At 59.2% G+C, this 41,595-nt stretch carries 37 protein-coding genes and 4 tRNA genes (1 of these 41 only partly in view); 16 read left to right on the forward strand and 25 right to left on the reverse strand.

Annotated features, from left to right (window positions below):
* The 5 genes in view from ACP7BN_RS24250 to ACP7BN_RS24270 are tightly spaced (at most 34 nt apart) and all read left to right on the forward strand, a layout consistent with a single transcriptional unit that may run on beyond the window.
* A protein-coding gene (locus ACP7BN_RS24250; protein WP_426206396.1) for an alkaline phosphatase family protein crosses the window boundary here: on the forward strand, positions 1 to 22 show its 3' portion. 785 nt of this gene lie to the left of the window's left edge; the window shows 22 of its 807 coding nt (coding positions 786–807); the start codon falls outside the window, past its left edge; it ends in the stop codon at positions 20 to 22.
* A gap of 5 nt (positions 23 to 27) precedes the next feature.
* Positions 28 to 864, forward strand: coding sequence for an ABC transporter permease (locus ACP7BN_RS24255; RefSeq protein ID WP_426206420.1), 837 nt, complete (start codon positions 28 to 30; stop codon positions 862 to 864).
* Positions 851 to 1,651, forward strand: a complete 801-nt coding sequence (locus ACP7BN_RS24260; RefSeq protein ID WP_426206397.1) for an ABC transporter permease — start codon at positions 851 to 853, stop codon at positions 1,649 to 1,651. Before ACP7BN_RS24255 ends, ACP7BN_RS24260 begins: the two co-directional genes overlap by 14 nt.
* The gene (locus ACP7BN_RS24265; protein ID WP_426206398.1) at positions 1,648 to 2,637 is read left to right on the forward strand and encodes an ABC transporter ATP-binding protein; all 990 of its coding nucleotides are present in this window, start codon (positions 1,648 to 1,650) and stop codon (positions 2,635 to 2,637) included. Before ACP7BN_RS24260 ends, ACP7BN_RS24265 begins: the two co-directional genes overlap by 4 nt.
* Before the next feature lie 34 nt (positions 2,638 to 2,671).
* Entirely contained in the window at positions 2,672 to 3,325 is a 654-nt protein-coding gene (locus ACP7BN_RS24270; RefSeq protein ID WP_426206399.1) for an HAD family hydrolase, read from the forward strand.
* Positions 3,326 to 3,367: 42 nt separating this feature from the next.
* Here ACP7BN_RS24270 and ACP7BN_RS24275 read toward each other — a convergent pair whose 3' ends face one another.
* Complete coding sequence (locus ACP7BN_RS24275; RefSeq protein ID WP_426206400.1) at positions 3,368 to 4,330, reverse strand: zinc-binding dehydrogenase; 963 nt, start codon at positions 4,328 to 4,330, stop codon at positions 3,368 to 3,370.
* 181 nt (positions 4,331 to 4,511) lie between these two features.
* Between ACP7BN_RS24275 and ACP7BN_RS24280 the strand changes: the two genes are divergently transcribed.
* Positions 4,512 to 6,596, forward strand: coding sequence for a carboxy terminal-processing peptidase (locus tag ACP7BN_RS24280; protein ID WP_420650345.1), 2,085 nt, complete (start codon positions 4,512 to 4,514; stop codon positions 6,594 to 6,596).
* A 131-nt stretch (positions 6,597 to 6,727) separates the two neighbouring features.
* A complete protein-coding gene (locus tag ACP7BN_RS24285) occupies positions 6,728 to 8,518 on the forward strand; it encodes a bifunctional diguanylate cyclase/phosphodiesterase (RefSeq protein WP_426206401.1) in 1,791 nt (596 codons plus the stop codon).
* A gap of 140 nt (positions 8,519 to 8,658) precedes the next feature.
* Here the strand turns inward: ACP7BN_RS24285 and ACP7BN_RS24290 are convergent, their stop codons facing one another.
* The 7 genes from ACP7BN_RS24290 to ACP7BN_RS24320 all read right to left on the reverse strand — a co-directional run bounded on the left by ACP7BN_RS24290 (position 8,659) and on the right by ACP7BN_RS24320 (position 16,783).
* Positions 8,659 to 9,057 (reverse strand): hypothetical protein, encoded by a 399-nt coding sequence (locus ACP7BN_RS24290; RefSeq protein ID WP_426206402.1) that lies wholly within the window; start codon positions 9,055 to 9,057, stop codon positions 8,659 to 8,661.
* A 17-nt stretch (positions 9,058 to 9,074) separates the two neighbouring features.
* Complete coding sequence (locus ACP7BN_RS24295; RefSeq protein ID WP_426206403.1) at positions 9,075 to 13,853, reverse strand: RHS repeat-associated core domain-containing protein; 4,779 nt, start codon at positions 13,851 to 13,853, stop codon at positions 9,075 to 9,077.
* Positions 13,854 to 14,087: 234 nt separating this feature from the next.
* Positions 14,088 to 14,492 carry a sel1 repeat family protein gene (locus tag ACP7BN_RS24300; protein WP_426206404.1) on the reverse strand — a complete coding sequence of 135 codons (405 nt, stop codon included), beginning with the start codon at positions 14,490 to 14,492 and terminating at the stop codon, positions 14,088 to 14,090.
* Positions 14,493 to 14,864 (reverse strand): hypothetical protein, encoded by a 372-nt coding sequence (locus ACP7BN_RS24305; protein ID WP_003223109.1) that lies wholly within the window; start codon positions 14,862 to 14,864, stop codon positions 14,493 to 14,495.
* Positions 14,861 to 15,202 (reverse strand): helix-turn-helix domain-containing protein, encoded by a 342-nt coding sequence (locus tag ACP7BN_RS24310; RefSeq protein WP_420648091.1) that lies wholly within the window; start codon positions 15,200 to 15,202, stop codon positions 14,861 to 14,863. Before ACP7BN_RS24310 ends, ACP7BN_RS24305 begins: the two co-directional genes overlap by 4 nt.
* Before the next feature lie 114 nt (positions 15,203 to 15,316).
* Positions 15,317 to 15,772, reverse strand: coding sequence for a YkvA family protein (locus ACP7BN_RS24315; RefSeq protein WP_420648090.1), 456 nt, complete (start codon positions 15,770 to 15,772; stop codon positions 15,317 to 15,319).
* Positions 15,773 to 16,066: 294 nt separating this feature from the next.
* Positions 16,067 to 16,783 (reverse strand): FKBP-type peptidyl-prolyl cis-trans isomerase, encoded by a 717-nt coding sequence (locus ACP7BN_RS24320; RefSeq protein WP_420648089.1) that lies wholly within the window; start codon positions 16,781 to 16,783, stop codon positions 16,067 to 16,069.
* A gap of 270 nt (positions 16,784 to 17,053) precedes the next feature.
* On the opposite strand from ACP7BN_RS24320, the gene ACP7BN_RS24325 reads away from it, so the two are divergent.
* Together ACP7BN_RS24325 and ACP7BN_RS24330 are read left to right on the forward strand one after the other, a co-directional pair.
* Positions 17,054 to 18,862, forward strand: coding sequence for a di-heme-cytochrome C peroxidase (locus ACP7BN_RS24325; RefSeq protein WP_426206405.1), 1,809 nt, complete (start codon positions 17,054 to 17,056; stop codon positions 18,860 to 18,862).
* 29 nt (positions 18,863 to 18,891) lie between these two features.
* Positions 18,892 to 20,028, forward strand: a complete 1,137-nt coding sequence (locus ACP7BN_RS24330; RefSeq protein WP_426206421.1) for a catalase family protein — start codon at positions 18,892 to 18,894, stop codon at positions 20,026 to 20,028.
* Between the two features lie 96 nt (positions 20,029 to 20,124).
* Here ACP7BN_RS24330 and ACP7BN_RS24335 read toward each other — a convergent pair.
* The 4 genes from ACP7BN_RS24335 to ACP7BN_RS24350 form a co-directional block, all read right to left on the reverse strand.
* Positions 20,125 to 20,201, reverse strand: a tRNA-Asp gene (locus ACP7BN_RS24335).
* Between the two features lie 19 nt (positions 20,202 to 20,220).
* A tRNA-Val gene (locus ACP7BN_RS24340) sits at positions 20,221 to 20,296 on the reverse strand.
* A gap of 198 nt (positions 20,297 to 20,494) precedes the next feature.
* Positions 20,495 to 20,571, reverse strand: a tRNA-Asp gene (locus ACP7BN_RS24345).
* An 18-nt stretch (positions 20,572 to 20,589) separates the two neighbouring features.
* Positions 20,590 to 20,665 (reverse strand) — tRNA-Val (locus ACP7BN_RS24350).
* A 159-nt stretch (positions 20,666 to 20,824) separates the two neighbouring features.
* Here ACP7BN_RS24350 and rdgC point away from each other — a divergent pair.
* From rdgC to sugE, 3 genes are all read left to right on the forward strand, one after another.
* Positions 20,825 to 21,745, forward strand: coding sequence for a recombination-associated protein RdgC (gene rdgC / locus ACP7BN_RS24355; RefSeq protein WP_420648087.1), 921 nt, complete (start codon positions 20,825 to 20,827; stop codon positions 21,743 to 21,745).
* Positions 21,746 to 21,919: 174 nt separating this feature from the next.
* Complete coding sequence (locus ACP7BN_RS24360; protein ID WP_420648086.1) at positions 21,920 to 22,888, forward strand: bile acid:sodium symporter family protein; 969 nt, start codon at positions 21,920 to 21,922, stop codon at positions 22,886 to 22,888.
* A 104-nt stretch (positions 22,889 to 22,992) separates the two neighbouring features.
* The gene (sugE, locus tag ACP7BN_RS24365) at positions 22,993 to 23,307 is read left to right on the forward strand and encodes a quaternary ammonium compound efflux SMR transporter SugE (RefSeq protein WP_042558337.1); all 315 of its coding nucleotides are present in this window, start codon (positions 22,993 to 22,995) and stop codon (positions 23,305 to 23,307) included.
* 124 nt (positions 23,308 to 23,431) lie between these two features.
* On the opposite strand, the gene ACP7BN_RS24370 is transcribed toward sugE, so the two are convergent.
* The 3 genes from ACP7BN_RS24370 to ACP7BN_RS24380 form a co-directional block, all read right to left on the reverse strand.
* A complete protein-coding gene (locus ACP7BN_RS24370; protein WP_426206406.1) occupies positions 23,432 to 25,306 on the reverse strand; it encodes an MFS transporter in 1,875 nt (624 codons plus the stop codon).
* 97 nt (positions 25,307 to 25,403) lie between these two features.
* Positions 25,404 to 26,555, reverse strand: a complete 1,152-nt coding sequence (locus tag ACP7BN_RS24375) for a TDT family transporter (protein ID WP_426206407.1) — start codon at positions 26,553 to 26,555, stop codon at positions 25,404 to 25,406.
* 105 nt (positions 26,556 to 26,660) lie between these two features.
* Positions 26,661 to 26,972, reverse strand: a complete 312-nt coding sequence (locus tag ACP7BN_RS24380) for a cupin domain-containing protein (protein ID WP_420648083.1) — start codon at positions 26,970 to 26,972, stop codon at positions 26,661 to 26,663.
* 241 nt (positions 26,973 to 27,213) lie between these two features.
* Between ACP7BN_RS24380 and ACP7BN_RS24385 the strand changes: the two genes are divergently transcribed.
* On the forward strand, positions 27,214 to 30,684 hold the full coding sequence (locus ACP7BN_RS24385) for a hybrid sensor histidine kinase/response regulator (RefSeq protein ID WP_426206408.1): 3,471 nt from the start codon (positions 27,214 to 27,216) through the stop codon (positions 30,682 to 30,684).
* Between the two features lie 138 nt (positions 30,685 to 30,822).
* Here ACP7BN_RS24385 and rmuC read toward each other — a convergent pair whose 3' ends face one another.
* Positions 30,823 to 32,187 (reverse strand): DNA recombination protein RmuC, encoded by a 1,365-nt coding sequence (gene rmuC / locus ACP7BN_RS24390; protein WP_420648098.1) that lies wholly within the window; start codon positions 32,185 to 32,187, stop codon positions 30,823 to 30,825.
* Between the two features lie 175 nt (positions 32,188 to 32,362).
* A complete protein-coding gene (locus tag ACP7BN_RS24395) occupies positions 32,363 to 32,686 on the reverse strand; it encodes a sel1 repeat family protein (RefSeq protein WP_426206409.1) in 324 nt (107 codons plus the stop codon).
* Between the two features lie 856 nt (positions 32,687 to 33,542).
* Between ACP7BN_RS24395 and ACP7BN_RS24400 the strand changes: the two genes are divergently transcribed.
* The 3 genes from ACP7BN_RS24400 to ACP7BN_RS24410 all read left to right on the forward strand — a co-directional run bounded on the left by ACP7BN_RS24400 (position 33,543) and on the right by ACP7BN_RS24410 (position 35,942).
* Entirely contained in the window at positions 33,543 to 33,767 is a 225-nt protein-coding gene (locus ACP7BN_RS24400) for a hypothetical protein (RefSeq protein ID WP_420648078.1), read from the forward strand.
* Between the two features lie 274 nt (positions 33,768 to 34,041).
* Positions 34,042 to 34,524, forward strand: coding sequence for a hypothetical protein (locus tag ACP7BN_RS24405; RefSeq protein WP_426206410.1), 483 nt, complete (start codon positions 34,042 to 34,044; stop codon positions 34,522 to 34,524).
* Between the two features lie 146 nt (positions 34,525 to 34,670).
* A complete protein-coding gene (locus ACP7BN_RS24410; protein WP_426206411.1) occupies positions 34,671 to 35,942 on the forward strand; it encodes an OmpP1/FadL family transporter in 1,272 nt (423 codons plus the stop codon).
* A gap of 81 nt (positions 35,943 to 36,023) precedes the next feature.
* Here ACP7BN_RS24410 and ACP7BN_RS24415 read toward each other — a convergent pair whose 3' ends face one another.
* The 8 genes from ACP7BN_RS24415 to cobU all read right to left on the reverse strand — a co-directional run bounded on the left by ACP7BN_RS24415 (position 36,024) and on the right by cobU (position 41,357).
* Positions 36,024 to 36,581, reverse strand: coding sequence for a glutathione peroxidase (locus ACP7BN_RS24415; protein ID WP_426206412.1), 558 nt, complete (start codon positions 36,579 to 36,581; stop codon positions 36,024 to 36,026).
* A 69-nt stretch (positions 36,582 to 36,650) separates the two neighbouring features.
* Positions 36,651 to 36,773 (reverse strand): hypothetical protein, encoded by a 123-nt coding sequence (locus ACP7BN_RS24420; protein WP_420648074.1) that lies wholly within the window; start codon positions 36,771 to 36,773, stop codon positions 36,651 to 36,653.
* Positions 36,770 to 37,978 (reverse strand): MFS transporter, encoded by a 1,209-nt coding sequence (locus tag ACP7BN_RS24425; RefSeq protein WP_426206413.1) that lies wholly within the window; start codon positions 37,976 to 37,978, stop codon positions 36,770 to 36,772. The genes ACP7BN_RS24420 and ACP7BN_RS24425 overlap by 4 nt, the downstream gene beginning before the upstream one ends.
* 52 nt (positions 37,979 to 38,030) lie before the next feature.
* Positions 38,031 to 38,435 (reverse strand): MarR family winged helix-turn-helix transcriptional regulator, encoded by a 405-nt coding sequence (locus tag ACP7BN_RS24430; protein ID WP_420648072.1) that lies wholly within the window; start codon positions 38,433 to 38,435, stop codon positions 38,031 to 38,033.
* Between the two features lie 43 nt (positions 38,436 to 38,478).
* Positions 38,479 to 39,210 (reverse strand): adenosylcobinamide-GDP ribazoletransferase, encoded by a 732-nt coding sequence (locus ACP7BN_RS24435; RefSeq protein ID WP_426206414.1) that lies wholly within the window; start codon positions 39,208 to 39,210, stop codon positions 38,479 to 38,481.
* Between the two features lies 1 nt (position 39,211).
* Positions 39,212 to 39,787: an alpha-ribazole phosphatase family protein gene (gene cobC / locus ACP7BN_RS24440; RefSeq protein WP_426206415.1), complete on the reverse strand. Its 576-nt coding sequence runs from the start codon at positions 39,785 to 39,787 to the stop codon at positions 39,212 to 39,214.
* Positions 39,784 to 40,839 (reverse strand): nicotinate-nucleotide--dimethylbenzimidazole phosphoribosyltransferase, encoded by a 1,056-nt coding sequence (gene cobT / locus ACP7BN_RS24445; RefSeq protein ID WP_426206416.1) that lies wholly within the window; start codon positions 40,837 to 40,839, stop codon positions 39,784 to 39,786. Before cobT ends, cobC begins: the two co-directional genes overlap by 4 nt.
* Positions 40,836 to 41,357 (reverse strand): bifunctional adenosylcobinamide kinase/adenosylcobinamide-phosphate guanylyltransferase, encoded by a 522-nt coding sequence (gene cobU, locus ACP7BN_RS24450; RefSeq protein WP_426206417.1) that lies wholly within the window; start codon positions 41,355 to 41,357, stop codon positions 40,836 to 40,838. The genes cobT and cobU overlap by 4 nt, the downstream gene beginning before the upstream one ends.
* Positions 41,358 to 41,595 lie beyond the last annotated feature (238 nt).

Consider the following 41,595-nt stretch of genomic DNA (forward strand, 5'->3'; position numbering starts at 1 on the left):
GTGCCGGGAGCTGCTCAAGTGAACTCGATGATTCGCGGTAAATGGCTCGCCGCCCTGTGCCTGGTGCCCTTCGCACTGTTCTTCATCGTGTTCGAAATCGCCCCGCTGGTGTGGGTGATGATCAACAGCCTGCAATCGGAAGAATTCGGTTGGGGCGTGGCCAATTTCAGCAAGATCTTCAATTCGAAGTTCTATCTGCAGGCGATCCAGTACAGCCTCGAAATCAGTTTCTGGTCGAGCGTATTCGGCATTCTCATCGCGGTGCTTGGTGCGTATTCCTTGCGCCGGGTCGACTCGAGACTGCGCAACTTCGTCAACGCTTTCGCCAACATGACCAGCAACTTCGCCGGCGTGCCGTTGGCCTTTGCGTTCATCATCCTGCTCGGTTTCAACGGCAGCTTCACCATCATGCTCAAGCAGGCGGGGTTCATTCAGGACTTCAATCTGTACTCGAAAACCGGGCTGATCATTCTCTACACCTACTTCCAGATTCCGCTCGGCGTGTTGCTGCTCTATCCGGCGTTCGATGCATTGCGTGAAGACTGGCGCGAATCCGCCGCTCTGCTCGGCGCCAATGGCTGGCAGTTCTGGCGGCATATCGGTTTGCCGGTGCTGACCCCAGCACTGCTCGGTACTTTCGTGATCCTGCTTGCCAACGCCCTCGGCGCCTACGCCACGGTGTACGCGCTGACCACCGGCAATTTCAACGTGCTGCCGATCCGGATTGCGGCAATGGTTTCCGGGGATATTTCCCTCGATCCGAACATGGCCAGTGCGCTGGCCGTGGTGCTGGTGGCGCTGATGACCGTGGTCACCGTCGTGCATCAACTGCTGTTGAAGAGGAGCTACCATGTCTCGCGCTGAATCCGGCCCGGCCGGCGTCTACCACCGCGTCGTGGTCTACCTACTGTTCGCCATCCTGCTGTTGCCGCTGGTCGGTACGCTGATTTACTCGATCGCCAGCAGTTGGTCGGCGACCATTCTGCCCAGCGGCTTCACCTTCAAGTGGTACATCCAGTTGTGGAGCGATCCACGTTTTCTGCACGCCTTTGGCCAGTCGTTGCTGGTGTGCGTCGGTGCGCTGATCCTGTCGGTGGTGCTGATTCTGCCACTGCTGTTTGTGGTGCATTACCACTTCCCGAAACTTGATGCGTTGATGAACATCCTGATCCTGTTGCCGTTCGCGGTGCCGCCGGTGGTGTCGTCAGTCGGGCTGTTGCAGCTCTATGGCTCGGGGCCGATGGCGATGGTCGGCACGCCGTGGATTCTGATCGGTTGCTACTTCACCGTGGCGCTGCCATTCATGTACCGGGCGATCACCAACAACCTGCAAGCCATCAACCTGCGTGACCTGATGGACGCCGCCCAACTGCTCGGCGCCAGCACCTTTCAAGCGGCATATCTGGTGGTGCTGCCAAATCTGCGCAAAGGCTTGATGGTCGCGTTGCTGCTGTCGTTTTCGTTCCTGTTCGGTGAGTTCGTGTTCGCCAACATTCTGGTCGGCACCCGCTACGAGACCTTGCAGGTCTACCTCAACAACATGCGCAACAGCAGCGGCCACTTCACCAGTGCGCTGGTGATTTCCTATTTCTTCTTCGTGCTGGTCCTGACCTGGGTCGCCAACATCTTGAACAAGGACAAAAGCGAATGAGCTATGTCAGCGTCCACCACCTTCAGAAAAACTACGCTGGCACCACGGTGTTCAGCGACATCAACTGCGAGATCCACAAAGGTGAGTTCGTCACCCTGCTCGGCCCCTCGGGTTGCGGTAAATCCACCCTGTTGCGTTGCATCGCCGGGCTGACGCCAGTGGATGGCGGCAAAATCCTGCTCGACGGCGTTGACATCGTTCCGCTGACCCCACAGAAACGCGGGATCGGCATGGTGTTTCAAAGTTACGCGCTGTTCCCCAATATGACCGTCGAGCAGAACGTCGCCTTCGGTTTGCGCATGCAGAAAGTCAACGCCGACGACAGCCACAAGCGTGTCGCCGAGGTGTTGAAACTGGTTGAACTCAACGATTTCGCCAGCCGCTATCCGCATCAATTGTCCGGCGGTCAATGCCAACGCGTCGCCCTCGCCCGCTCGCTGGTAACCCGTCCGCGCTTGTTGCTGCTGGATGAACCGCTGTCGGCCCTCGATGCGCGGATTCGCAAACACCTGCGTGAACAGATCCGTCAGATTCAGCGCGAACTCGGCCTGACGACGATTTTCGTCACACACGATCAGGAAGAAGCGCTGACCATGTCTGACCGGATTTTCCTGATGAATCAGGGAAAGATCGTACAGAGCGGCGACGCCGAAACCCTTTACACCGCGCCGGTGGACGCATTCGCCGCCGGATTCATCGGCAACTACAACCTGCTGGACGCCGACAGTGCGTCGAAGCTGTTGCAGCGGCCGATCAGCCATCGCATCGCGATTCGCCCGGAAGCCATCGAGCTGAGCCTGAACGGCGAACTCGATGCACAGATCCGCAGCCACAGCCTGTTGGGCAACGTGATTCGTTATCGGGTCGAGGCGCGCGGCGTGGAACTGGTGGTGGATGTGCTCAACCGCTCGGCGGCAGATCTGCACCCCGACGGTCAGCGTCTGGCACTTTCCATCGATCCTTCGGCCCTGTGTGAGGTAGCCTGATGACTTTGCTGATATTCAAGAGGGAACTGCACTGATGGCGCTGGCAATTTTTGATCTGGACGAAACCTTGATCCATGGCGACTGCGCCACCCTCTGGAGTGAACAGATGGGGCGGCTGGGCTGGGTCGATCCGGAATCGTTCATGCGTAGGAACAACGAGCTGATGGACGCCTACAGCAAAGGGCAATTGCGCATGGAAGACTTCATGGAGTTCAGCCTTGAGCCACTGATCGGGCGTACGCCGGAAGAAGTCGCACACTTGGTAGGGCCGTGGGTGGAAGACTTCATCGAACCGATCATCTACAGCGACGCGACCAAAACCATCGCCGCCCACCGCAAGGCCGGCGACCGGATTCTGGTGATCTCGGCGTCGGGCACGCACTTGATCAAACCGATTGCCGAACGACTGGGCATTGATGAAGTGCTGGGGATCGAACTGGAAGTCGCGCACGGCGTGTACAGCGGCCACACCGTCGGCACGCTGACCTATCGCGAAGGCAAGATCACCCGATTGCTGGAATGGCTGGACGCCGAGGAAGAGAATCTGGAGGGCGCGAGTTTTTATTCCGACTCACGCAACGACTTGCCGCTGCTGCTGAAGGTGGATTTCCCGCATGTGGTCAATCCGGATCCGGTGCTGCGCGAGCACGCCGAACAATCCGGCTGGCCGATCCATCTCTGGAAGTAAGCAAAAAGCCTGTGGGAGCAGTCTCCCACAGGCTTTTGTTTGTTAGCTCAGGCTGTCGTCAATCACCAACACCAACTTGCCCGCCACCTTATTGCTCGCCAACTCGGCAAACGCCGCCTCGGCATCCTTGACCGGGAACGCCTTGGCCAATTGTGGCTTCAAGCGCCCTTCGGCAAACAACGGCCACACATGCTGGCCGAGATCACTGAGCAGATCCGCCTTGAACTGATCGTCACGACTGCGCAACGTCGAACCGAGCAACTGCACGCGCTTGGCCAATACTTGCGCCAGATCCAGCTTGGCCTCGCGACCACCCATCAAACCGATCAACACCCAACGGCCATCCTGCGCCAGCAGCTTGAGGTTAAGCGCCGAATAGTTGCCGCCGACCGGATCCAGAATCACGTTGAACGGCCCCAAATCCCGCAGGCTTTCCAGATCGTCAGTACGCAGCACTCCGCCCTGCGCGCCCAGCGTTTCGCAGTAAGCCAAACGCTCAGTCGAACCGACACTGACCCAGCACGGGTTGCCGAACGCCTTGCACAACTGAATGGCGGCTGAACCGATTCCACTGGCTCCGGCATGCAAGAGAACCTTCTCACCCGGTTTGAGCGCAGCGAGTTGAAACACATTCAGCCAGACAGTTGCGTACACCTCGGGCAACGCGGCAGCTTCGATCAACGAAACGCCATCAGGGACCGGCAGCACGTGCCGTCCGTCGACGACCACTTCTTCGGCCATGCCGCCCCCGGCCAGCAAGGCGCAAACCCGATCGCCTACCTGCCAGGAGGACCCTGCTCCGACCTCGATGATTACCCCTGAACACTCAAGACCGAGCACCTTGCTGGCCCCAGGCGGAGGCGGATAAAGCCCGGCCTTCTGTAATAAATCGGCGCGATTGAGGCCGGCTGCCGCCACCCGAATGCGAACTTGTCCTACATCGCACGTAGGACTCGGCTCTTCATCCCATGTCACTTGACCTTCAACGCCTTGCAATGCCTTCACAGTGCCTCCATAGTGAGTCTGGACTGAGCCCGTAGCTGTAGCGTCGGGCTTTTTGCATTATGCGACCGGCCCCGGGGTCTGAACGAAAGCTGAACACTTGTTTTCGTGCAGAGCGTGGAGGTACCGGCGACTTCAAAGACGGCCTAATATGCGTTATCAATTGTCCCCGCGTCGAATCAGCATGAAGCATTTGCTCCCAAGCACCGCCCTCGCTCTTATTCTCGGTATCGGCCTGTTGCCGATGTCGGGCAATACATTCGCAGCCAACAGCTGGGACAAATTGCAGCCTGATCGCGATGAAGTGATCGCCAGTCTGAATGTCGTCGAGTTGCTCAAGCGTCACCACTACAGCAAGCCGCCGCTCGACGATGCGCGCTCGGTGATCATCTACGACAGCTACATCAAGCTGCTGGACCCGTCGCGCAGCTACTTCATGGCCAGCGACATCGCCGAATTCGACAAGTGGAAGACTCAGTTCGACGACTTCCTCAAAAGCGGCGACCTCAACGCCGGGTTCACCATCTACAAGCGCTACCTGGACCGCGTCAAAGCGCGTCTGGACTTCGCCCTTGCCGAGCTGAACAAAGGCGTCGACAAGATGGACTTCACCACCAAGGAGACCTTGCTGATCGATCGCAAGGATGCCCCTTGGCTCAAATCCACCGCTGATCTCGACGACCTGTGGCGCAAACGCGTCAAGGACGAAGTACTGCGGATGAAGATCGCCGGCAAAGAGCCGAAGCAGATCCAGGAAACCCTGACCAAGCGCTACAAGAATCAGTTGTCGCGTCTGGATCAGACCCGTCCGGAAGACATCTTCCAGGCGTACATCAACACCTTCGCCATGTCCTACGATCCGCACACCAACTATCTGTCGCCGGATAACGCGGAAAACTTCGACATCAACATGAGCCTGTCCCTTGAGGGCATCGGCGCCGTGTTGCAGAGCGACAACGATCAAGTGAAAGTCGTGCGTCTGGTACCGGCAGGCCCGGCCGACAAGACCAAGCAGGTTGCCCCGGCAGACAAGATCATCGGCGTTGCCCAAGGCAACAAAGAGATGGTCGACGTGGTCGGCTGGCGTCTGGACGAAGTGGTCAAGCTGATCCGTGGCCCGAAAGGCACCATTGTGCGTCTGGAAGTCATCCCGGCGAGCAATGCGCCGAACGACCAGACCACCAAGATCGTGCCGATCACTCGCGAAGCGGTGAAGCTTGAAGACCAGGCCGTGAAGAAATCCGTGCTGAACCTGAAACAGGACGGCAAGGACTACAAACTCGGTGTGATCGAAATTCCAGCCTTCTACCTCGACTTCAAGGCATTCCGTGCAGGCGATCCGGACTACAAGAGCACCACGCGTGACGTCAAGAAACTACTGACCGAGCTGCAGAAAGAGAAAGTCGACGGCGTGGTCATTGACCTGCGCAACAACGGCGGCGGTTCCCTGCAGGAAGCCACCGAGCTGACCAGTCTGTTCATCGACAAAGGCCCGACAGTGCTCGTGCGCAATGCCGACGGTCGCGTCGATGTGCTCGAAGATGAAAACCCGGGCGCGTTCTACAAAGGCCCGATGGCGTTGCTGGTCAACCGTCTGTCCGCTTCGGCTTCGGAGATTTTTGCCGGCGCCATGCAGGACTACCACCGCGCGCTGATCATCGGTGGCCAGACCTTTGGTAAAGGCACCGTGCAGACCATTCAGCCGCTGAACCATGGCGAGCTGAAACTGACTCTGGCCAAGTTCTACCGGGTTTCCGGTCAGAGCACCCAGCATCAGGGTGTACTGCCGGACATCGATTACCCGTCGATCATCGACACCAAGGAAATCGGTGAAAGCGCACTGCCTGAAGCCATGCCGTGGGACACCATCAAAGCGGCAATCAAGCCTGCGGTTGACCCGTTCAAACCGTACATCGCGCAGCTCAAGTCCGAACACGATGTGCGTTCGGGCAAAGACGCGGAGTTTGTGTTCATCCGCGACAAGCTGGCCTTGGCCCAGAAACTGATGGAAGAAAAAACCGTCAGCCTCAATGAAGCCGACCGTCGTGCCCAGCACGCCGACATCGACGCCAAACAACTGACGATGGAGAACCTCCGTCGCAAGGCCAAAGGCGAAGAACCGCTCAAAGAGCTGAAGAAAGAAGACGAGGATGCCTTGGCGGCAGCCGAGCAGGACAAGGTCAAACCAGAAGACGATGCCTACCTGAGCGAGACTGGCCGCGTTCTGCTGGATTACCTGAAACTGAGCAATCAGGTGGCCAAGAAGTAAGGTGATGGCAATTTAGTGCTGGCGAACCACGGATCGTCATCAAACAGTCATCAATCTGTCGTGCAATAAGGGACTGGGAGCAACTCTGCACAAGAGCGCTCCCAGTCCTTTTTTTATCGCCAGAGATTGCCATGACCACGACTGAACAACTGAGTGCCTTGAGCTCGATCCTGACTCAAAGCGGCTTGCACAGTCTGTTTCAGCCGATCATCTGCCTCTCCGAGCGACGCATTCTTGGTTACGAAGCGCTGACGCGCGGCCCTTCCAACAGTCCGCTGCACTCGCCTATCGCACTGTTCGCCGTGGCTCGTCAGGCCGGGCGCCTCAGTGAACTGGAAATTGCCTGCCGCCAGAGCGCTTGCCGACGCTTCAACGAACAGCAACTGCCGGGCAAGCTGTTTCTCAACGTCTCCCCCGAATCCTTGCTCGAAGCCGCGCATCAGCCAGGGCGCACGCTGCAACTGCTGCAGGACTTTGGCATTCCGCCGAGTCAGGTGGTAATCGAGTTGACCGAGCAAACGCCAACCGACGATTTCCAGTTGCTGCAAACTGCGCTGCATCACTATCGGGCTATGGGTTTCTCCATCGCGCTGGATGATCTCGGCGCCGGATATTCCAGCCTGCGCCTATGGTCGGAACTGCGCCCGGATTACGTGAAGATCGACCGGCACTTCATCGACGGCATCCATCAGGATGCGCTCAAACGCGAATTCGTCGGCTCGATCCTGCAGATCGCCAAAGCCTCACGGGCGCAAGTCATCGCGGAAGGCATCGAGCTGCCAGAAGAACTCGCCGTGCTGACCGAAATGGGTGTCGACCTGGTGCAAGGCTACCTGCTCGGCCGCCCCCAGGAACACCCACCGCGCGATGCCCGTGCCCTGATGCCCAAACATGAAAGCACTAGCGTTGCTCTCACCGACGAAGGCAGCGACCTCAGCGCCCTGCTCAACGAACAACCCGCCGTCGGCCGCGACACCCCGACCGCCACCGTCCTCGAAGCCTTCCGCCGCCAGGCCAACCTCAACTCGCTGGGAGTGCTCGACGAACAAGGCCAACCGTGCGGCATCGTCCATCGCCATTCACTTTCGGATGTACTGCTCAAGCCGTTTGCCACCGACCTGTTCGCGCGCAAACCGATCAGCCGCCTGATGAACGACGACTTCCTCGCCGTAGAAATGAGCCAGTCGCTGCAACAAGTCAGCCGCCTGATCACCAGCCGCGCCCGGCAACGCATCGAAGAAGACTTCATCATCACCCTCAACGGGGGTTATCTCGGCCTCGGACGGGTGATCGACGTGCTCAAACTGATCACCGAACTGAAAATCCAACAGGCGCGGTATGCCAATCCACTGACACTGCTGCCGGGTAACGTGCCGATTCAGCAATGCCTGACGCGGTTGCTACAACAGGGGCGCGAGTCGATTATCTGTTACGTGGATATTGATAGCTTCAAACCCTTTAACGATATTTATGGTTATGGGCGTGGGGATGAGGTGTTGTTGTGCTTGGCGCAATGTTTGAACGAACGCGTCGACCCCTCTCGCGATTTTGTTGGGCACATCGGCGGCGATGACTTCCTGCTTGTCCTCGGCCCGGAGGATTGGCGAAAACGCCTCAACCAACTACTCGACGACTTTCAAAGCCAATGCCGACGGTTTTACCGGCCTGAACATCTTGAGGCTGGGTGCTTTGTTGCGCCGAATCGTCAGGGGGTGCGGCAGGAATTTCCGTTGCTTTCGCTGTCGATTGGCGTGGTGCATTTGCATCCCGAGGCTTGCGCGGAACTGGATGCGAGTTTGTTGGCGGAAATGGCTTCGCAGGCGAAGCATCATGCGAAGAATGTTCCGGGGTATAGCGTGCATGTCATTGAGAGCCTCACCACGCCCGCCACCCATCTTCCACAGTTAATGGGTCAACGCTGAATCCCCAGCCCGCCCGCCCGCGGGAGCAGGAACGCTCACGAAGGGTACGTTGATGCAACTAACTGCTCACCTTCACTCTATCTCAGCAATAAAATCAACAATATCATTTACTTATATGTCTTATTTAGAAACAGCTGCACTCACCATGTAGATCTATCTTCACCCGCAGCGAGTTCAAGGTCTTCCCTCCAGTCCTCTTTTGCCAAGCGGTAGATTTCTTTAAAAAAACAACGCGGACTATTTAACGAATACCATTCCTCCCTAGGCCAGCTGGATGTTTCGCATTCATCAATGTGAAATAAACCACTAAAATCATAATTTGAATCATCTAACGCTATTTCTAAGGCTTCAACTAGAACCAGCTTATGCCTATATGAAAGGTATGGCAGATTTAGGCAATACTTCCGAATGAGAATTTCTCTATGGTTAGGGATATTCGGATTATATACACCGAGTTCGAGGCCACGTGTTTCCTCTCTGTCATAAACATCAAAAACACCAATAAACCAAGTGAATCTTGGTTCGAAGCGCTCATTCATATACGGATCTTTCAACATCATCTTTTCTCCGACGGGAATCCTGTAAATGGTTCTTGAGTGTTTATCTTGTCAAATTTAACTTCAAACCAGTTCATGTTCTCATTCAAAATTGGGTGTTGCGGATCGGTTCTATTCGGTTTATACCCCCGCCCAGCCCCAGGCAATTCGAATCTAACTATGGGGGCGTCCTTCTGATCTTTTCCCGTATGTCTTATTAAGCCGTTTTTATCTCTTGTCATCGCCTTGTTTAATGCACCCAAATGCATTCGCCAGTTATGAAACTGTGAGCTTGGATTTCCTCTTGGCGGTATTGGAGCGACGCCAGTGTGAGGATCAGCACCATCGATAGCTCGCTGTTTAAGCGCTTGATCTGAGATTTCAGAACTATGTTTTTTTACGGTGTGCATGCCATAAAGATCTTCATATTCAGTTACCCGTCGCTTCGCATTCGCCTCCGCTAACTCATCAATCCTCGCCCTTCGCTCCTGCGCCGTTATCTTTGGCAGCGCTGGCTCACCTTCGTCGATAACCGAACCACCTACATCACCCGGCACCGTACAACCCGGCCTATTCGGCGGCGGGCAGTTGGAGCTCAACCCCAACGGATCCACCCACCCCGTCGGATTCGGCACGTACTGGTACTGATTCAGCCCACCCGCCAACTTCACCGGATCCGGCGTCAGATAGCGTCCAACGTCTGGATCGTAATATCGATGGCGGTTGTAATGCAGCCCACTTTCCGCATCGAAGTACTGCCCCTGAAAACGCAGCGGCTGGTCGAGGTAGTCTTCGCCGGCCAGTTCCACCGAGGTGGTTTTGCCGTACGCGGCGTACTGCGCCGACCAGGCGATGTCACCGCTGTAGTCGGTGAGTTCCTGCGGGGTGCCGAGGTGGTCTAGTTGGTAGTAGAACGGGCAGGCGCGTTTTGGGCCTTTGCCGTCGAGCATGGCGAGTGGGCGGAAGGTGCCGGGTTCGTAGATGAAGCTGCGGTGTTGTTCTTTGCTGCTTTCGGCGACGAGGTGGTCGCCTTGCCAGAAGAATTCGGTGGTCTGGCCGTCGACGGTTTTGCTGATGCGCCGGCCGAAGGCGTCGTAGCGATAACTGGCGGTTGTTCCGTCGGGGCGGGTCAGGCCGATCAGGCGGTGCTGGCTGTCGTAGCGGTATTCGGTGATCAGTTGTTGCGCGAGGCCACGGCGTTCGCGGATCAGGTTGCCGAAGGCGTCGTAGTCGTAGTGGCGGTCGCCTTGGGCCAGCAGGCGGTTGCCCTTGACGCTGCTCGGTCCCGGACGGTCCTGCATCAGCAGGTTGCCGGCCGGGTCGTGAGCGTAGCTTTCGGGGAGATGGTCGCGGGTGTGGCACACGCGGATCAGCCGGTCGAGGGCGTCGTACTGGTAGTTGCGCTGGCCGTGGCGGGTGTCGGCGATCTGCTCCAGATTGCCGTTGGCGCTGTAGGCATAATCGCGGCGATACACTGAACTGCGTTGATGGCCTACGGCGTGCGCCTGCAAACGGCCCTGTTCGTCGTAGGTATATTCGCTGAGCAGCAGGCCTTGCTGGCGTTGTTGTTCACGACCGGACTGATAGACGTGGCGAGTGAGCTGCGCGCCGTTGAGGTTGATCGCAGTCAGCGCGCCACCCTTGGCGTACAGGTAGTCGAGTTTGCTGTTGTCGGGCAGGCGCAGGCGTTTGAGCTGGCCGCAACTGTCGTAGGCGTAACGCAGGGTGCCCCAGCCCTGGTGTTCGCTGATCAGCCGATCCTGAGTGTCGTAGGCAAATTCCAGCGGGTGCTTTTGGCCATCGTCGACGCCGCTGAGTCGGCCGAGGCGGTCGTAGCGGTATTCAACCTTGACCCCGTCCGGCAGGGTCTTGACCAGCAGACGTCCAGCCGCATCACGCTCGTAAGCCGTGACCAGCGTCGAGCCATCATCACCGAACTCGGTCTTTTCCAGCAGATGGCCGTTGCGGTCGTAGGCGTAAGCGGTGCGCCGTCCGTCGAAGCCGGTTTCCTGTCGGATCAATCCGGTCGGCGTGTAGTCCAGAAGATACTTTTCACCGGACTCGTTCTCGATCTGTGTGAGCAGCAGCTGCGCATGGTCGTAGCGGTATTGCACCTGCGTGCCGTCCGGATTGATCCGGCGGCTGACCAGGTGCAGATCGTCGTCGTACTCGTAACGGGTGATGCGCCCGAGTTCATCGCGCTCGGCGGTGATCTGGTTGTAGGGGCTGTAGCTGTAGGCGCGGCTGGCGCCGGTAGGCGAGATCGTCTGGATCAGTCGGCCGACGGCGTCCCAAGTCTGCCGAGTAAGCGCGCCGTGTTCGTCGCGGGTGGTAATCCGCCGCCCCAAAGCGTCGTAGGAAAACTGGCGTACGCCGCCATCGGGCAGGGTTTCCTCGACCAACTGCCCTAGGTCGTTCCACACCAGCACATGGCGGCTGGTGTCCGGATAACGGATCGACAGCAACCGACCCTGCGGGTCGTAGTGGTAATGCGTGACATGCCCGTCAGGATCAACCGCTTCAGTCACATCGCCCTGAGCGTTGCGCCGGTAGGTCCACACCGAGTCCCCACGCGAACGGGTGTGCAGGAAACCGTTGCGATACTCGTAGGACGTGGGCGCATCTTCCGGTGGAATCAGCGCAATCAGGCGTCCGGCATCGTCATAGCGGTACTCGGTGACCGCGCCCAACGCATCCTGCTCGGCAATCAACCGACCCTGAAAATCGTAAGCCTTGAGCTGTTCGCCACCATCCGCCGCGACCTTGCGCACCAGCCGCGCACGGTCGTCATGGATGTACGTTTCCTCAGTGCCATCGACGTACTGCACCGTGACACTGCCGGCATCGTCCCAGACATACCGCGTGTCCATCTGCGAAAACGACGCCCAATGCCTGACACAACGTGCCGCTTTGCCGGACCTTTCCCACGCCCAGAAGAAACTCGCCCCACCGCTGAGTTGCCGCTGGAGGATGACGTGCTGATCGTCGTAGTCGTAACGCTCACTGTCGCCGACCGCGTTGGTCGCTTCGATCAGCCGCTGGCGGGCGTCGTAGCGGTAGCTGACGAGGGTCTGCTGACTGCGCCAGACCGCCTCGCGCAACACCTGATAATCCACGGCCACCAGATGCGTGCGCTCATAGCGCAGAAACAGGCAACGCCCGGCGCCGTTGTCCAGCCGCTGAATACGATCCTGACGATCGCGCGACACCAGCAAGCGGTTGTCGTAGGCATCACTGACCGCCGTCAGCCGCCCAGCGCGAAAGTGATAAAACCGCGCCGTTTCCCCGGCCAGCGCAACAATCAGCTCCTCCGGTTCATCCCCGAGAAAAATCGCTGCCCGCGACAGACTGTTGTGAATCGCCGGCCGCGCGACACTCGGCAACGGAAAGCGCGTGCGCCGGTTCTCGTGATCAACCCAGACCACCGCGTCACCGTCGATCTCCAAGCGATGCGCCAGCGAATGGCTCCAGCCAAAGCCCAGCCCAACGTCGATCTCGGCGGCGCTGTTGCGATACAACCGAGTGAATTCGAACGGCAGCAATCCATCGAGCGAACCGTCGGTCAGGGTCAACAACTCTTCGCCCGTGACCATCGACACCGGGCAACCGTTGGTGCAGGTCGACGCCGCGCAATCAGCGCTATCACCGTTAGGATTTTTCGCCTGATCAGGACTGTCGTCGTGATGCTCGTCTTTCTTCAGAGCGGCATTGCGCTTGGCATTCCAGCGCAATTGCATGCGGCCCTTCTTCACCCCAGTCGCAATGCCTCGCGCAGCCACTGACTTGTACTGGTCTACATAGCCGATGAAGGTTTCGACGATGCCAAACATCGCCTTGACCAGACGCGTTACCGCAGCCAGCAATTGCGCGCCGCGATCCACCAGGCGCAACGCCAGATAGGCGACCCCCGCGCCAACAAAGGTCAGCACCACGCCAATCAGCACGTCGATCAGCAGTTGCACCACCACCATCGACACCGCTTCAGCGGTTTTCCCCGCGACTTCACTGGGTGGCAGCATCTCCAGCCAAAGGCTGGCAGTACGCAGCAACAGGCACAACGCGGCCTCATCGCTGACCAGCAACTGGAGTTTTTCCATCACGTCCGGCGCGGTCTTCGCGAGCTTAATCAACTGCTCGGCACCGCTACCCAACCGCTGAGCAAACTTGCCAGGATCCTGAAGAATCTCCGACAACAACCCGATGCTGTCCCACACCCCCTCGATGGCTGCCCAACTCCCGGCGAGCATACCGTTGCCCGCTGCCGTCGCCACTTCCTGCGACCACTGCGGCTTGTAGCCCTGCCACTCACTGCGCAGCCAGCTATCCAGCTGCAGCGTCAGACCATCGTAGGATTTGAAGAGTTGATCAACTTGATCGGGGCTGACATCGCTGTGCACCAACACCCGATAGAACTTGCCCGCCACACCGCGAAATGAACCCTTCCCCTCGGCATCAAGCGTGACTGAAGCAAGTTCCTCACCCTCCACCGCCACCACATCAACCACGATGCCGCCCAGCGGGATGTCGTAGACCGATTCGAACTTGCTCTCGATCTCCATCACCCCGGCCTCGGGGCACTGGATGACGCTGGAGGAAAACTGGTTATCGCCAATAGCAACGGCAGTGCTGCGATCACCAAAGCGAATGATCCGCTCCATGCCCATCAGCGAGGGCATGTCGGTTGCGTGGCTAAGCTTGTCCGCCGAGCGACTGAACCAGTGCTTGAGCTGTTCGCGGTACAGACCGAGGGTGTCGGGAAAGCTGTCGAGTTCCTGCTCGATGCGGATGACGGCGTCCATCAGCGCGCACGATGTTGCGCAGTGGAAAACAAAACCGGGTCAAACATGAGCGTTCCCTCGCACAGAAAATTAGGCGAGGGGACTTTGCGCGGGATCAGTCAGAAAATAAGTCAGGCAAGTAGGTGAAGGTTGTAGGAGAAGTCTTCAAATGGCATGCAGCGCAAAATGCGGGCACAAAAAAGGGGCGAAAGGTTTCCCTCTCGCCCCGCTCCTTGATTGAACCGGAATCGCCGACTACGGAAGATCCCGCCCAGCCAATTCCTTCAATTTAAGCTCGGCCAGCGGATGCCCGGCCTTGGCCGCCATCCCCCACCAACGCTGCGCTTCGGCAGGATCAGGCGCCTTGCTCGGCGTACCAGCGAGACTGATCACACCCACCTGATAGGCCGCTTTGCCATCGCCAGCCAGCGCGGCCAGGCGCAACAGCCGCACGCCCTCTTCGCGTGCGCCCAGACCGACACCGCGAAAAGTCAGGATGTGCCCATAGAAGCTTTGCGCACCGACATCACCGAGATTGGCCATCCGCGCGAACTGGCCCTCAAGCCAGCGCCAGCCACGCGGCTGACGGACGAACCACGACCAGTGAAACAGCCTGCGCGCCAGCCAGTAACTGGCCTGCGCCTTGAGTCGTAAGAACACTCAGGCCTCCGCCGATTCCGGGTACTCGTATTCGAACACCCGCACCACTTCCGAAGCGTGCCACGAAGCAGCGGCGACGCCGTCAGACGGCCCGGAGAAACGTCCCAGGCGTTCGACACATTCGAAGAAACCGGTGCGCGGCAGGCGACTCGCACCCTGGCTGATCACCAGCGAACTGCGTAATGGCTGTTCGGCTTTGGCGTCCAGCGCGGCCAGATGCTCAAGTGCAGCGGTCAGGGTCTGCATGGCCGGCGTCGGCAGTTGCAGCCGTTCGAGCAGCGCCCGGTAAGTCAACAGATGGCGCTGCCGGCGCGCCTGGTCCAGCTCTCCGAGTAATCCGTCCCAATGTTGACGGCTGATGCGTACGCTCACGATTCATCCCTCCAGCCTGGCACCGTCAATTCCCAGGCCAGGCTGCGGCGAATCGCGGCGTCGGGCAGACGCTCACCACTTTCGATCATGGCCAGATAAGACGGGCTGATGCCTACCGTGCGGGCGAGCGCCTCGATGGCGATGCCCTTCCCTTCGCGCAAATTGCGGAGTTGATCGATACCCGGAAGAACCGGGTCCGAGGTGGCCGCGACGGGCGTGGGAGCCGGACGCGACGGTGCTTCGTTAATGCCTGCAGCTTTGAGTAGAGCCTGATACTGAGCCCAAGGCAGAACCGCGTATTCGGGCTCGCCATCGCGTGCAATTATCTGAATATCCATGACTACCCCGTAGGACAACAACACTTAGCGAGTCGGCACTTTTCCCTAGAAGTGTAATCCTAACAGCGGCCAAGGTCGTGGGGGCAATCTATATGGAGATGAGGCTGTCGCTATTCAGGATTTTTTCGGCCCCTGAAGCTGAAGTTGCTCGGGCGTATCGGGCAGGCGCTCGACGATTCTGAGCTTCTCGGGCTTCTGCCGATTGCGCCACAAGCGGAACGCATTGAGTTCGTCATCGAGGGTTTTCATCAACCAGGCGAGCACGGCGATGTCATCGAGCATGCCGAACACCGGAATGAAATCCGGGATCGCATCCACCGGACTGAGGAAGTACATCAGACCGGCGACCACCGAGACAATCGCTTTGCCGCTGATCGCGCGGTACTCGCCGCGCCAGTACGCCAGGCACAGCGCCTGAAGCAGACGCAGATCGTCTTTCAACTTTCCGAGGCGGTTACCCTGCGCGGCGCCTTTGCTCGCCACGGCGAACAACAGCGTCGGCAAACGTCCACGGGCCAGCAGTCGCCCCGCCAGCGGCAAGAATCGGGCGAAATTCCACGGAGTCTTCATTTATTCCTCCCGTTGAAATGTTATCCACACAAATTGTGGATAACCTTGTGAACAGAGCTGCATTTCAACGCTACAAGCCCCGTTTTATAAGGGCTGCGCTCAGATCGGGCGTTTTTTACTCACATAAAAAAGCCCAATATTTCATTGACTTGGCCGCTCAGGACGACTAGCGCGGGCAGCCATACAGTCTAGGACTGCCATGACCGGCATCGGTTCGGTCTGTTTACCTTCACCGAAGCGCAGATGCAACAACGCCCCGCATGTGCGAGGCGTTGTTTTCAAATCCGACGCTACTTACTTGGCAGCGGCGTCTTCTTTGGCTGGATCCTTGATGGCCAGCAGTTCCAGGTCGAAAACCAGAACCGAATTGGCCGGGATTGCCGGGCTTGGCGATTGTGCGCCGTAAGCCAGATCGCTCGGGATGTACAGCTTGTACTTCTCGCCAACGTGCATCAGTTGCAGGCCTTCGACCCAACCCGGAATCACGCCGCTAACTGGCAGATCGATCGGGCTGCCGCGCTCGACAGAGCTGTCGAATACGGTGCCGTTGGTGAGCTTGCCGGTGTAGTGAACAGTCACTACGTCGGTCGGCTTAGGCTGAGCGCCGTCGGCTTTCTTGACCACTTCGTACTGCAGACCGGAAGCGGTGGTGGTCACGCCGGCTTTCTTGCCGTTTTCTTCGAGGAATTTCTTGCCAGCCGAGGCCGACTCTTCGCTCATTTTGGCCATACGCTCTTCAGCACGCTTTTGCAGCGCGGCGAAAGCTTCAACCAGCTCTTCGTCTTTCAGCTTCTGTTCTTTCTTGCCGACGGCATCTTCGATGCCCTGGGCTACTGCTTTGGAGTCCAGGTCATCCATGCCTTCCTGAGCCAGGCTTTTGCCCATGTTCAGGCCGATACCGTAGGAAGCTTTCTGCGCCGGGGTTTTCAGCTCTGCGCTAGTCTGCGAATCACAACCCGCGAGGACCAGGCTAACCAGGGCTACCGCCGCCGCCAACCGATGCTGTTTCATGCTATTTCCTTGTTCATGCGCCGAAAGGGCAATCGAGTAAAGCCGCGAGCTTATCAGGCCGCCACGACCAATGGCTACCGGCATGAGAGCAGGAAACTCACGATTAGTTCAGGGATTAAAACGCATTGGGCGCGAGCCTCGATGAAGCTTCTGTCATCTCGCCCCGACAACGGTTGAGGCCAGTTCATCCCACAGTTGTCGTAATGGCCACTTGCCTCACCTCACATCGCTCAGGCATAACAGCGCAACAAATCGACAAGGATGTTTAACTTGCGCCTCTCATTCCGTGTGCTGATGCTGATCATTGTGCTGCTGGGACTGGTCCTGGCGGTGGTGCTGTATTACGTCGCCAACCCGAAACTGCCCTTGTATACGCCCGCGCAACAGGTGCATTACCTCAAGCAATGGACTGACGAGGAGCGTCAGACCTACTATTTCACGCCGCAAGGCACGCAGGTCAAAGGCCTGCGCTACGAATGGTTCCAGGCGCTTGAATTGCCGTTCTCACAACAGCGCTTTGCCGCCCCCGAGTACCTGGCGCGCTTCGGATTTCTGCTTGATCCACAACAGAAAGCCACACGCGACAACCCCGCAAATCTGCCCGTGGGATTCGCCCGCCATCAGAATCCCGGCAGCCCGGAGCAATATCTCGACATAACTTGTGCCGCTTGCCACACCGGAGAATTGCGTTTCAACGGGCAAGCGCTGCGCATCGACGGCGGCTCGGCTCAGCACGTGCTGCCCTCCAGCGTTCCTACATTGCGCGGTGGCAGTTTCGGACAGGCACTGGTCGCCAGTCTTGCCTCGACTTACTACAACCCATGGAAATTCGAACGCTTCGCCCGCAACGTTCTCGGCGAAAATTACGATGATCGCCACGAACAACTGCGCCAAGACTTCAAAGATTCGCTGAGCACCTTCCTCAAAGTCGCGTGGAACGACACCCATCGCGGCCTCTACCCGACAGAGGAAGGCCCGGGCCGCGCCGATGCGTTCGGGCGCATTGCCAATGCGACTTTCGGCGACGCGATCTCCCCCGCCAACTACCGCGTGGCCAATGCGCCGGTGGATTATCCGCAACTGTGGGACATGTGGACATTCGACTGGGTGCAATGGAACGGTTCGGCGCAGCAACCGATGGCGCGCAACATCGGCGAGGCGCTCGGCGTGGGCGCCACGCTTAATTTCTTCGACACCAATGGCCAGCCGCTGCAAGGCGAGCAGCGCTACCCGTCCAGCGTGCGTGTGCGCGATCTGCACAAGATCGAAGAGACCCTGCAAAAACTGCAAGCGCCCGCCTGGCCTGAAGAACTTCTGGGCGCGGTCGACAAGCCGTTGGCGACCAAGGGCCGCACGTTATTTGCGGAAAATTGCGCCGGCTGCCACGTCCCGCGCAAAACGCTGGAAGGCCAGCGCTGGGTGCAGGATCTGCACATGTTGCCCGTCGACGTCATCGGCACCGACCCGGGCGCGGCCAACAATATCGCCAATCACCGCTTCGACCTGACGGCATTGCAATGGGATCTGCAAGAACTGGAACAGATGGATGTGAAACTGCATCCCGAACCGACAGAGCCGCTGGATCTGAGCCAATTGTCGGTGGCCAAAGGCTTGGCCTACGTCACCGCATTCGTCGAACAACGCGCCTATCGCGAGGCCGACGTCACTGCCGCCGAAAAACCCCGGCTCGATGGTTTCGGTTTGCCAATCGGTGTGCGCGAAAAAGTCGCTTACAAGGCGCGTCCGCTGGCCGGAGTCTGGGCCACCCCACCTTTTCTGCACAACGGTTCGGTGCCGAGCCTCTATCAGTTGCTGTCGCCGCAGGATGAGCGCGCCACCACCTTCTATAAAGGCACGTTCGAATACGACCCGCGACATCTGGGCTATCGCACCGAAGCCTTCACCAACGGTTTTCTGTTCGACACGCGCGTTACCGGCAACCGCAACAGTGGCCACGAATTCCGCGCCGGCCAACGTGGCAACGGCGTCATCGGCCGCCTGTTGCAACCTGAAGAGCGCTGGGCGCTGCTCGAATACCTGAAAGTACTGGGCGGCCCGCTGGAGGCGCAATTGCCATGATCATGAATACATCACCTGACAGACCTTCGATGCTGGCGCACTTGTGGTTGTGGTTCGGGCGCTTGCTGGGCAAAACCCTGCTCATTTTGCTCAGCGCCGGGTTGCTCGGCTGGGCAGTGGCGGCAGCCTGGTTCGCCTGGCAACAACGTGGCCCGGTTTCCGCGGTGGAGCAGATCCCCGAGGGCGAAGCGGCTATGACTCAAGACGTGATCCAGACCGCCGTGCGCATCGTCGATCAACACCGCGAAAGCACGCGTTACTTGCGCGATGCGCATGCCAAGGCCCACGGCTGCGTCAAAGCCGAGCTACGCGTTCTGCCGCAACTGAGTGAAGGACTGCGCCAAGGCGTGTTCAGTGAGCCGGGGAAAATCTGGCAAGCGACTCTGCGCCTGTCCAATGGCAACGCTTATCCGCAATTCGACAGCATGCGCGACGCGCGGGGCATGGCGATCAAACTGCTCGATGTGCCGGGCAAACAACTGCTCGGTAATCGTCAGGACAGGCAGGAGCAGGATTTCGTGATGTTCAGCCACCCGAACTTCTTTGTCAGCGATGTCGCCGAATATCGTCAGAATGTGGCGGCGCAGGCTGACGGAAAAAAGGTGATGGCGTTTTTTCCGGGGTGGGATCCGCGTAGCTGGCAGGTCAGACATCTACTCATCGCACTACAGACTTTGTCCGCACCACCGGACAGTCCGACGCAGACCACATACTTCTCGGTTTCGCCCTACAAATTCGGTGAGGCCAATGCCAAGTTTCGGGTGATGCCGGATCCAGACAACTGCCCGGCTTACACACTGCCCAAGCAGAATCAGGATCTGCCGAACTTCCTGCGCAGCGCGTTGAATCAGCAGTTGTCCACCGACCGCGTACCGGTCTGCTTTGTGTTGCAGATCCAGCGTCAGGATGCGCACAAGTTCATGCCGATCGAAGACACCAGCATCGAATGGCGCGAGCAGGATTCACCGTTCGAGACCGTGGCAAGGATCACCCTGCCCGCGCAGGATTTCGATACCCCGGCACTGAATCTGCAATGCGACAACCTCTCCTTCAATCCATGGTTCGGGATTGACGCGCATCGGCCGATTGGCGGGATCAACCGTCTGCGCAAGGCTGTGTACGAAGCAGTGAGCGATTACCGCCACAGTCGCAACGCGGAGCAATAAACGCGGGACAAGAGCCAAACCCCAGACAGCAAAAAGCCCGCACTAGGCGGGCTTTCTGTGGTGATCTGGCGTTCAGTGGGTCCAGATAACCGAATATGGCGCAGCGGACGGGACTCGAACCCGCGACCCCCGGCGTGACAGGCCGGTATTCTAACCGACTGAACTACCGCTGCGCAAAACGCTTGAAACGAATGGTGGGTGATGACGGGATCGAACCGCCGACATTCTGCTTGTAAGGCAGACGCTCTCCCAGCTGAGCTAATCACCCTTCGCTTCGTTACGGGGCGCATTATGCCACAAGTTCTCGTAATGTGTTGATTTAATTGAATATTTTTTCAAATAAATCCGAAAACCGGTGAAACCACACGTCCCGCTGGAACAAGGTACAAACTTGAGGCAGAAAAAAGCCCGCCTAAGCGGGCTTTTCCGTGGTGACCTGGCGTTCAGCGATCCAGGTTACCGAATATGGCGCAGCGGACGGGACTCGAACCCGCGACCCCCGGCGTGACAGGCCGGTATTCTAACCGACTGAACTACCGCTGCGCTAAACACTTGAACGAATGGTGGGTGATGACGGGATCGAACCGCCGACATTCTGCTTGTAAGGCAGACGCTCTCCCAGCTGAGCTAATCACCCTTCGCTTCGGTGTGGCGCGCATTCTACGGAGCGACCCCACCTCTGGCAAGCACTTTTTTAAATAATTTTCTCAGGCCTTCCAAAGGCTTAGAGAAGGGTTGGCCTATGCCACGGCGAAGACAATAATGCCCCCCTTTGTATAAAGGAGAGACTCACCCCATGTGGTTCAAAAACCTGCTTATCTATCGCCTGACCCAAGACCTGCCTGTCGATGCCGAGGCGCTGGAAACTGCACTGGCCACCAAACTGGCGCGTCCATGTGCAAGCCAGGAGTTGACCACCTACGGTTTCGTCGCGCCATTCGGCAAGGGCGAAGATGCTCCACTGGTGCACGTCAGCGGTGACTTCCTGCTGATCTCTGCGCGTAAGGAAGAACGCATTCTGCCGGGCAGCGTTGTACGCGATGCGGTCAAGGAAAAGGTCGAAGAGATCGAAGCCGAGCAAATGCGCAAGGTCTATAAAAAGGAACGCGATCAGATCAAGGATGAAATCATCCAGGCGTTCCTGCCGCGCGCGTTTATCCGTCGCTCGTCGACCTTCGCCGCCATCGCACCGAAACAGGGTCTGATCCTGGTCAACTCGGCCAGCCCGAAACGCGCCGAAGACCTGCTCTCGACCCTGCGCGAAGTGATTGGCACCCTGCCCGTGCGCCCGCTGACCGTGAAAATGTCGCCTACCGCGACCATGACCGAATGGGTCACCACGCAGAAAGCTGCCGACGATTTCTTTGTACTGGACGAGTGCGAACTGCGCGACACCCACGAAGACGGCGGGATCGTGCGCTGCAAGCGTCAGGACCTGACCAGCGAAGAAATCCAGCTGCACCTGAGCACCGGTAAAGTGGTTACTCAGCTATCGCTCGCGTGGCAGGACAAGTTGTCGTTCATGCTCGACGACAAGATGACCGTCAAACGTCTGAAGTTCGAAGATCTGTTGCAGGATCAGGCGGAACAGGACGGCGGCGAAGAAGCCCTCGGCCAGCTCGACGCCAGTTTCACCCTGATGATGCTGACCTTCGGCGATTTCCTGCCGGCGCTGGTTGAAGCGTTGGGTGGGGAAGAGACTCCGCAAGGGATCTAACGCCATTTTCAGGCGCCCTCTACTTGATGGTGGGTGCCTGAACGAAAAGATCGCAGCCTTCGGCAGCTCCTACATTTGGAATGCATTTCCCTGTAGGAGCTGCCGAAGGCTGCGATCTTTTTGCAAGCACCGTATGCTTAGGGCCCTACGCTTTCCCATAATAAGGATCAGGCCATGCGCGCACTGGCTGCACTGAGTCGTTTTGTCGGCAATACCTTCGCTTACTGGGTTCTGATTTTCGCTGTGCTCGCGTTCCTGCAACCGGCGTGGTTCCTCGGCCTGAAAGGTGCCATCGTGCCGCTGCTCGGGCTGGTGATGTTCGGCATGGGCCTGACCCTCAAACTTGAAGACTTCGCCGCCGTCGCTCGCCAACCCTGGCGCGTGGCTTTGGGCGTGGTCGCGCATTTCGTGATCATGCCGGGCATGGCGTGGTTGCTCTGCCAGATCTTTCAGCTGCCACCGGAAATCGCCGTCGGCGTGATTCTGGTCGGTTGCTGCCCAAGCGGCACCTCGTCCAACGTGATGACCTGGCTGGCGCGTGGCGATCTGGCGTTGTCGGTAGCGATCGCCGCCGTTACCACCCTCCTCGCCCCACTGCTGACGCCAGCGTTGATCTGGCTGCTGGCTTCGGCATGGTTGCCGGTGTCGTTCATGGAGCTGTTCTGGTCGATTCTGCAAGTGGTGTTGCTGCCGATCATCCTCGGCGTGGTCGCGCAACGCGTGCTCGGCGACAAGGTACGCCACGCGGTAGAAGTGTTGCCGCTGGTTTCAGTGATCAGCATCGTGATCATCGTCGCGGCGGTGGTTGCCGCGAGCCAAGCGAAGATTGCCGAGTCCGGGCTGTTGATCATGGCCGTGGTCATGCTGCACAACAGCTTCGGTTATCTGCTGGGCTACTTCACCGGGCGCCTGTTCGGTTTGCCATTGGCCCAGCGCAAATCGCTGGCGCTGGAAGTCGGCATGCAGAACTCGGGGTTGGGCGCCGCACTGGCCAGTGCACACTTCTCGCCGCTGGCGGCGGTGCCGAGTGCGTTGTTCAGTGTGTGGCACAACATTTCCGGTGCGCTGCTTTCGACGTATTTCCGGCGCATGAGCGAGAAACAAGACCGCGAGACGCTGGCTCGGACTGACTTGGCGGGTTGATCCGCTGATTAATGCCGGGCACTCTATTGCGCACGCGGGGACGACCTCGCGGCTCAATCGAGTTTTTATCCGGGGACGACCCCGTCAATCGATGGAGGTCTCTCATGTCCTGGATCATTCTGTTTTTCGCCGGCCTGTTCGAAGTCGGCTGGGCCGTCGGCCTGAAGTACACCGATGGTTTCAGCCGTCCACTACCCACTGCGCTGACTATTGCCGCGATGGCTGTCAGCCTGGGCTTGCTCGGTTTGGCAATGAAGGAATTGCCGCTGGGCACGGCTTATGCGATCTGGACCGGGGTCGGCGCCGTGGGCACGGTGATTGCCGGGATCATTCTGTTTGGTGAATCAATGGCGTTGATTCGGTTGGCCAGTGTGGCGTTGATTATCACTGGGTTGATCGGGCTCAAGGTCAGCGCTTAAACGACTGACGCCATCGCTGGCAAGCCAGCTCCCACAGGGATCTACAGTGCACAAAAATCCTGTGCACGCCCGAGAAACCTGTGGGAGTCGGGCTTGCCCGCGATGGCGCCCGCACAGCCAACAACTATCTGACTGTGCCGCGCAATTCACTCACCAGCGCCTGCAACTTCACCGGCTCGGCCGCTTCCACAGCGACCGACGAACCCGCCACCAACGTCACCCGCGACCACAATCGGCGAAACACGCCCTTGTTCGGATCACGACTGAAGAAGCTCCCCCACAACCCCTGCAATGCCAGCGGAATCACCGGCACCGGTGTCTCTTCGAGAATCCGCGTCAGCCCGCCCTTGAACTCGTTGATCTCGCCATCGGCGGTCAATTTGCCTTCGGGGAAGATGCACACCAGCTCTCCGTCCTTCAGATATTGCGCAATCCGGCTGAAGGCCTTTTCGTAGATCTGAATGTCTTCCTGGCGTCCGGCGATAGGAATTGTCCCCGCCGTGCGAAAGATAAAGTTCAGCACCGGCAAGTTGTAGATCTTGTAGTACATGACAAAGCGAATGGGCCGACGCACCGCGCCGCCAATCAGCAAGGCATCGACGAACGATACGTGGTTGCACACCAGCAACGCCGCGCCTTCATCGGGGATTGCGTCAAGATTGCGATGCTCGACGCGGTACATGGAATGGCTCAGCAGCCAGATCATGAAGCGCATGCTGAACTCGGGCACGATGCTGAAGATGTAGGCGTTGACGCCGATGTTGAGCAGCGAGACCACCAGAAACAGCTGCGGGATCGACAGTTCGACCACGCTCAACAACACGATGGACACGATGGCCGAGACCACCATAAACAGTGCGTTGAGAATGTTGTTAGCGGCAATCACCCGCGCCCGCTCCTTCTCGGCGGTGCGCGACTGGATCAACGCGTACAGCGGCACGATGTAGAAACCGCCGAAGATGCCGAGGCCGAGAATGTCGAACAGCACCGCCCAGGTGTGGCCGAAGGTCAGCACTTCAACCCAACTGTGGCCAGTAACACTGTCGGGAATTCCACCGGAATGCCACCACAACAGCAACCCAAACACGGTCAGACCGAACGAGCCGAAGGGCACCAGACCGATCTCGACTTTGCGCCCGGAAAGTTTCTCGCAAAGCATCGAGCCGAGCGCGATTCCCACCGAAAACACCGTGAGAATCAGGGTGACCACGGTTTCGTCGCCGTGCATCCACTCTTTGGCATAAGCCGGGATCTGCGTCAGATAAATCGCCCCGACAAACCAGAACCACGAGTTGCCGACAATCGAACGCGACACCGCCGGGGTCTGACCCAGGCCCAGTTTCAGCGTGGCCCACGACTGGCTGAAAATATTCCAGTTCAGGCGCATTTCCGGTGACGCAGCCGCTGCACGCGGAATGCTGCGACTGGCCAGATAACCCAACAGCGCGATGCCGACAATCGCGCCGGAAACCAGCGGCGCGTAATTGGCTGACGACATCATCACCCCGGCGCCGATGGTGCCGGCGAGGATCGCCAGAAACGTGCCCATCTCCACCAGGCCGTTGCCGCCGACCAGTTCGTCTTCACGCAACGCCTGCGGCAGGATCGAATACTTCACCGGCCCGAAGAGTGCCGAGTGAGTGCCCATGGCGAACAGCGCCACCAGCATCAGCGACAGGTGATCGAACAGAAAGCCGACCGATCCCACAGCCATGATGGCGATTTCCGCGAGCTTGATGACCCGGATCAGCGCGTCCTTGGCAAATTTTTCGCCGAACTGCCCGGCCAGTGCCGAGAACAGAAAGAACGGCAAAATAAACAATAGCGCGCACAGGTTGACCCAGATCGAGCGGTCACCTTCGATGGTCAGCCGATAGAGAATGGCGAGGATCAGCGATTGCTTGAACACGTTGTCGTTAAACGCGCCAAGCGATTGCGTGATGAAAAATGGCAGGAAGCGCCGGGTGCGCAGCAGGTTGAACTGTGAGGGGTGACTCATCTTCCGTGTGTCCCTGATGGTGGTAGCGAGTGGCCTGATGTTTGTTATTGGAATCTCCAACCGAGACTCAGGCCACACATTACCTAATCTTTGCCGGTTATTTCTTCAAACCTGCAATGCACGGTGAAACAAACAGCTCACCGCGCCATGCGCCCTGCAGCGTGCGCTTGCCGACGATCAGCCACATTACCGCCAGCAACGTCACCAGCGCAGTACCGAAAACGCTAAAGAACGTCAGGTTCAAGGTGCTCGCCAGTTTCAGGGTCGCCAGCGAATACACGCCCAACGGAAAGGTAAAACCCCACCAGCCGAGGTTGAACGGGATGCCGTCGCGCAGGTAGCGCACGGTGATCAGCAGCGCAATCAACATCCACCACAGGCCAAAACCCCACAAAGTGATACCGGCCACCAAGCCGAGACCCGAGGCGATTTCACCGATGCCTGGCAGACCATTCGCGGCAAAGATCGCCGGTGCATCGGCACCGAACAGCAACATGCCCAGAGCGCCGGTGCCGATCGGGCCAAGTGCCAGCCAGCTCGAAGCGGCCATGTTTTCATGCGGCAGTTTGTGCAGGGCCATGCGCAGCAGCAGGATTGTCAGAATGCTGAACGCCACCGGTAGGGAAAATGCCCAAAGCACGTAGCTGGTCACCAGCACCACCAGTTGCGAATGCGCATCCGCCAAATGCGGCGCGAGCAAGCCACCGCTGGCCGCCGCGACTTCCGCCGCCACCACTGGCAGCAACCAGACCGCAGTCATCTGATCAATGCTGTGTTCCTGGCGGGTAAACATCATGTACGGAATCAACACGCCGCAGGCCAGCGACAGCGCCACGTCCAGCCACCACAGCACTTCCGCCAGTTGAATCACTCCGTCGCCCCAACGCGGTAAACCGAACAATAGAAAGCCGTTGATGATGGTCGCCAGGCCCATGGGAATGGTGCCGAAGAACATCGAAACGGTGGAGTGGCCAAAGATTCGGCGCGCCTCGTCGAAGAACAGGATCCAGCGCGCGGCGTAGGCCACGGTAAACAGGGCGAACAACAGAATGTTGAACATCCACAGACCTTCGGCGAAGGCGTGCATGCCGGGAATGGCCACCGGCAATTGCGCCAGCGCCAGGGCCAGCACCCCGGTGCCCATGGTTGCGGCGAACCAGTTCGGGGTGAATTGGCGGATCACTTCACGCGGGTGCTGAAGTTGGCTGAGCGGTTTGAGACCGGGCTTGTTGGCGTTGGGGCAAATCATCATGAACTCCTGTCCTCAAGTGAGGTTGAGTTCATGGTAGAACCGAATCGAATATCTATATAACGGGTAATTTCTCTAACTGTTATCTGTTTTACCAATAAGCAGTCAAACGCTGCCCTCGGATTCAATTACGAGGATCCGCGCCGCACCCTGCGGGTGAGCGACATGTTCAGTGCCGACCGACGCATAAAAGATGTCGCCGACCTCGAGCAGAGTTTGCTGCTCCTCGCCGTTTTCGCGATAGCGCATCTGCACTTGGCCATCAAGCACCACGAACACTTCTTCGCCGTCATTGACGTGCCATTTGTACGGCTGATCGGTCCAGTGCAGGCGCGTGGTGATGCCGTTCATGTTGGCGATATCCAGCGCGCCCCAGGCACGTTCGGCGGTGAACGACTTGCTGCGGATGATCTTCATCGAGGCGCTCCGTGGGGAAAATGGCTGGCCAAGGCTAACTGAATTCTTGGCGTTTATGGCGCGCTGCTGACTTTTACCGCTTGCGCACGCAGGCTGAGCAGCAAGGCAACGAAACCCGCCGATCTTTACCTGCGACACCCCGCCACGCCTCGACCTTGGTCGACACTGACTAACCGCCGCGCTCATGCGAGACTGTCCGCCCGGGCGGGAGTCCCGGGGAGTCTTCTGTCGGGAGTGTTGCATGTCGCTGTCCACCGGGCTGATCGCCGCCGTCGCCCTGGCCTATATGGCCATCATGTTCGCCATCGCCTTCTACGGCGACCGGCGCAGCACGCCGCTGCCGCCACGAGTGCGCGCGTGGGTGTACAGCCTGTCACTGGCGGTTTATTGCACCAGCTGGACGTTCTTCGGCGCGGTCGGTCAGGCCGCCGAACAGCTGTGGTCATTCCTGCCGATCTACCTCGGGCCGATTTTGCTGTTGCTTGGAGCACCGTGGGTGCTGCAAAAAATGGTGATGATCAGCAAGCAGGAGAACATCACCTCCATCGCCGACTTCATCGCCGCGCGTTACGGCAAATCGCAATCGCTGGCGGTGGTGGTCGCGTTGATCTGTCTGGTCGGCGTCCTGCCCTACATCGCTTTGCAACTCAAAGGCATTGTCCTCGGCGTTAACCTGCTGATCGGTGCCGGCGCCGATGCCATGGGCACCCGCGCTCAAGATACGGCGCTGATTGTGTCGCTGGTGCTGGCGCTGTTCACCATCGTCTTCGGTACGCGCAACCTCGACGCCACCGAACACCACCGGGGCATGGTGCTGGCGATTGCGTTCGAGTCGCTGGTCAAATTATTTGCGTTTCTCGCCGTGGGTGCGTTCGTCACTTACGGTTTGTACGACGGTTTCGATGACCTGTTCAGTCAGGCGAAGCTCGCGCCGCGTCTTGAGGAATACTGGAAAGAAACCATCAACTGGCCGTCGATGGTGGTGCAAACCGGCGTGGCGATGATGGCGATCATCTGCCTGCCGCGACAATTCCACGTCACGGTGGTGGAGAACATCGACCCGCAGGATTTGCGTCTGGCGAAATGGGTGTTTCCGGCGTACCTGGCTTTGGCCGCGCTGTTTGTAGTCCCGATCGCTCTGGCCGGTCAGATGCTGCTGCCAAGCTCGGTGCTGCCGGACTCCTTCGTGATCAGTCTGCCGCTGGCCCAGGCGCATCCGGCGCTGGCGATGCTCGCATTTATCGGTGGTGCCTCGGCGGCGACCGGCATGGTCATTGTGGCCAGCGTGGCGCTGTCGACCATGGTTTCCAACGACATGCTGTTGCCGTGGCTACTGCGCCGGAACAACGCCGAGCGCCCGTTTGAAGTGTTCCGCCAGTGGATGCTGTCGGTGCGGCGCGTGAGCATCGTGGTGATTCTGCTGCTGGCTTACGTCAGTTACCGCTTGCTCGGCTCCACTGCAAGTCTGGCAACCATCGGCCAGATTGCCTTCGCGGCGGTCACGCAACTGGCGCCAGCGATGCTCGGCGCGCTGTACTGGAAACAGGCCAATCGGCGCGGCGTGTTTGCCGGGCTCGCGGCGGGCACATTCCTCTGGTTTTACACGCTGGTTCTGCCGATTGCCGCGCGCAGTCTTGGCTTGCCGCTGGAAAGTTTCCCCGGCCTCGCATGGCTGCACAGCAACCCGTTGAACCTGCCGATCACCCCGCTGACACAAGGCGTGGTGCTGTCCCTGGCCGGCAACTTCACCTTGTTCGCCTGGGTTTCCGTGCTGTCGCGCACGCGGGTGTCGGAGCACTGGCAGGCCGGTCGATTTATCGGCCAGGAAATCAGTGCCCGGCCAAGCGCGCGTTCGATGCTCGCGGTGCAGATCGACGATTTGCTGCAACTGGCAGCACGCTTTGTCGGTGAAGAACGCGCGCGGCAGAGCTTCATCCGTTTCGCTTACCGCCAGGGCAAGGGCTTCAACCCGAACCAGAACGCCGACGACGAATGGATCGCGCACACCGAACGTTTGCTGGCCGGTGTCCTCGGCGCTTCTTCGACGCGAGCGGTAGTAAAAGCCGCCATCGAAGGTCGGGAAATGCAGCTGGAGGACGTAGTCAGGATCGCCGACGAAGCCTCGGAAGTGCTGCAGTTCAACCGCGCGTTGCTGCAAGGCGCCATCGAGAATATTACCCAAGGCATCAGCGTGGTCGACCAGTCGCTGAAGCTGGTGGCGTGGAACCGGCGTTATCTGGAGCTGTTCAACTATCCGGACGGTTTGATCAGTGTTGGCCGACCGATTGCCGACATCATTCGCTACAACGCCGAACGCGGTTTGTGCGGCCCCGGCGAAGCGGAAGTGCACGTCGCGCGACGTCTGCACTGGATGCGTCAGGGCCGTGCGCACACCTCGGAACGTCTGTTCCCCAACGGCCGGGTGATCGAGCTGATCGGCAACCCGATGCCCGGCGGCGGTTTCGTCATGAGTTTCACCGACATCACCGCGTTCCGCGAAGCCGAACAGGCGCTGACCGAGGCCAATGAAGGGCTTGAACAACGGGTGAGCGAACGCACGCAGGAGCTGTCGCAACTCAACGTCGCGCTGACCGAAGCCAAGGGTACCGCCGAAGCGGCCAACCAGTCGAAAACCCGGTTTCTGGCGGCGGTCAGCCATGACTTGATGCAGCCGCTGAATGCCGCGCGATTGTTCTCAGCCGCCCTTTCGCATCAGGACGACGACTTGAGCAGCGAGGCGCAGAAACTGGTGCGCCATCTGGATAGCTCGCTGCGTTCGGCGGAGGATCTGATCAGCGATCTGCTGGATATTTCGCGCCTGGAAAACGGCAGGATCAACCCGGATCGCAAGCCGTTCGCGATCAACGAGTTGTTCGACATTCTCGGTGCCGAATTCAAGGCGCTGGCGCAGGAACAGGGCTTGAGCTTCCGCGTACGCGGCAGCCAGTTGCGCATCGACAGCGACATCAAGCTGCTGCGGCGCATCTTGCAGAACTTCCTGACCAACGCTTTCCGCTACGCCAAAGGCCCGATTTTGCTGGGTGTGCGCCGGCGCAACGGTGAAATCTGCCTGGAGGTATGGGATCGCGGGCCGGGGATTCCGGAAGATAAACAGCAAGTGATTTTCGAAGAGTTCAAACGCCTCGACAGCCATCAGACTCGCGCCGAAAAGGGGCTGGGGCTGGGGCTGGCGATTGCCGACGGCTTGTGCCGGGTGCTCGGCCATACATTGCGCGTGCGCTCATGGCCGGGGCGCGGCAGCGTGTTCAGCGTGCGCGTGCCGCTGGCCCGCACGCAGATTGCGCAGCCGAGCGTTGCGCTCGAGATCAACGGCAAGTTGCACAGCGGCGCGCGGGTGCTGTGCATCGACAATGAAGACAGCATTCTGATCGGTATGAACAGCCTGCTGACGCGCTGGGGCTGTCAGGTGTGGACGGCGCGCAATCGCGAAGAATGCGCGGCGCTGCTGGCCGATGGCGTGCGCCCGCAACTGGCGCTGGTGGACTATCACCTTGATCACGGGGAGACCGGCACTGAGCTGATGGCGTGGCTGCGCACTACTCTCGGTGAGCCGGTGCCGGGGGTGGTGATCAGCGCTGACGGTCATCCGGAAACCGTGGCGCGGGTGCATGCGGCGGGGCTGGATTATTTGCCCAAACCGGTGAAACCGGCGGCGTTGCGGGCGTTGTTGAGTCGGTATTTGCCGCTATAGAGAGAATTGGCTAAGCCCCGCAGTGAGGCTAGTGACGCCATCGCGGGCAAGCCCGCTCCCACAGGGTTTTCAGTGATCACAGATTTTGTGACCGACAGATAACCTGTGGGAGCTGGCTTGCCAGCGATGCTTTTGAGTTTATTCAGGCAACTCGACCAACCCATCAACATCAGTCATCGCCCGCTCCAGCAGATCCGCCGGCAGACTTTTACTCGCCCGCGCACCCAACAATTTCAGCTGTTCGCTGCGACTGACCAGATTGCCGCGCCCTTCGGTGAGCTTGTTGCGCGCCGAACTGTAGGCTTTATCGAGTTGCTGCAAGCGATTGCCGACCTCGTCCAGATCCTGGATAAACAGTACGAACTTGTCGTACAGCCAACCGGCGCGCTCGGCAATTTCGCGGGCGTTCTGGCTCTGGCGTTCCTGTTTCCACAGGCTGTCGATCACGCGCAAGGTTGCGAGCAATGTGGTCGGGCTGACGATCACGATATTGCGATCAAAGGCTTCCTGAAACAGCGTCGGCTCAGCCTGCAACGCGGCAGAAAACGCCGCTTCGATCGGTACGAACAGCAAGACGAAATCGAGACTGTGCAACCCGTCGAGACGTTTGTAATCCTTGCCGGCCAGGCCTTTGACGTGATTGCGCAGCGACACGACGTGCTGCTTGATGGCGATCTGGCCGATGGCGTCGTCGTCCGCTGCGACGTATTGCTGATACGCGGTGAGGCTGACCTTGGAGTCGACCACCACTTGCTTGTCGCCCGGCAGATAGATAATCACGTCCGGCTGAAAGCGCTCGCCGTCCGGACCTTTGAGATTGACCTGAGTCTGATACTCGCGGCCCTTCTCCAGGCCGGCATGCTCAAGTACGCGCTCGAGAATCAGCTCGCCCCAGTTGCCTTGGGTTTTCTGGCCTTTGAGGGCGCGGGTCAGGTTGGTGGCTTCGTCGCTCAGGCGTAGGTTGAGCTGTTGCAGACGCTCAAGCTCCTTGGCCAGCGAGAAACGCTCGCGAGCTTCTGCCTGATAACTTTCTTCGACGCGTTTCTCGAAGGACTGGATGCGTTCTTTGAGCGGATCGAGCAACTGGCCGAGGCTCTTCTGGCTGGTTTCGGCGAAACGCTGTTCGCGCTCATCGAAGATCTTGCCGGCCAGCTCTGCGAACTGTGCGCGCAGCTCATCACGCGAGCCTTGCAGGTCGTCGAGGCGTTGCTGGTGGCTTTCCTGCTGCTCGCGCAACTCGGCGTTCAGCGAAGCGGCCTGGGCGTCGAGACGGCGCAGTTCGGCTTCTTTGTTGGCGCGCTCCAGATTCCACGCGTGCGATGCATCACGGGCGTCGTCGCGTTCGATTTGCAGCAACTCGACTTCGCGGCGCACCGCGGCGAGATCAGCTTGTTTGGCGGCGTTGGCCTGAGCGAGGTCGGCGATTTCATCGCGACTGGCTTCAAGCTGCGCGTTGAGTCCGTCCTGAGCCATTTGCGCCATGGCCAGTCGCTCTTCGAGCAGCGCGACATCAGCCTGACTGGTGCTGGCGCGGCGTTGCAGTTGCCAGGCTAGCGCAAGTAGCGGCAGCGCTGCGCCCGCCAGACCGAGCAGGATGCTGGTCAAGTCCATCGCCATAGTCATTCTCGCCGATCAAATAAAGCCTGAAGGTTAACCAAGGCGTCAGGTCTTGGACAGCTCAGTCTGCGATCAGACCGAGTTCCTGTTGTGCGCGACGGTCACCAGCGCGGGCGGCCTGGCGCAGCAGGTCCTGGCCAATCCGGCGATCGCGGGCGTTGCCGCACTCACGGCACATCAATTGACCCAGACGGCTTTGCGCAACCACCACGCCGTCGCGCGCAGGCTGTTTGAGCAGGCGGCCGGCGAGGTGCTTGGCATTCTGATTGTCACTCAGGCACGGGCTGTCCAACAGCCATTCGGCCACGCGAACGGAAAATCGCTTGGGAGCGGTAACACGCGGGGTCTGTGAGGTAACAGCTTCTGGCGTTGAGCGAAACTTCATAAAGCACTGTAGGGCAGATCGGAAGGCGCGCCACTCTACTCTTTTTTTCGCACAGGTAAAGTCGAAAAAACCCGGCACGCCCGTGCTAGAGCAAGCGCTCGGGACAATCCACAGAAGCTGTGGATAAGTCAGTGGACAACCCGCTTTGAACTCCCGCAAAGCCTTGTGGAATGGGCCTCGCAGTCAAACTGACGATTTTTTCACCAGTTAAAAAAACCGATGTTTTTCATTGACTTAAACTTTCGGTGCAGGCAGCTACCTGAGTCAGGATTGATATGACAGCGCCGTTACCGCGTGCGCAACTAATGTGCACAAGTACCTGTTCCGCGGTTATATGGATGCACGTTTTTGAGCACTCACTAGCAACGCACGCCAACTCAGTCAATCTATTTTCATATTGTGGGTTGCTCTCTTCGAAGGGTTCCATTACTATCCGCGGCGTTAGTACCAAGCTGAAAGTCAATTCCGGTCGAACAACTCCTCGCGGTCAACCTTCTCAACAGAAGCCTTCACCGACAAAACAGGATCGACCCCTCGATGGTTTCCAGGTAAATCTTGCGCCGACACAGCCTTTGAAATGAATGCAAAGGGTGTTGCGAAGAACATTTACTCTGACCGAACCAACCTGCAAATTGATCAGGATCTTCACCCCGGGCCCAGAACCTTTGCCCTTGATGTGTTGCCTGCCCTCCTAAGTACCTACCTGCCAGCCCAAGCGCGCCAATTTATCAGCGCTTCAAACTGGCTGCTTTGTTCCAGTCGGGTTCTTCGTTCGACCAATGGTGGTCAACGTCACTGGAACGTTTTAACGCTGCACGGTTCTTATCCGTGTCATTTGTAGGAACACCTAATAACTATGTCGACTCAAATCCATACTCAGGATGCCATTCGCACCCTAACCAACGCTTTTGCTCCAATGAACTGCCTGATCATGGCCGCTCGCAAAGGCTGCTTCAGCTTCACCCTGGTCAATGAACACGGGATCGCCCGCCACAGCGAGCGTCTGTATCCCGACCAGTACTCCAGCGCCGAACCGCTGCAGGCTATCATTGACCGTACTCGCCAGGCACTGGTTGCCTGAGACGACGAAACGGCTGAAAAAGCAAAGCCTCGCTTAAAACGCGGGGCTTTTTATTGCCTGATATTTCACTTTTCGCAGTTTCGGGCTAAGCACCAACCGATATAACGGTTATAACTGCTCGCCGGAAATATTGTAAAAACAGGCCTTTACGTCGCGAATATGACACTACACTTCAACTCAAGCGGCGTAATCCGCTTCCGGCGAGCCTGACTCGATCCACCGCTGCCAAGCCCCACCTCAGGCATCGCCGCCCACTTCGTGTTTCGAGGGTTTTATGGGTATCGCTGCCAGCGAACTGTGCCGTTATGTGATTCGTCCTACGCTGATTTATCTGGGACGCCACTGCGCAACTGCCGAAGCCCTGCTGCTGGGTATCGCTGCCAGTCAGTCTGCCCTTGGTTCTGCTCTGCATGACCGCCGTGGCCACGGCCTGTACCGAATTGCCGAACACCGGCATCAGGCGCTGTGGGATCACTACCTGGCGCTGGATCCGGAGCGCGCCAGCCTGGTGCGCGGCCTCGCCAGCCAGCATGCGTTTCTCAGCGGCCCGCATCTGGAACTGACCGTCAATCTGCGTTACGCCACTGCCATTGCCTGGCTGCTGGTAGAAGAACAGAACCCCACCCTCCCCGACTCCGACGATCTGCTGGGCATGGCGCGCATCTGGCGCCAGACTTTTCAGCCGCAAGGTCGCCTGCGCGATTTCACCTCTGCCTGGCAAACCTGTGTTTCATCCATGAATCAGGTCGCTTGCTGACTCACCAGTTTCGCAAGATCCTGCAACAGGTCGCGAATTTGGTCGGATTGTCCTACAAAACCGCTCTAACTCAAGCCATACGGACTATAGCGCTGCGGCGAAAATCTTGGTAATTTCCGCCCCGGTGATCACCAGGAGTTCTAATAATGAAAAAAGTAATGCTCAAAACCACCCTTAGCCTTGCCGTTACCGTGGCATCCACGCAGATTTTCGCCGCTGGCTTTGCCATCAACGAACACAGCATCAGCGGGATGGGGACTGGGTACGCCGGGCGATCTTCTTCTGCCGACGACGCAAGTACTGTTTATGGCAACCCTGCCGGCATGTCGCGCATCAAGCGCGAACAAGTGACTGGCGGTGTTGCGTTCCTCGACGCTTCGACCGATATCAGCGACGGTAGCTCCAGCCCGAATGGCGGGAGCAACAAAGGCGATATGGTGCCCTTCACCTCCGTACCTATGGGCTACTACGTCAAGCCGATCGATGATCACTGGGCATTCGGTTTTGGCGTATACGTCCCGTTTGGTCTGATTACCGATTACGAAAACGGCTTCGCCGGCCGCTACTTCGGCAGCAAGTCCGAAGTACAAGTCATCACCATGCAGCCGACGATCAGCTACGCCTTCAACGACAAGGTGTCGATCGGTTTCGGTCCGACCATCAACCGCATCGATGGTGCGCTGGAATCCAACCTCTCGATCACCCAGACCCTGCCGGACGGCAAAGTCAAGATCAAGGGTGACGACACCGCTCTGGGCTACAACATCGGCGTGCTGGTACAAGCTACCGACAGCACTCGCGTGGGTCTGACTTATCATTCGAAAGTCGACTACAAACTCGAAGGCAACACCAAGGTCAACTACGGTGCCTTGGCCTTGGCCGGACTCAGCTCCAGCCAGAAATACGACGCTTCGCTGAAGATCACCACGCCTGAATCGGTGGATCTGTCGGTTACCCAGGCGATCAACGATCAGTGGAACGTTTATGCCGGTACGACTTTCACCCGCTGGAGCCAGCTGAAGGAAATCACCGTCAAGAACTCCGGCGTGCAACCTGCACTGGCTGGCCAGTTCGGCGAAATCACCGAAGACCAGAACTGGCACGACTCCTGGGCTTACGCCATCGGTACTTCGTATCAGTTGAACAAGGAATGGGTACTGCGCACCGGTCTGACCTTCGACCAGTCGCCGACCAACAACGTCGACCGTTCGCCGCGTATTCCTACCGGCGACCGCACGATTTTCAGCCTCGGTGCCGGCTGGAGCCCGACCGAAGACCTGACCATCGACGTCGCGTATTCGTACCTGAAGGAAGAGAAGGTCAACATCCGCAACGAGAACGCACGCGGCCAGACTTACAATTCCCAGTATGAAAACTCGGCAAACGGCTTCGGTGTCGGCGCAACTTACCGCTTCTGATGCTGTACGGCGAGGCTGACCCCTCGCCCACCAAAAAGCCCCGCGCTCCTTACAGAGGCGGGGCTTTTTCGTGGGCGTCGATCAGGGTTTCAACGGTTTCGAGGCGATGGCTTTCTCGATGGCGGCGATGAATTCCGGATCATCCGGTTTGGTCAGGCTGGAGAAGTTGGCAATGACCTTGCCCTGACGATCAATCACGTACTTGTAGAAATTCCACTTCGGCGCGCTGCTCTGCGCGGCCAGCACCTGGAACATATGCGTGGCGTCGTCACCACGGACTTTCTGCGGCTCGGTCATGTTGAACGTTACGCCATAGTTGGCGTAACAAACCTTGGCGGTCTCTGCGCTGTCCTTGGACTCTTGCTTGAAGTCATTCGAGGGGACGCCGAGCATTTCCAGACCTTGCGCCTTGTAGCGCTGATTCAGCGCCTCCAGACCTTCGAACTGCGGGGCGAAACCGCAGAAGCTGGCAGTGTTGATCACCACCAGCGGCTTGTCGGCGTATTGTCGGCACAGATCAATCGATTCCTTGGCGCGCAACTTGGGCAGCGAACCCTGCAGCACCTCCGGGCAGTCCGCCTGGGCAAGTCCGGTCAACGCCATCAGCAACGCAGGAACAGCACACCAGCGCTTTTGCATGTCGGGCATCCTTCTAAGTCGTCAGACTTCGAAGTTACTCGCGCTCGCCGCCTGCTAGCAAGCGGCTTTCTAGCAAATGCTCATGCCCAGTTGCATCAGCGCCAGTCCACCCTGATGCCAGCCCCACCACACCAGCGCGAGCAATGCGGCGCCGAGTGCAGTAACGAGGATCTGCGGCCAGTAACGATTCATGCAGCGTTCGCCCGGGTTCGCAGGCGCGCCACCGGACGCTCGCGCACCGGCCAGTTCAGCGCGGCCGCCAACAGGCTCAAGAGAATCGCCACTTGCCAGATCAAGTCATAACTCCCGGTTCGGTCATACACCACCCCGCCCAGCCAGCCGCCGAGGAACGAGCCGAGCTGATGGAACAGGAACACGATGCCACCGAGCATGGACAGGTTGCGCACGCCAAACAAGGTCGCCACGGTACCGTTGGTCAGCGGCACGGTCGACAGCCAGAGGAAGCCCATAGCCATGCCGAACGCATACGCCGTGATCGTCGTCACCGGCAACCAAAGGAACAAGCCGATCACCACCGCCCGCAGCAAGTACAACCCGGTGAGCAGACGCGGCTTGGACATACGCCCGCCGAGCCAGCCGGCGGTGTAGGTGCCGAAGATGTTGAACAGTCCGATCAACGCCAACACCGTGGTGCCGACCGTCGCCGGCAAATGCTGATCGACCAGATATGCCGGCAAATGCACACCAATGAACACCACTTGAAAACCGCAGACAAAAAAACCGAACGCCAGCAGCCAGAAACCGGAGTGCGAGCAGGCTTCACGCAACGCTTCAGACAAGGTTTGTTCGTGGCCGAGCACCGGGAGCGGCTTGTCCTTGAGCATGCTCACCAACGGCACGATCAGCGCCACCAGCAAGCCCAGCACCAGCAATGCCGCCGACCAGCCGAGCCAGCTGATCAGCCCGAGCGTGCCGGGCAGCATGGCGAACTGGCCGAAGGAGCCGGCGGCACTGGCGATACCCATGCCCATGCTGCGTTTCTCTGGCGGCACGGCGCGACCAACCACACCAAGAATCACCGAGAACGAAGTCCCGGACAGGCCGAGGCCGATCAACAACCCGGCACTCAGCGACAGCGTCACCGCCGAATCAGACAAGCCCATGAAGACCAGTCCGAGGGCGTAGAGCACGCCGCCGACCAGCACCACTTTTGCCGCACCAAAACGGTCGGCGAGTGCCCCGGTGAACGGCTGCGCCAGACCCCAAATCAAATTCTGCAGGGCGATGGCGAAGGCAAACACACCGCGCCCCCAGCCGAACTCGGCGCTCATCGGCGACAGAAACAGACCGAAACCATGGCGCACGCCCAATGACAACGCCAGAATCAGCGCACTCCCGAGCAACACCCAACCGCACGTACGCCACATTGAACTCATTATTATTCTCCAGTCACGGGTATATACCCGCTTAAGGTCGGCAAAACCGGCGTTACGCCAGTTCGTCCAGCAGTCTCAGCAAGGTTTCACGCTTCTCGGCGCCCAGTTTATCGATCAATCGCTGCTGCGCCGCTTCCCAGGCCGGCAGGGCCGCTGCCAAGCGATGTGCACCGATTTCGGTGAGCTTGACGATGCGGTTACGCATGTCTTCGCCCTCGGCCAGCGCTACCAGGCCCTCGCCTTCCAGCACCCGCAGATTGCGCCCGAGGGTGCTGCGATCCAGGCCCATCGCTTCGGCCAGCTCGGAGATGCTCGGTTGGTCCAGCCGCTGCAAGTTGCACAACAGAGAATACTGGGCAACGTTGATCCCGAAGCCGTCGAGAGCGCCGTCGTAATGCCTGCTGACGCCACGAGCGGCGCGACGCAGGTTGGTGCACAAACACTGAGAAGGAAGCATGATGCGTGTATATACCCGCGAGTCTGTTAAATCAAGTTACACATCAAAATAATGCCAGTCCGACGAGGACTGCCATCTCGAGCAATTCCAACAGAGCGCCAGCGGTATCACCGGTGGTTCCGCCCAAGCGCCGCACCATCAGGTGCCGCAACCAGACAAACCCTGCGAGCGCCACCAGCAACGCAATAAATCCGCTGAATCCAGCCAGCAACACGCAACCCAACGCACTTGCCGCAAGCACCCGCCAACCCGACTTGCGCGGCAGATGATCCGCCAGCGCCTGCCCCAACCCGCCAGAGCGCACGTACGGCGTGGTCAGGAATAATCCGAGCAACGCTGCGCGCCCGATCAGCGGCACGATGATCAAAGCCATACCTTGCTGCTGCTCGATCAACGCCAGCAACGCCGTGAACTTGAGCAGCAACACCAACACTAGCGTCACCACCGCAATCGGCCCGCTGCGCGGATCTTTCATGATCAGCAGCGTGCGTTCGCGATCACCAAACCCACCGAGCCAGGCATCGGCGCTGTCCGCCAGTCCATCGAGATGCAATGCGCCGCTGAGCAGCACCCACACCGTCAGCAACAATGCCGCATGCAGCAGGATTGGTGCGCCGGCCAACGCGATGTTCAGCGCCCACAGAATCAGCCCGAACAGCAATCCCACCAGCGGATAAAACAGCAAAGAACGACCGAGTGCCTCGGGAGCCGGCATCCCCGGCAGACGCACCGGCAGGCTGCTGAGAAATTGCAGGGCGATCCACAGCGGCAACATGTCAGCAGACTTCCTTGAGCACGCCGTCAGCCGCGACGTTCAGCGAAAACAGACTTGCGTGAGCGACCTCGACGTTGAGCAATTGCTCGCGCGGCAACCCACGCGCGCCCGCCAGCAACAAACGCATCACGCCGCCATGACTGATCAGCAAAACGCGTTCGCCGGCATAGGCTGCATGCAACCGCTCGACTGCTGCCAGAACCCGTCTGGAAAACTCAATCACCGGCTCACCCTGCGGCGGCGTAAACCCATACGGGTCAGCCCAGAACAAACCCAGCGCCTCGGCATCGGTCTCCATCAACGCCGCCGCGCTCCGGCCTTCCCAAGCGCCGAAGTGCAGTTCTTGCAGATCCTTGTCCAGCGTCACCGGCAGATCCAGTTGCGCGCCGAGCTCCTCAGCGAATCGCGCACAACGCTGCAATGGCGAACTGACCAATCGATCCCACGGCCCCTGCCCGACCACCGCCGCACGCATCTGCGCCCAGCCTTTTTCGGTCAAAGCGTCGTCAAGACTTCCGCGCAGGCCGCCGCCGAGTTCGGTTTCACCGTGGCGCAGTAGGTCCAGACGCAAAGTCATGCCGGACGATCCGCCACTGCCGCTTCAGCGAAGGTCGCCATCTGTCCGTGCAGATCACACGCCAGACGCAGCAACGGCACCGCCAGCGCCGCACCGCTGCCCTCGCCCAGACGCAGACCGAGTTCCAGCAGCGGCTCGGCACTCAGCGTTTCCAGCACATGGCGATGACCCGGCTCGGCACCGCGATGGCCGAACAGCAGCCACTCGCGGCAGGCCGGATTCAGGCGCACCGCCACCAGCGCGGCGACCGTGCAGATAAAGCCGTCAACCAACACCGCAACGCCTTCCTGGGCACACGCCAGATAAGCGCCGACCAGCGCCGCGATTTCGAAACCGCCGAGGTTGAACAGGGTTTGCAAAGCATCGCCACGTTGCGCGGCATGCAGCGCCAGTGCGCGCTCGATCACTTGCATCTTGTGGCTGACGCCTTCGGCATTCAGCCCGGTGCCGGGGCCGGTCAGGTGAATCACCGGGCAGTCGAGCAACGCGCAGGCCAGCGCACTGGCGGCAGTGGTGTTGCCGATGCCCATTTCGCCGCCGATAAACAATTGCGCGCCGGCCGCTTTCGCACGCAGCACGCTGTCACGCCCGGCCTGCAACGCCAGCTCACCCTGCGCCGCAGTCATGGCCGAGCCGTGGGCGAAATTCGCCGTGCCCGGGCCGATATTCAAGTGACGCACACCCGGCAGATTCAGCGACGGCGTGACCGTACCGAGATCCACCACTTCAAGTTGCGCGCCAAGTTGCCGCGCCAGCACGCTGATCGCCGCGCCGCCGCTGACAAAATTCAGCAGCATCTGCCCGGTGACTTCCTGCGGAAACGCCGACACGCCTTCAGCGACCACGCCGTGATCGCCCGCGAAAATCGCGATCCACACCTGATCCAGACGCGGCTTGACCTGCCCCTGCAACCCGGCCAGTTGCACCGCCACAGATTCCAGACGCCCGAGCGAGCCAGCGGGTTTGGTCAGTTGCTGCTGACGCGCCGCCGCTTGTGCAACGGCATCGGCATCCAGCGCTTGGCACGGGTTCAGCCACCAGGTTTGGGTCATAACGCAGGTCCTTTCAAAGTCAGGGGCAGGCCGGCGACGGTCAGGACGACTCGCTGACAACGCTCGGCCAAAGCTTGATGCAGCCAACCGGCTTCATCGACATAGCGGCGAGTCAATTCGCCCAGCGGCACGACACCCATTCCGGTCTCGTTGCTGACAAAAATGATTTGCCCCGGCAGGGATCCCAGGCAATCGAGCAAGGCTTCGCGTTCGGCGGCGAGGCGCTCGGCATCGTCGAGCATCAGCAGGTTGGTCAGCCACAACGTCAGGCAATCGACCAGCAGGCACCGCTCGGCGCTGGCGCTTTCGTGCAGGACGCGGGCCAGTTCCAGCGGTTCTTCGATCAACGCCCATTCGGCGGGACGACGCGCGCGATGATGGGCCACGCGTTCGCTCATTTCACCGTCGAGCGGTTGGCTGGTGGCGATATAGGTCACGGCCAACGCGCTGTCGCTGGCGAGTTTTTCTGCCAGACGACTTTTGCCGGAGCGGGCGCCGCCGAGGATCAGTTGGAGCATGAAGGCATCCTGAAAATTGTATGTTGTGGCGACTGGCCCCATCGCGGGCAAGCCCGCTCCCACAGGGGTTGCGGTGGATCAAGCAACTCACAAACCTGTGGGAGCGGGCTTGCCCGCGATGGGCATTGGTATCTACACATCTAAGTTCTTCGGCTGGCCATCCAGCCGATGGCTTCTTTAGCAAAAGCCGCCAGCTCCTCTGGGGTGTGTTGCTCCAACGTCTCACACATGGCCAAAA

The organism is Pseudomonas sp. TWP3-1 (assembly GCF_049896625.1).
Lineage (GTDB): Bacteria > Pseudomonadota > Gammaproteobacteria > Pseudomonadales > Pseudomonadaceae > Aquipseudomonas.

Bases quoted from the DNA above. Each gene is read 5' to 3' on its own strand.
- ACP7BN_RS24395 (WP_426206409.1), bottom strand. From the start codon at position 32,686: ATGAAGTTTCGCTCAACGCCAGAAGCTGTTACCTCACAGACCCCGCGT.
- ACP7BN_RS24370 (WP_426206406.1), bottom strand. From the start codon at position 25,306: ATGAGTCACCCCTCACAGTTCAACCTGCTGCGCACCCGGCGCTTCCTG.
- ACP7BN_RS24385 (WP_426206408.1), top strand. From the start codon at position 27,214: ATGTCGCTGTCCACCGGGCTGATCGCCGCCGTCGCCCTGGCCTATATG.
- cobU (WP_426206417.1), bottom strand. From the start codon at position 41,357: ATGCTCCAACTGATCCTCGGCGGCGCCCGCTCCGGCAAAAGTCGTCTG.
- ACP7BN_RS24295 (WP_426206403.1), bottom strand. From the start codon at position 13,853: ATGGACGCCGTCATCCGCATCGAGCAGGAACTCGACAGCTTTCCCGAC.
- ACP7BN_RS24435 (WP_426206414.1), bottom strand. From the start codon at position 39,210: ATGTTGCCGCTGTGGATCGCCCTGCAATTTCTCAGCAGCCTGCCGGTG.
- ACP7BN_RS24420 (WP_420648074.1), bottom strand. From the start codon at position 36,773: ATGAATCGTTACTGGCCGCAGATCCTCGTTACTGCACTCGGCGCCGCA.
- ACP7BN_RS24285 (WP_426206401.1), top strand. From the start codon at position 6,728: ATGACCACGACTGAACAACTGAGTGCCTTGAGCTCGATCCTGACTCAA.
- ACP7BN_RS24315 (WP_420648090.1), bottom strand. From the start codon at position 15,772: ATGAAGACTCCGTGGAATTTCGCCCGATTCTTGCCGCTGGCGGGGCGA.
- ACP7BN_RS24375 (WP_426206407.1), bottom strand. From the start codon at position 26,555: ATGATTTGCCCCAACGCCAACAAGCCCGGTCTCAAACCGCTCAGCCAA.
- ACP7BN_RS24255 (WP_426206420.1), top strand. From the start codon at position 28: ATGATTCGCGGTAAATGGCTCGCCGCCCTGTGCCTGGTGCCCTTCGCA.
- ACP7BN_RS24270 (WP_426206399.1), top strand. From the start codon at position 2,672: ATGGCGCTGGCAATTTTTGATCTGGACGAAACCTTGATCCATGGCGAC.
- ACP7BN_RS24310 (WP_420648091.1), bottom strand. From the start codon at position 15,202: ATGGATATTCAGATAATTGCACGCGATGGCGAGCCCGAATACGCGGTT.
- ACP7BN_RS24405 (WP_426206410.1), top strand. From the start codon at position 34,042: ATGGGTATCGCTGCCAGCGAACTGTGCCGTTATGTGATTCGTCCTACG.
- ACP7BN_RS24290 (WP_426206402.1), bottom strand. From the start codon at position 9,057: ATGAATGAGCGCTTCGAACCAAGATTCACTTGGTTTATTGGTGTTTTT.
- ACP7BN_RS24320 (WP_420648089.1), bottom strand. From the start codon at position 16,783: ATGAAACAGCATCGGTTGGCGGCGGCGGTAGCCCTGGTTAGCCTGGTC.
- ACP7BN_RS24400 (WP_420648078.1), top strand. From the start codon at position 33,543: ATGTCGACTCAAATCCATACTCAGGATGCCATTCGCACCCTAACCAAC.
- rdgC (WP_420648087.1), top strand. From the start codon at position 20,825: ATGTGGTTCAAAAACCTGCTTATCTATCGCCTGACCCAAGACCTGCCT.
- sugE (WP_042558337.1), top strand. From the start codon at position 22,993: ATGTCCTGGATCATTCTGTTTTTCGCCGGCCTGTTCGAAGTCGGCTGG.
- ACP7BN_RS24260 (WP_426206397.1), top strand. From the start codon at position 851: ATGTCTCGCGCTGAATCCGGCCCGGCCGGCGTCTACCACCGCGTCGTG.
- ACP7BN_RS24330 (WP_426206421.1), top strand. From the start codon at position 18,892: ATGCTGGCGCACTTGTGGTTGTGGTTCGGGCGCTTGCTGGGCAAAACC.
- cobC (WP_426206415.1), bottom strand. From the start codon at position 39,787: ATGACTTTGCGTCTGGACCTACTGCGCCACGGTGAAACCGAACTCGGC.
- ACP7BN_RS24280 (WP_420650345.1), top strand. From the start codon at position 4,512: ATGAAGCATTTGCTCCCAAGCACCGCCCTCGCTCTTATTCTCGGTATC.
- ACP7BN_RS24360 (WP_420648086.1), top strand. From the start codon at position 21,920: ATGCGCGCACTGGCTGCACTGAGTCGTTTTGTCGGCAATACCTTCGCT.
- ACP7BN_RS24425 (WP_426206413.1), bottom strand. From the start codon at position 37,978: ATGAGTTCAATGTGGCGTACGTGCGGTTGGGTGTTGCTCGGGAGTGCG.
- ACP7BN_RS24380 (WP_420648083.1), bottom strand. From the start codon at position 26,972: ATGAAGATCATCCGCAGCAAGTCGTTCACCGCCGAACGTGCCTGGGGC.
- ACP7BN_RS24415 (WP_426206412.1), bottom strand. From the start codon at position 36,581: ATGCAAAAGCGCTGGTGTGCTGTTCCTGCGTTGCTGATGGCGTTGACC.
- cobT (WP_426206416.1), bottom strand. From the start codon at position 40,839: ATGACCCAAACCTGGTGGCTGAACCCGTGCCAAGCGCTGGATGCCGAT.
- ACP7BN_RS24410 (WP_426206411.1), top strand. From the start codon at position 34,671: ATGAAAAAAGTAATGCTCAAAACCACCCTTAGCCTTGCCGTTACCGTG.
- ACP7BN_RS24265 (WP_426206398.1), top strand. From the start codon at position 1,648: ATGAGCTATGTCAGCGTCCACCACCTTCAGAAAAACTACGCTGGCACC.
- ACP7BN_RS24430 (WP_420648072.1), bottom strand. From the start codon at position 38,435: ATGCTTCCTTCTCAGTGTTTGTGCACCAACCTGCGTCGCGCCGCTCGT.